The organism is Pseudomonas sp. 20P_3.2_Bac5 (assembly GCF_025466035.1).
In the GTDB taxonomy this organism is placed as follows: Bacteria; Pseudomonadota; Gammaproteobacteria; order Pseudomonadales; family Pseudomonadaceae; genus Aquipseudomonas.
In genome coordinates this window covers 1-53,502 of the sequence record NZ_JANLOA010000135.1, presented here as the reverse complement: position 1 = coordinate 53,502, position 53,502 = coordinate 1, and the positions used below count along the sequence as shown (strand labels likewise).

Below are 53,502 nucleotides of genomic sequence, written 5' to 3'. Positions count from 1 at the left end.
AACCAATGTAGGAGCGAGCTTGCTCGCGATGCGCCGCGCGGGCGGCGCTCGATCTTGAGAACGCTGAAAATCTGTCGCCTGGAGACCGGCACTCCACCTGTCCCACCCCTGTAGCGCCCGACGCAACACCTGTAGCGCTCCAGCATCCCCGAAAACGCTCCTCCTTTTCCCGAAAACCCCCGTAAACAAAGCCCTCCAGCCCAATCAAAACAATCTGGCATAGCCGTTGCTCTGTCCCTGGTGCGCAGCGAAAAGATCGCGCCACTAATAAGAACAGGACTAACCCCATGAGACAGATTGGCCATGCCTCGCCTTCCGGCGCTCGTTCCACCGTCGCCGGTATCCCTCTGAAATCCCTGGCTGCCGCGTTGCTGTTGAGCCTGGCCACCACGCCAGCGCTGGCCGTTGAAGTGCCGGCCAATGTCGACAGCAAGCGGCTGATTGCCGCCGACAAGGAACCCGGTAACTGGATGAGCACCGGGCGGACCTACGACGAGCAGCGCTACAGCCCGCTCAACAACATCAGCGATAAGAACGTCGACAAGCTCGGCCTGGCGTGGAGCTACAAACTCGACCTGGATCGCGGTGTGGAAGCCACGCCGATCGTGGTCGACGGCGTGATGTACACCACCGGGCCGTTCTCGGTGGTGTATGCGCTGGATGCCCGCGACGGCAAGCTGATCTGGAAATACGACCCGCAATCGGACCGCAACCGCGCCGGCGAAGCCTGCTGTGACGCGGTCAACCGCGGAGTGGCGGTGTGGAAGGGCAAGGTCTATGTCGGGGTGCTCGACGGCCGCCTGGAAGCCATCGACGCCAAGACAGGGAAACGCGCCTGGTCGGTCGATACCCGCGCCGACCACAAGCGCAGCTACACCATTACCGGCGCGCCACGGGTGGTCAACGGCAAGGTGGTGATCGGCAACGGCGGCGCCGAGTTCGGCGTGCGCGGCTACGTCACGGCCTATGACGCCGAAACGGGCAAGGAAGCCTGGCGCTTCTACACCGTGCCGGGCGACCCCAAGTTGCCGCCCGAAGGCAAGGGCATGGAAATCGCCGCCAAGACCTGGTTCGGCGATGCCTTCGCCGAGCAGGGCGGTGGCGGCACAGCCTGGGATTCGTTTGCCTTCGACCCGGATCTGAACCTGCTGTATATCGGCGTCGGCAACGGCTCGCTCTGGGACCCGAAATGGCGCAGCCAGGCCAAGGGCGACAACCTGTTCCTGTCGTCGATCGTCGCGGTCAATGCCGACACCGGTGAATACGTCTGGCACTACCAGACCACTCCGGGCGACGCCTGGGACTACACCGCGACCCAGCACATGATCCTTGCCGAGCTGCCGATCGACGGCAAGCCGCGCAAAGTGCTGATGCAGGCGCCGAAAAACGGCTTCTTCTATGTGATCGACCGCGCCACCGGCGAGTTGCTCTCGGCCAAGGGCATCGTGCCGCAGAGCTGGACCAAGGGCATGGACATGAAGACCGGTCGGCCTATCGTCGATGACGAGAACGCCGCCTACTGGAAAGACGGCAAGCGCAAGCTGGTGACGCCGGCCTTCTGGGGTGCCCATGACTGGCAGCCGATGTCCTACAACCCGAACACCGGGCTGGTGTACATCCCGGCCCACATCATGTCGGCCTACTACGAGCACATTCCCGAGGCGCCGAAGCGCAACCCGTTCAAGAGCATGTACCAGCTGGGCCTGCGCACCGGGATGATGCCGGAGAATGTCGACGGCCTGCTGGACATGGCCAAGGGCTGGTCGGGCAAGCTGATCGCCTGGGACCCGGTCAAGCAGCAACCGGCCTGGGAAGTGCCCTACGTGACCATCTTCAACGGCGGCACCCTGAGCACCGCCGGCAACCTGGTGTTCGAAGGCAGCGCCGACGGCCGCGTCATCGCCTATGCCGCCGACACCGGCAAGAAACTCTGGGAGCAACCGGCGGCCAGTGGCGTGATGGCGGCACCGATCACCTACAGCGTCGATGGCGAACAGTACGTGACCTTCATGGCCGGCTGGGGCGGGGCGTTCTCGACCTTTGCCGGGGCGCTGTCGCTGCGGGCCGGGGTGCAGCCGTTCTCCCAGGTGCTGACCTACAAGATTGGCGGCACCGCCAAGCTGCAAGAGCCGGCACCGCGTCCCGACACCCCGAAACCGCCTGCGCTGAGCAACGACACGGCCTCCATCGAAGCCGGCGCCAAGCTGTATGACGGCTATTGCTCGCAGTGCCATGGCATCCACGCGGTCAGCGGCGGCGTATTGCCCGACCTGCGCAAGCTGACGCCGGAGAAACACCAGATGTTCCTCGGGATCCTGTTCGGCGGCCGTGTGCCTGATGGCATGCCGTCCTTTGCCGATGCCTTTACCCCTGAGCAGGTCGACCAGATCCATCAGTACCTGATCAAGCGCTCCCATGACCTGCAGAACGAAGGCGAATCCTGGAAGCAGTTCAGCGCCAAGCAATAAGCCTACGGGCCGGCCGGCGCCATTGCCGGTCGGTCGCGCCATCCCCGACAAGAGAGACGCGGATATGAGTGACGCCATCTACCAGAACTACATCGCCAATGCCTTCGTCGCCAGCGACGAGCTGATCGAGGTGCATAACCCGGCCAACGGCCAGTTGCTCGGGCGTGTGCCCCAGGGCAGCAGCGCCGATGTCGAGCAGGCCATTGCTGCCGCACGCCAGGCCCAAAAGGCCTGGGCCCTGCGGCCCGCCATCGAGCGTGCGGGTTATCTGCGCAAAATCGCCAGCAAGGTGCGCGAGCACGCCGAGCGCCTGGCGCGGGTGATTACCGCCGAGCAGGGCAAGGTGCTGGAACTGGCCCGGGTCGAGGTGAATTTCACCGCCGACTACCTCGACTACATGGCTGAGTGGGCGCGGCGCCTGGAAGGCGAAGTGCTGAGCAGTGACCGCGCCGGCGAGAGCATCTTCCTGCTGCGCAAACCGCTGGGTGTGGTTGCCGGGATTCTGCCGTGGAACTTCCCGTTCTTCCTGATCGCCCGCAAGATGGCGCCGGCGCTGTTGACCGGCAACACCATCGTGATCAAGCCGAGTGAAGAAACCCCGATCAACTGCTTCGAATTCGCCCGCCTGGTGGCCGAGACCGATCTGCCCGCTGGCGTCTTCAACGTGGTCTGCGGCACCGGTACCACGGTCGGCAGCGCGCTGACCAGCCATCCCGGCATCGACCTGATCAGCTTTACCGGCAGCGTCGGCACCGGCTCGCGAATCATGGCCGCCGCCGCGCCGAATATCACCAAACTCAACCTGGAACTGGGCGGCAAGGCGCCGGCCATCGTCCTGGCTGATGCCGACCTGGATCTGGCGGTCAGGGCCATCACCGCCTCGCGGGTGATCAACACCGGGCAGGTATGCAACTGCGCCGAGCGGGTGTATGTCGAGCGCAAGGTGGCCGATGCGTTTATCGAGCGCATTGCCGCGTCCATGGCCGCCACCCGTTATGGCGACCCGCTGGCCGAAAGTGGCCTGGACATGGGCCCGCTGATCAATCGCGCGGCGCTGGACAAGGTGGCGCAAATGGTCCGCACCGCCAGCGGGCAGGGCGCGCAGATCATTACCGGCGGCGCGGTGGCTGACCTGGGCCAGGGCTTCCACTATCAGCCGACGGTGCTGGCCGGCTGTTCCGCCGACATGGAAATCATGCGCAAGGAGATCTTCGGCCCGGTGCTGCCGATCCAGATTGTCGACGACCTGGACGAGGCCATCGCGCTGTCCAACGACAGCGAATACGGCCTGACCTCATCGATCTACACCGGCAGCCTGAGCGCGGCCTTGCAGGCGACCCGTTCGCTGGACTTCGGCGAGACCTACATCAACCGCGAGAACTTCGAAGCCATGCAGGGCTTCCATGCCGGGACGCGCAAGTCCGGCATTGGCGGTGCCGATGGCAAGCACGGGCTGTACGAGTACACCCACACCCATGTGGTGTACATCCAGGCCTGATAGCCCGTCCGTTGAAAACGCCCGGACCGTGTTTAACGGTCCGGGCGTTTTTCGTTGCGGCTCAGAGGCAGTCGTTGGGCTGCACCAGCCGGTGTTTTTTCATCTGCCGGTAGAGCGTCGAGCGGGCGACGCCCAGTTCGCTGGCCGCCGCGCTGATATTCCAGCGATGGCGGCGCAAGGTCGCCAACAGGCTCGACGCTTGCGGTTCGCTGCTCGTCGGCGGGGTGGCCGGCAGCGCGTGCACGGCGGGGCTGCGCAGCAGGTCGCCGGGCAGGCAGTCCAGGTCGATACAGCCGTCCTCGGCCAGCGCCACCGCGTAGCGCAGGGCATTGAGCAACTGGCGGATATTGCCGGGCCAGGGCGCGTCGAGCAGGCATTGCCGCGCCGGGTCGGTGAGCTGCAGGCCCTGAGCCTCGGCCTGGCTGTCGAGCAGATGCTGGATCAGTTGCGCGCGGTCACTGCGCTCGCGCAGCGGCGGCAGGTTGAGGTTCATGCCGTTGAGGCGATAGAACAGGTCTTCGCGAAAGCCCTTGTCGCGCAACATGCCCTGCAAGTCCTGGTGCGTGGCGCATATCACCTGGATATCCAGCGCCACCGGCGACTGAGCGCCAAGGGGGGAAATCTCCCGCTCGGCCAGCACCCGCAGCAGGCGGGTTTGCAGGTGGGCTGGCATATCGCCGATCTCATCGAGAAACAGCGTGCCGCCATTGGCCAGTTCCAGCTTGCCCTTCATGCCTTTTTTCTCGGCACCGGTAAAGCTGCCGCCGCGGTAGCCGAACAGTTCGCTCTCGATCAGGCTCTCCGGGATCGCCGCGCAGTTGAGCGCGATAAAGGGCCCGCTATGGCGGGCGCTGGCCTGGTGGATGGCCCGGGCAAAGGCTTCTTTGCCGGTGCCGGTTTCGCCGGTAATCAGGATGGCGATGTCCTTGTCGATCACCTTGCGCAGGCGTCGCACCGCCTGTTGCAGCGCCGGGTCGGCGCCGGCCAGTTGTTCCAGGTCGGGGTGGCGCGGCCGCGGCGCCTTGGTCGGTGCCGGTGTCGGCGCCACGCGGTGCTGCTCCGAGGGGATGCGCAGGCTCAGGTCCAGCAGCGCTTCGTCATGCCGGGCACGCAGGCGCAGGCCGCGGGCGCCACCGTTGGTCAGGCGCAGTAACTCGTTGACGCCCATGGGCAGCAACTGGTCGATCAGGCTGCCCAGCAGGTTGCGGCCATTGGCCTGGTCATGGGCGACAAAGGCCGCGCGGTTGGCGCCGATCACCCGACCGCTGTCGTCGACTGCCAGCAGTTGCTCATTGGCCAGGTCGGCGATTTCGTCGATGGGCTTGAGCGAAAGCGTCAGGCGATCCCGGTAGCTTTGGCGAAAGTGCGCGTTCTCGATCAGGCGCGCATACAGGATCACCAATTGCAGGGTCAGGTATTGGCTTTCCTTGGGGCCATCGCTGTTCAGGCAGGTGGCGTTCAGGCAACCCTGCAACAGGCCCTGGGCATTGAAGATCGGCGCGACGGAACAACTCAGGCGCGCATTGGCGGTGAGGAAATGCTCGTCGCGATGGATGATCAGCGGCTCGGCCGCCGCCAGCGTGGTGCCGATGCCGTTGGTGCCAGCGATCGACTCGTCCCAGCGCGCGCCGACCACCAGGCCCGAGCGGATGTACGGGTCATGCTGGACGGGCAGGCGAGCGTCGAGGGTGATGCCCTGCTCGTCGCTGAGCAGCACCGCGAAACCGGCTGGCACCACGCGGCGGGCCAGGCCGCTGACGCCCTGGCTGGCGATATCGAGGTACTGCTGATGTTGTTGCTGGTGGCGGCGGATATCGTCGGCGCACAGGATATCCAGGCGGGTGGCCGTGGCGGGGTCGAGCCGGTGCTGCATGACGCTGCGGTACCAGGACTGGGCAATCACCCCGTCCGGGCGGATCCGCCGTTCGGGGAAATGCTCGTTGACGAAGGCAGCGAGTTCGCTCGGGTGGGTCTGGGCGCTATGCCGCGTCATGGATAGGCTCCCTGTGGCGTGCCGCTTGGGCACGGCGATCTTGTTATGGGGCGACGAGCCGTGGCTGTCACGGGGGCTAAGATAGCCCTTGGTGGCGGGCAGCGCCATGGTGGGATGGCATGGATAGTGGCGCAAGTCCTCGACATAACACTGTCCCCTGTGGGAGCCGGAGCTACGCCTTCGCCACTACGACGACCGTGGCTGCTGGAAAAGGTGCCGCGCGACAAGCAGGACGCGATGTTCAACGGCGTGCCGAATTTCTATCACTACGTTCTAACACCGTGTCGAGCGTAGTTGTAACGCTTGCAAGTGTCCGTTCATTGAAACAGGTACACAGGCGAATCCATCCTTCGCTCAGGCGATTTATAAAATCCTCAGGCTGACCGGCTTGAATTCTCATGCCCGCCCGAACTGCTTGCGATAGCAACTCGGGCTGCTGTCCAGTTTTGTACGAAAGTGATGCCGCAACGTCGCGGCGGTGCCGAAGCCGCATTGTTCGGCAATCAGCGGCATGGGCAGCGCGCTGGTTTCCAGCAGCGCCTTGGCGCGTTCCAGCCGGACGCCCAGCAGCCAGTCGGCGGGTGTGGTTCCGGTGGCGTCGTGAAAGCGGCGCAGGAAGGTGCGGCGACTCATGTGGGCGGCGTGGGCCATTTGGTCGATGGTCAGGTCGCTGTCGGGTCTGGCGCGCAGTTGATCCAGCAGCGGCGCCAGGCTGCTGCCCGGCCTCACGGTAACCGGCTGCTCGATGTATTGGGCCTGGCAGCCCAGGCGATGGGGCGGGGTCACCATGCGGCGGGCTGCCCGGTTGGCCGCGTCGGGGCCGAAGTCCCGGCGGATCAGGTGCAGGCAGGCGTCGAGGCCCGAGGCACAACCTGCCGAGGTGAGGATGTTGCCCTCATCGACATAGAGCACCGAGGGCTCGACCTGAATCTCCGGATAAGCCTTCGCAAGGGCTTGGTGATGGTGCCAATGGGTAGTGGCGCGCTTGCCCGCCAGCAGGCCGGTTGCCGCGAGGACAAAGGTGCCCGCGCAGATGGTGACGATCCGGCAACCCCTGGCGCTGGCGGCCGTGAGCGCTTGAAGCACGTCGGGGGCAACGTCTTCGGCCAGGTCGCGCCATCCGGGAATGACGACGGTTCCGGCCTGTTCCAGCAGTTCCAGGCCACCTTCCACGGTGATCTGCACGCCACCAAAGGCCCGCAGCGGGCCGGGTTCGGCCGCGGCGACGCGCAGGTCATAAAGCGGTTTTTTCAGTTCGGGATCATCGCGGCCGAAGGCTTCGATGGCGGTGCCGAATTCAAAAGTACACAACTGGTCGTACGCCAGCACGACCAGGGTTCGATTGAAGGGCAGTGCAGCAGGATGGCGTTTTGGCATGAAGTTGACGATACATGGCCTTCGTGCCGATTTCCACAAGCCCCTCACCGCCGGATCATCCGCTGACTATTTGAGCCTGTGGAAACGTGCAATGAAGGATTCGGTGAAAGCGCTGGCGGCGGTGTGCCTGGCGGCGATGATGTTCGGCCTGGAGATCTCCAGTATCCCGGTGATACTGCCCACCCTCGAAACGCTGCTTGAAAGTCGCTTCAGCGACCTGCAATGGATAATGAACGCCTACACGCTGGCCTGTACCACCGTGTTGATGGCGGTGGGCACGCTGGTGGATCGCTACGGGCGCAGGACGTTGTTTCTCACCAGTGTCGCGGTGTTCGGCCTGGCATCCTTGGCCTGTGGACTTGCCGAAGACGCGTCGATGCTGATCATCGCCCGGACGGTGCAGGGCGCGAGCGGCGGCGCCATGCTGATCTGCCAGATTTCGATCCTGTCCCGGCAGTTCACCGAGCCCCGCGAACGGAGCAAGGCCTTTGCCCTGTGGGGGATCGTTTTCGGCGCCGGCCTGGGCCTAGGGCCGATCATCGGTGCTGGCATCCTCGCGCTCGCCAACTGGCAGTGGGTGTTTCTGATTCACCTGCCGCTGGCGGCAATAGCGTTCGCCCTGGCGGGCGCCGGGGTGCACGCCACCCGCGAGGTGCCGACGGGCAAGCTGGATAGCCTGGGGATCCTGTTGCTGGCGTCCGCGGTGTTCGGCCTGACCTACGTGATTATCCAGGGCCCTGAACTGTCGAGCGCGACAGTCGGTGCGTTGGCGATGGCGACCCTGCTGGCGTTCGTGGCGTTCCTGATCTCGCAGCGGCTCAACCCGCAGCCGATGATGGATTTCTCGGTGTTCCGCATCCGCGGGTTTTCAGGGGCGCTGCTGGGCTCGGCGGGGATGAACTTCAGTTTTTGGCCGCTGATGATCTACCTGCCCATCTATTTTCAGGCGGGAATGGGGCTGGATAACGTCGACGCGGGTTTGCTGCTGCTGGCGTACACCTTGCCAACCCTGTTTGTGCCGCCGTTGGGTGAACGCCTGGCGCTGAAACTTCAGCCGGGCGTGATGATTCCTGCCGGGCTGCTGGTGATCGGGGCGGGATTGATGTTGATGTGCATCGCCATCGGCAGTGCCAATTTGCTGGTTCCCGTTATGGCGGCAGGCTGCGTGTTGGCGGGGACCGGACTTGGGTTGACCAACACCCCGGTGACCAACACCAGCACCGGCTCCGTGCTGCCATCGCGGGCGGGCATGGCGTCCGGCATGGACATGAGCGCGCGGATGACCTCGCTGGCCATCAATATCGCGGTGATGGGTTGGGTATTGGTGCAAGGCATTGCCGGCAGTTTGCGTCAGAGCTTGCCGGGGTTGGGCGAGGGTTCGGCATTGCAGGCCATGGCCCAGGCAGTGGCGGCCGGCAAGCAGGCGATACCTGCGAGCGCCTTTCATACCGCACTCGATCAAGGCTTCGCCTGGGTGTTGATCTATGGCGCGGCCAGCGTGTGCCTGGCGGCAGTGGCCAGCCTTTGTGTGTTCAGGCCGTGGGCAGTCGGCGTGAAAACGCAGCCAGCTACGGCCTCCTGAGCGCTTAAGAATTGCCCGGGCAGCCCCACAAATACCAGTAACCAGTGATATCCAGAGGCAAGGCCGAAAAATAGCATAGCGACGTCACCCCACTATCGTTCTGGCGGTCGTCCTTATGCGTGGAATCCGTAACGCCCTCAGTTGCCTTGCACCCCTGCTGCGCACGCCGTTCTGGCTGTGCACCGTGACGGGGTTGGTCTGCGCGCCGGCGCAAGCGTCCTTGTCCGGCTACTACGACAGCGTCGAGCAGATCCAGGTGGTGTTGCAGGACGCACGCGTGATCAATGCCCTGAAGCAGATGCCGATCGAAAGCATCGAGCGCCAGCGCGATCAGGCGGATGACACCACCCAACACTGGCGTGTCCGCAGCCGCGACTGCGAGTTGCGTGTCTTGCTCGAGTCCCGCCCACCGCCCGGCGTCGGCAAAACCACCTACCTCGTGAAGCACATTGACGGGTGCCGCTGACGGCGCCCGATCATCATCCGCCGCAGCCAGCGTCGCGGCAGTCAGGCAACACCTCCTAAAACCTTCAATAACAGGGATCAGTAACATGAACCAGGCAACTACCATGCGCGGACAGACCAGGGCGCTCATCCTCGGCGGGATGTCCGCGTTACTCTCCTTGGTGCTGCTGGCGCCCGCACAGGCGGCACCCTCCACCTTCCAGAACTCGTGCCGCAACATCGAGCTGTATACCGATAGCAACGAAGTGTCGATTCACGCCGAATGCCGCACCCGCAACGGTAGCTACAACGCGACGGCGATCGAGTTGCTGGGTGTCTCCAATGAGTACGGCACGCTGAGCGGCGGCGGCGATTCGGCCAGTTCGTTCCAGAACAGTTGCCGCAATGTGCAGATCCGCTACAACCCGCGACAAGTGGATATCGCCGCAATCTGCGAAGACGGCAGGGGTGGAGAGAAGAACACCAGCATTTCCCTTCAGGACATCGAGAACAACGACGGCAATCTGAACTGAAGAACGCCTGCCAGGTCAGTTGCCGAGGGATGCACGGACCAGGCTGAGGCCCGGCCGGGACTCTACCAGGAGTGTCCCGCCGAGCCTGGCGATCCGCGCCTGCATGGAGAGCAGGCCGATGCCGGTAGCGGCCTGGCTGACCGCCGAGAGGTCAAAGCCCACACCATTGTCGCGGACCTCGAGCATCAGCTCACGGTCCGCGACAACGGCCAGTGTGATGTCCACTTCTGTTGCGCCACTGTGCTTGAGCACGTTGGAGAGGGCTTCCTCGAGCAAACGTGTCAGCTCCATGCAGAACGCCACACTGGGTGGCCAGGGCCACGTGGCAGGGCAGGACCAGCGACTGGTCACGTCCATTTCATCGAACAGCGTCGAAAAACGGTGCCGGGTCGGAGCCATCCATTCCGAGGGTGTCGCCGGCATGTCGGCGTTGACGCGCTCGCCGCTGTCCATGACGTTGCGCAGGTCATCGCGCAGGGACTTGAGGGTCGAGATGTGGCGGCGCGCATCCGCATGCGCATCGGCATTGCGTTCCGCCTGGACGATGGCCCGGACCAGGGCGCTGCCAAAACCGTCATGCAGGTCGTGAATGAACTGCATGCGCTCCTGCAAGCGCAAATTCGACAGTTCCAGTTGGTGCTCATTGCCCAAGGTCGTTTCCAGCTCCCGGCAGGCCTCCTCTACAGCGCTCGACAGCTCCACATTGAAGCGCTCGGTGCGGCGCATGCTGTGTGCGATGCGCGAGCCCAGCACGGCGGTGATCACGGCCATGGTGATGAGGTTGGCGTAAGGGGTCAGCAGGACGGGATCGGGGATCTTCAGGTAATAGGTGCGCGTGTCGTAGAGCGCGATGATCACGAATCCGAGGCCCAGCGAGGCATACAACACATCCTGGAGCTTCCTGCTGCGCCAGGCATGGACCAGCGGCATGATGCAGCTCGCGGCAAAGACCAGCAGATGGGTTCTCACGCCAAATTGCAGGGTGGCCAGCAAGTGCTTTTCAGGCATCCACACAATCAGCAGCGACAGGCCCACCGTCAGGGCTTGCAGGCTGCGCTCCTGCACCCGGCTGAGGGGCCGTCCCTGCAACTGGAAAATGAAAATCGCGTAGCACATGCAAAAGGCCATGAAGGCGATGGCGTTGGCCCGCGCCACATCCACCGTATGGCTGAACGGCCAGGGATCGACGGCCACGATGTTGTAGACGAACAGCACCCAGGCCAGGTTCAACAGCGCAAACCAGCCATACACGGCGTGCTTGCGGTAGAGCAGCCAGATCCCCGCGAACAGGCCGGCAATGCACAGCGAGCCGACCATGTTGATCAGGAACGTGGTGCGCTGCGACCACCATAGCTGCTGATGCAACGCCAGCATCTGCGCGGGAGGCCCCATCCTCACCAGCCCGAGGCCAGGAAACACCAGGGCCCGGCCCTGGACCCGGATCCAGATGTCATTGGCCTGCGGGTGCATTGCCACGTTCGGGAGGATCCAGAGGCGCGGCATATTCCAGCTTCTGGACAGCGGCTCCTGCAGGCTCGCATCACGCCAGAGCAGGGTGTCGTTCAGGTAGACCTCGCCGGCCAGGTTGATCGAACTGGTGACCAGCGCGACCAGCGGCTTTTCTGCCCCGCCGGCTGCGCAGCCGTGGCGCCAGCTGATGCGATACCAGACCGCACCGGTGAAATCGGGCCAGCGGGTGGTCCAGATATCGGGCAGCGTGACCGCTTGCCAGCCCTGCGTCGGCCGGCCTGCTGCGCCGGGCGTCTCCCTGGCGGCCTGTACGGTGCTGATGGTGGGCGGGCAGGATTGCGCCCATGCCGCCTGGAGCAGGCAACTACCCAGCAGCACAAGGCCGAGCAGCCACGCGCCGAGGGAACGATGCCTCGGCACTACGGGAGTAAACCGCGCAAGCGCGCTTGGTTGAGCGCGTTGATGCGCGAAGACACTTCCAGCTTCCGGTAGATGTGCTTGATGTGGCACTCGACGGTGTAGAGCGAAATGTACAGGTGCTCGGCGATATTCCGGTTCGACTTGCCGTCCGCGACCAGCGTCAGGATTTGCGCTTCGCGCTCGGTCAGAAGGTCGGGCGACTTGTCTTGCTCGCTGTCCGCCACGTTGGCCACCTTTCCCTCGGCCTGCGGAATGTGCGCGAGGATATGCCTGGCAATGAACGGATCGATCGGCGCGCCACCGCGCAGCACGCTGCGAATCGACAACAGGACCTCCAGGTCATCGCGCTCCTTGAGCAGGTAGCCGGTAGCGCCGGCCTGCAATGCCTGGAGGATTTTGTCCTGCGTGCTCCACGCGGAAATCACCAGGATGCTCACGGGATGGGGGCATTGGCGGAGTTCGGCGATCAGATCGATGCCGCTGCCATCGGGCAGCCCAAGGTCCACCAGGGCGAGGGAAAACGCCTGGGTCTGGCTGATCTGCCGGGCATCGGCCAGGCTGCCGGCGACGTGAAGCGTCCCGGGGGCACAGCCCAGATCTGACAGGATCTTGAGCAAGCGCTCCTGGAAATGGGGCTCGTCCTCGACCAGCAGCACGTCAGAGGGGAGGGATTGCATGGCGGTCAGCGCGATCTTGGACATGGCGTTGTACTGTCGGATAGGCGAGGGGTGCCAAGGGTCGGCACGGCGAGCAATATAAGCTGATGGCAGAAGGCCGCGCCATCCCTGAAAACCGGGATTTTGTGATGCGGTTTATCGCGAGCAAGCTCGCTCAACATTGACAGACATAGGAACTGTAGGAGCGAGCTTGCTCGCGATAAGCAATCCACCTCCCACCCAAGGAGCCATTAAAAAACCCTCCCCTTAGGCCCGGATTCCATCGTTTTTCAAGGGGCCGCGTCCTCCCTATAGTCCTCGCAGACCCAGTCGAAACACCGCCGTGTTTCATCGATGCGAGACAAAGACATGAACAACGAAGCAAAGGTCGCTCAGGGCGTGCAACCGGGTGTTGGCACCTGTGTGGTGTGGGGCGGGGAGCAGGTCGAACATCCCTACAACGCCACCCAGACCCCGATCGTCGCCAGTGCCGCCTACGGCTATCACGATATCGATGCCTGGTATGACGTCGCACTGGGCAAAGAGCCGGGCTTCATCTACAGCCGCATGAGCAACCCGACCGTCGCGGTGCTCGAAAACAAGCTGTGCGCGCTGGAGCAGGCCGAGTCGGCCGTGGCCTTCAGTACCGGCATGGCGGCGATCAGCGGCGTCCTGCATACCTTCCTGTGCAACGGCAAGCGCGTGGTCTCGACCCGCGACAGCTACGGTGGCACCAACAAGATCTTCGAAGAGTTCCTGCCCCGCCAGGGCGTCGAGGTGACGCTGTGCGACACCCTCGACACCGAGGCCATCGAGCGCGAAATCGCCCTCGGCTGTGACCTCGTCTATCTCGAGACGCCCAGCAACCCGACCCTGAAAATCCTCGATATCCGCCGGTTGGTGGCGGCGGCAAAACGTGTCGGCGCGCTGGTCGTCGCTGACAACACCTTTGCCACGCCGCTGAACCAGAACCCGCTGGCGCTGGGCGTCGATGTGGTGGTGCACAGCGCGACCAAGTTCCTTTCCGGCCATGGTGATGTGCTCGGCGGTGTGGTCTGCGGGGCCGAGTCGCTGATGGCGCAGGTGCGTCACTACCGGGAAATCAATGGCGCCTCGCTGGACCCGTTTTCCGCCTACCTGATCATTCGCGGCATCAAGACCCTCGCCCTGCGCCTGCGCCAGCAACAGGCGAGCGCCCAGGCACTGGCGGAATTCCTGTGCAGCGAGCCGCTGGTGGAAGCCGTCAACTATCCGGGATTGCCGCAGCATCCCGGTCACCAAATCGCCTGCGCGCAGATGAAGGGATTCGGCGCGATCGTCAGCTTCGTGCTGGTTGGCGGGATGGACACCGTCGTCAAGCTGCTGCCGTGCCTGCGCTACGCCCACCGTGCCGGCAACCTCGGCGCGGTGGAAACCATCTACGGGCCGGCACGGACAACCAGCCACGTGGAAAACACCCTGGAAGAGCGTCAGGCGCTGGGCATTTCCGAAGGGTTGGTGCGGGTGTCCGTCGGTATCGAGGACACCGCTGACCTGCTGGAAGACCTGCGTCAGGCCTTCGCCACGGTACGTGCCCAACGCACGGATGTGGCCGGCAGCGAGCGGCGCGCCAGCGTGTCCGCCTGAGGGTGAGGGCGGTCTGCCCGGGATGGCGGAGCGCCCTGTTTCATGAAAGCAATAACAATAACAGTCGCTGGTGCATTGGTTGGTACTGCCTCGTTGCGGGTTTCCCGTTGAACACCAGACACTTCATGAGAATCAAACTATGTCCACTGAACACTCAACGACAGCGTCGGCTGATCCGGCCGAATACAAGAAAGAGATGCACACCCGCCACATCGTCATGCTGGCGCTGGGCGGGGTGATCGGCACCGGGTTGTTCCTGACCTCGGGCTACACGGTCAACCAGGCCGGTCCCCTCGGCGCGGTGATCGCCTATATCGTCGGCGCCGTGATGGTCTACCTGGTGATGGTCTGCCTGGGCGAACTGGCCGTGCAGATGCCGGAAACCGGCTCGTTCAGCAGCTACGCCACCCGTTACCTGGGACCGGGCACCGGCTACACGGTGGCCTGGTTGTACTGGCTGACCTGGGCCGTCGCCATCGGCTCGGAATTCACCGCGGCCGGGATCCTGATGGTCCGCTGGTTTCCGGACACGCCGGTGTGGATCTGGAGCGCATTCTTCGCTATCACCGTATTCATCCTCAACGTGGTGTCTGTGCGCCTGTTCGCCGAGACCGAATTCTGGCTGTCGCTGATCAAGGTGCTGACGGTGATTGCCTTCATCGTCATTGGTGCCGGGGCGATCTGCGGCCTGTTCGAGGTCAAGCATGTGCAGGGCATCGGGCTGTCCAACTTCACCCGCGAGGGCCTGTTCCCCACCGGCTTGCTGCCCATCGCGATGACGCTGCTGGCGGTGTCGTTCGCCTTCTCCGGCACTGAGCTGATCGGTATTGCCGCCGGCGAAGCCAAGGATCCCCAGGACAGCGTGCCCAAGGCCATTCGCACCACGGTGGTCAGGCTGGCGCTGTTCTTCGTCGGCACCATCGTCGTCCTCGCGACCTTGTTGCCCCGTGAGCAGGCAGGCCTGGTGGAAAGCCCGTTCGTGATGGTGTTCGACATGATCGGCATCCCGTACTCGGCCGACATCATGAACTTCGTGATCCTCACCGCACTGCTGTCGGCGGCCAACTCCGGCCTGTACGCCGCCTCGCGGATGCTCTGGACCCTGAGTGACCAGGGCCATATGCCCAAGTGCTTCCGCCGCCTTTCGCCGCGCGGCACGCCGGTCAACGCGATCATCCTGAGCATGGCCGGCGCGGTGGCGTCGCTGCTCAGCAGCGTGGTTGCGCCGGACACGGTGTACCTGGCGCTGGTGTCCGTTTCCGGGCTGGCGGTGGTGGTGGTGTGGATGAGCATCGCCGCCAGCCAGATCGCGTTTCGCCGGCACTATGTGGCCAATGGCGGCCGCGTCGAAGACCTGCATTTCCGGGTGCGCGGTTACCCCTGGGTGCCGCTGGGCGCGATTCTGTGTTGCGTGCTGGCTTGCGTCGGGATCGCGTTCGACCCTGAGCAGCGGGTCGCGCTGTACTTCGGCCTGCCCTTTATCGCCTGGTGCTACTTCGTCTACTGGGTGACCCGCAAGAAGCGCGAACAGCGGCTTGCCGCCATGCTGCCGGTGGTCCCGGGCGTTAACGCGACCTGAAGATTCCGGTTCATGATGGACGGATTCAATTCCGAACGAGGTCGTGCCGATGAAGCAAAAATCCCTGCCGCCGCTGAACTGGCTGCGGTCATTCGAGGTATCGGCGCGCGCCTTGAACTTCACCCACGCCGCGGAGGAACTGCACCTGACCCAGGGCGCGGTGAGCCAGCAGATCCGCCAACTGGAAAACCACCTGGGCGTGGCCTTGTTCAAACGCCTGCCCAGGGGCCTCGACCTGACCGAGGAGGGCCAGTCCTACCTGCCGGTGGTGCAGGACGCGATCAGCCGTCTCGCGGTGGGCACCAACGAGATCTTCGGCCAGCACAAGCGCAGGCCGGTGAAGGTCCGCGGCAGCCTGTCGTTCCTGCAGTACTGGCTGGCCCCGCGCTTGCTCGATTTCAGCCGCGAGAACCCGAACATCGACATCCGCTACATCAGCAACCTGTGGGTCAAGGCGCCGGATGGCGAGGACGACCTCGAAGTGCGCTGGGGCAATGGTGAATGGCCGGGTCTGCATGCCCAGCGTCTGACCTGGGACGTGCTGGTGCCGGTCTGCTCGCCGGCGCTGCTGGCGCGCTCGCCGATCCGTCAGCCGCAGGACCTCAAGCACCATCCGCTGCTGCATGTCCTCGGCTACGAAGAGGGCTGGGGCTACTGGCTCAAGCGGGTCGGCGCGGACGATGTCGATTACTCGCGGGGGCTGCAATTCGACACGCTGATTTCGACGATCCGCATGGCGGAGCTGGGGCAGGGCGTTGCCCTGGCGCGTTCCTCGGTGGTCGAGGACCTGCTCAGGGACGGGCAGCTTGTCGCGCCCTTCAGCCAGCGCATCGAAGCCAGCGAATCGTTCTACCTGGTCCGTGAGCAAGGGCGCGCGTTGCCGCCCGATGCCGCGCTGTTTTCAGACTGGCTGGTGGCTCAAGCCCATCGGCCTTCGTAACCCTTTCCTGGAGTTTTCATGCACTACGTGAGCACCCGCAATGGCGATGTACGGGCCGACTTCCGTGAAGTCGTGCTGTCGGGGCCTGCTGCCGATGGCGGGTTGTATGTGCCGGCGCACTTGCCGGAGATCAGCCCGGAGGAAATCGCCAGTTGGTCCTGGCTGCCCTTCGATGAGCTGGTATGGCGGGTGATCGCGCCCTTCGTCGGTGACGCGCTGGATGAGCCGACCCTGCGCGCGCTGCTCAGCGACAGCTACAAGGACTTCACCCATCGCGCGATCACACCGCTGCAGCAGATTGGCCATAACGAATGGATTCTGCAGTTGTTCCATGGCCCGACGCGCACCTCGAAAGACTTTGCCGCGCAGCTTCAGGCCCGGCTGGTCAGGCACTTTCTCGATGAATCGACTGGCGAAGCCCTGGTGGTGGGCGCCACCAACGGCGACACCGGCGTTGCCGCCATCAAGGCCTTCGCGGCCTGCCCGAATGTGCGCATGGCGATTCTCTACCCGCGTCACGACGTCCCCGCCGACCGTCTCGCCGCCTTGCTGGCGGCCGACCCTGAACGCGTCCTGCTGATCCCCGTGGACGGCAGTTTCGATGACTGCCAGACCCTGGTCGCGCGGCTGTTTCGCGCCTGGCCGCTGGAGGGGGTGATTCCGGTCTGCTTCAACTCCACCAACTGGGTCGGCGTGCTGGCCCAGATCGTTTTTTACTTCCATGCCGCCTTGCAGTTGGGCGGTGGCACCCGGCCCGTCGGGTTCAGCGTGCCTGCCGCGAGCTTTGCCGAGATCTACGCCGGCTTCGTCGCGCAGAAAATGGGCCTGCCGATCAATCAGGTGATCGTTTCGACCAACAGCAACGACGCGCTGCACCGCTTCCTCCACCGCAATCGATATGCCACCCACGCCAGCCAGCGCACCCTGGCGCCGGCCATGGATTTTTCCCTGTATTCGAACCTGGAGCGCTTTATCTGGGAGCTGTATGGGCGCAGTGCCGGTTGTGTCCGGACGCTGATGGAACATTTCGAAGCCTGTGGCGAGCTGAGCATTGGCAACCCGCAGTGGCTGCAGGCGCGGGTACTGTTCGACTCCTATGCGGTGGAGGAGGCCGAGGTGCGCCGCGAGGTCATCCGCCTGCGCGAGGACACCGGCGCCATTGTCGATCCGCATACGGCGGTGGGCGCGCTGGCCGGGCGCCTGCATCGGCGCAGCCTGGGCGCGCCGATGGTCACCCTGGGCCAGATCGCGCCGGAAAAATCCGCCGCGCTGCTGGCGCAATTGGGTGTGTGGGACGGCGAGGTGGCGCTGCCGCCAGCCTTGGCAGACGAGCCGCCGGCCCTTCAGCGTGGCGATCTGGACGGACTCTGTCATGTGTTGCGGGCTGCGCAGGCGAGGGCGCTATGAAGCGCATTCTGGACCCCCTGGACGAGCGCATCCTGGCCGAGCTGACCGCCAATGCGCGGATCGCTCATGCGGAGCTGGGGGCCAAGGTCAACCTGTCGCGCAACGCGGTGCGCCAGCGCGTCGAACGGCTTGAGCGCGATGGCGCGATTCAGGGCTATACCGTGCGGCTGGGCGACGCTCGCCGGCCTTCGTCGCTGATCAGCGCGGCGATTTTCGTTTATCGCTACGACCGCATGCGCGGCGACGATGTGCTGGCCAAGCTGGGGACCATTCCCGAGGTGGTCCAGTGTGAGGTGCTCAGTGGCGAGTTCGACCTGATGCTGCGGGTCAACGCGGCGAGCCCTGAGCGGGTTCACGCGGTCTGGAAAGAAATCGCGGCCATGCCCGGCGTGGAAAACACCGTGACCTCGTTTGTCCTTTCTGCTGTCTTCTAACTAACCCTTCCGCCCATTTCGCAACGGTTCGCTCCCACACTGTAGGAGCGAGCTTGCTCGCGATGCCCCCCACGCTTGCGCTGGCTCACCGCAGCGCAAGCGTCCCTTCGCGCCTCGATTTCAGGCGTTTGCGCACTGCGCAAATCGCTCAACAAATACAGCGTTTTGCCGTATTCAAGTGCCCTGGCCCGACTCGTACGCTGATGCCATCAAACAACAGCAAAGAGGAATGCCTTCGTGACTGAATACAACATTGCCCTGGTCGGCTTCGGTGGTGTGAACCGTGGCCTGGCCCAGTTGATCGCAGAGCGTAACGCCACCTGGAAGGCGGCCCTCGGTTTCAGCCTGAAGATCGTCGGCGTCACCGACCTGTTTCTCGGCTCGGTGGTCAACCGCAACGGCCTGGACGCCGCCGAACTGGTCGCGCTGCCCGCCGAGAAGGGCGCGCTGGCGCGCATCGCCGGCGGTACTGCCGAGGCCTTCAATGAAACGGTGATCAAGCAGTCCGGCGCCGACATCATTGCCGAGGCGACCTTTACCAACCCGGTCGACGGCGAGCCGGCAGCCACCTTCTGCCGCTGGGCGCTGGAAAGCGGCATTCATGTGGTCACCACCAACAAGGGCCCGATTGCCTTGCACGGCGCCGAGCTCAAGGCGCTGGCCCGTCGCAAGGGCCTGGCGTTCGAATACGAAGGCTCGGTGATGAGCGGCACGCCGGTGATCCGCCTGGCCCGACAAGCCCTTGCCGGTGCGGAAATCCAAGGTTTCGAGGGCATCCTCAACGGCACTTCCAACTATGTGCTGACGCGGATGAAGGACGGCCTGGCGTTCAGCGATGCGGTGGCCCAGGCGCAACAACTGGGCTACGCCGAAGCCGACCCGACCGCGGATGTCGAAGGCCATGACGTGCGCCTGAAAGTGGTGATCCTCGCCAACGAACTGCTGGACGCGCACTTGAGCGTCAGCGACGTCGCCTGCTCGGGCATCAGCGGCATCAGCGCCGCAGACATCGTCAAGGCGCAGGCCACGGGGCAGTGCTGGAAACTGATCGGCGCCGCCAGCAAGGCGGCCGACGGTTCGGTGTCCGCCAGCGTCGAAGCGCGTTTGTTGCCGCTTGAGCACCCGCTGGCCGGCATCTCCGGCGCGGTCAACGCGATCTCCTTCAACACCGAACTGCTCGGCGCCGTCACAGTGTCCGGGCCGGGCGCCGGCCGGATCGAGACGGCGTTTGCCTTGCTCTCCGACATCATCGCCCTGCACACCACCGACCGCCAGTAACCGGAGCCTTTCATGAGCGTATCTCGCATGACCAGTGTTCAATCCGTAGCCCCAAGCCACATCGACGTGTTCAGCCCGTTCGATGGCGGTGTGGTCGGTCGCGTGCCCAACCTCGACGCTGCGGCGGTGCCGGGCCTGCTGGCCCGGGCGCGGGCGGGCGTCAGCGAAAGCGCGGCGCTGCCACGCCATCGCCGTGCGCGGATTCTCGAGGAGGCCGCACGACTCGTGGAAGCCGACGCCGCGGCGTTCGCCAGCCTGATCGTGGCCGAGGCCGGGAAAACCCTGCGCCAGGCCGAGAAGGAAGTGAAGCGCTGTGTTAACACGCTGAAGCTGTCCGCCGAAGAGGCGCGGCGCAATGCCGGTGAAGTGGTGCCGTTCGAAGCCTATGAGGGCTCGGAGTCCCGCCAGGGCTGGTTCACTCGCGAACCGCTGGGGCTGATCGTCGCGATCACGCCTTACAACGACCCGCTGAATCTGGTCGCGCACAAACTGGGCCCGGCGATTGCCGGCGGTAACGCGGTGATCCTCAAACCGTCCGAGCTGGCGCCGTTGTCGGCGTTGAAACTGGTGGAGTGCCTGTCGCAGGCCGGGCTCCCGGACAACGTGGTGACCACCGCCACCGGCGGTGTGGAACTGGGCCGGGCGCTGGTCGAACTGCACGAGGTGCGGATGATTTCCTTCACCGGCGGCTTTGCCACCGGCGAATCCATCGCCCGCAGCGCCGGGCTGAAAAAGCTGGCGATGGACCTGGGCGGCAACGCGCCGGTATTGGTGCTGGAAGACTGCGACCTCGGGCCGACCGTGGAGTCCTGCGTCTCGGGTGCCTTCTGGGCCGCCGGGCAGAACTGCATCGGCACCCAGCGCATCCTGGTGCACCGCGCGATTTATCCGGCGTTCCGCGAACAGTTCGTGGCGCAGTCGCGGGCCTTGAACCTGGGTGACCCGTCGCTTCGCGAAACGGATGTCGGGCCGATGGTCACCGAGCAGGCGGCCTGCCGCACCGAACAATTGGTCGAGGACGCCGTGGCGGACGGTGCCAGGGTGCTTTGTGGCCACCGCCGCGAGGGCGCGCTGTACGCACCTACCGTGCTGGAACAGGTCAGCCACGCCAGCCGGATCTGGCAGCAGGAAGTGTTCGCGCCGGTGGTGATCCTCGAACCGTTCGACCACCTCGACGACGCCGTCGCCCTGGCCAACGCGCCGGAATACAGCCTGCACGCCGGCGTATTCACCCGCGACCTGTCGACCGCGCTGAAGCTGGCCCGGCGCATCGAGGCCGGTGGCGTGATGATCAACGACTCGTCCGACTACCGCTTCGACGCCATGCCATTCGGTGGCTTCAAATACGGCAGCCTCGGACGGGAAGGGGTGCGCTTCGCCTATGAAGACATGACGCAGCCGAAAGTGGTGTGCATCAACGACATGGGCTGAGTCGTCGCGTCGGTGATTGCCGGTCCTGATGCCGGCCACCGACACCTCTGTCGTTGACCGGCTGGCACTTTGATGGTCAACTGCGCGCCTGTTTCAGGTGCCCCATACCGCCGTGTATGGGGTGAAACGGGAAGCCGGTTCGTCACTTTGCTGATCAGTCCGGCGCTGCCCCCGCAACGGTATGCGAGCGAAACATTCGAAAAGCCACTGTGCCCCGCGCATGGGAAGGCGAATGTTTCATGACCCTCGCGAGCCCGGAGACCGGCCTGAAGCATCGTTTGGCAAACCCGCGGTGGGCGGGCGCAGGCCGGTTTCCGTGGGCTGTCGCGCCCGCGATTCCCTATGCGTTGTTCCCTCCGGGATTCTTTCATTCCTGCTTCAAGTGGAACGACATGTCCCGTAATTCCCTGTTCAATTCCTTCTCGGGCACGCTGCTGTGTGCCAGCCTCGCACCTTGCGTATTACTGTCCCTGCCGGCGCACGCCGCGGAAGACGAAAAAGCCCTGTCCCTGCCGGCCACGGCCATCAACGAGGTCGCCGAGCAAAACCCTCAGCCTGACCTGCACACCCCGAGCACCAGCGGTTCGCGCCTGGGGCTGACGCCGCTGGAGACCCCGGCCAGTGTGACCAGCATCAGCGCCGAGCAGATCCTCAAACGCAATAACGCCACCGTGCAGGACGCCGTGACCCGCTCGCCGGGCGTCACCTTCATCGGCACTCCCGGCAACGGCGGCACCGCGCTGTCGGCCCGCGGCTTCACCGGCCACAGCTCGACCATGCAGTTGTATGACGGCACCCGCCTGTATGTCGGCGCCGGCACCGTCACCTTCCCGGTGGACACCTGGGCCGTGGAACGCATCGATGTGCTGCGCGGCCCGGCCTCGGTGCTCTACGGCGAAGGCGCCACGGGCGCGGTGATCAACGTGGTGCCGAAGAAGCCGTTCGAGGGCGAGATCCGCAACCACCTGCGCCTCGGCTATGGCTCGGACGACAAACGCCAGGCCGCGCTGGACAGCGGCGGCTCGCTGACCGACACCCTCAGCTACCGCTTCAACCTGAACCAGCAAGCGAGCAATGGCTGGGTCGATCGCGGCAACTCGGAAAGCATCGCCCTCAGCGGCTCGCTGCGCTGGCAGGCCACCGACGACCTGAGCTTCACCTTCAGCCACGACTACAGCGACCAGGAGCCGCAGCGCTACTTCGGTACGCCGTTGGTGGACGGGCATTTCCGCGAGTCGCTGCGTGACCACAACTACAACGTCGAGGATGCGACCGACCACTACAACGACCAGTCCACCCGGCTGGTCACGGACTGGACGATCAACGACAACCTCAGCGCCAGCAACCAGTTGTACTTCCTCAAGGCCCAGCGCCGCTGGCGCAATGCCGAGACTTACACCTGGCTGCCGGGCGACCTCGTGCGGCGCGACAGCTTCATCAGCATCAAGCAGACCCAGGAGCAGGTGGGCGACCGTCAGACCTTCACCCTGCAGCATTCGCTGTTCGGGCTGGACAGCCGCACCGTGGTCGGCGCGGACTACAACTCGATCCGCTTCGTGCGCAAGCATGACTTCGGCAACGTCTACAGCGACACCGTGCCGCTGGCCGGCTCGGGTGGTGGCGGCTATGTCAGCACCGACCCGTATCGCTCCCGTGACGCCAACCAGGCGAAGCAGTTCTCGCTGTTCGCCGAGAACCGCACCCAGCTCACCGAGCAGCTTTCGCTGATCACCGGTGTGCGCCGCGATCAGGTCCACCTCGACCGTACCGACGTGCCGACTGACACCCGCAGTGATCGCAGCCTGTCCGGTGGCAACTGGCGCGCCGGCCTGGTGTTCGCCGTCACCGAGGACCTGTCGCTGTACGGCCAGTACGCGACCAGCACCGAAGGCGTCAGCAACCTGCTGACCCTCTCGACCGCGCAGCAGCAATGGGACCTCAGCACCGCGAAACAGACCGAAGTGGGCATCAAGCAGCAGTTGCTCGACGGCCGTGGCGAATGGACCCTGGCCGCGTACCACATCGTCAAGAAGAAGCTGCTGAGCACCGATCCGGTCAATCCGACGATCCAGCAGCAGATCGGCCAGCAGTCCTCCGACGGCATCGAAGCCACCCTGGAACTGCGTCTGCCATACGACGTGCAGCTTTCGGCCAACGCCGCCTGGGTTCGCGCCGAGTACGACGAGTTCGCCAGCGGCAGCAATGACTTCAAAGGCAACCAGCCGGTCAACGTGCCGCGCCGTTCCGCCAACCTGTGGCTGAGCAAGGACTTCGCCGAGCGCTTCAGCGCCGGCGCGGGCGCGCGCTACGTGGACAGCCGTTACGGCGACAACGCCAACACGGTCGACGTCCCGGGCTACACCGTGGTCGATGCCAACGTTGACTGGCACGTGCAGCCGGACCTGACCCTCGGCTTGCAACTGAACAACCTGTTCGACCGCCAGTACGCCACCACCACCGGCAACAACGGTCGGCAGTGGTACCTGGGCGAGCCGCGTTCGTTCTTCGTCACGGCTGACTACACCTTCTGACTGCCGCGCCCCCGGCGGGGGCGCACGGAGACTGAATGTCCTCACTCAGTATCGAGGGGCTGGCCTGGGCCGCCCCCGGCCGTGACCGCGATCCGCTCTGGCTGCTGCGGGATATCCACCTGCGGGTCGGCCAGGGCGAATTCGTCGGCCTGATCGGCCCCAATGGCAGCGGCAAGACCAGCCTTTTGCGCTGCGCCTACCGTGCCTATGAACCGGCCATGGGCAGCGTGATGCTGGACGGCGAGAACCTGTGGCGGCGCACCCCGCGCTGGTGCGCACAGCGCATTGCCGTGGTGCTGCAGGAGTTTCCCCAGGAATTCGGCCTGACCGTTGCCGACGTCGTGGCCATGGGGCGTACCCCGCACCAGGGCCTGTTCGGCGGCGACAACGCGGACGATGCCGCGCAGGTGGCGCAGGCGCTGAAGCGGGTAGGGCTCACGGCGTGCGCGCTGCGCAGTTTCGCCAGCCTGTCCGGTGGCGAAAAACAGCGCGTGCTGCTGGCCCGGGCCTTGGTGCAACAGCCTGGCCTGTTGATTCTCGACGAGCCGACCAACCACCTCGACCCGCGTTATCAGCTCGAACTCCTGGGCCATCTGCGCAGCCTCGACCTGAGCGTCCTCGCCAGCTTTCATGACCTGAACCTGGCGGCGGCGTTTTGCGATCGGCTCTGCGTCATCGCCGAGGGCCGCATCGTCGCCAGCGGAACACCGGCCGAGGTCCTGACCAGTGAGCTTCTGCACCACGTTTTCGGCGTGCGGGCGCTGGTCGATAGCCACCCGCTGCACGCCTATCCACGAATCACCTGGATCACTCAACCATGAACTATCGGTTTCTTGCCGGCCTGATGCTGGCGCTGCTGGCGGCGCCGTCGATGGCCAGCGACTATCCACTCACCGTGCGCAGTTGCGAGCGCGACGTCACCCTGAACAAGGCGCCGCAACGGGTCGTCGTTCACGATGTGAATATGACCGGCATGCTCCTGCACCTGGGTTTGCGCGAGCGTCTGGCCGGCTACACCGGCTTTACCGCCACCAAGCACCGCGACCCCTGGATCAGCGAGGCGCTGCAGGGTGTGCCGCAGCTTGCCAGCCGCTACCCGTCCGTCGAAACGCTGTTGGCGGTGGATGCCGACCTGTTCTTCGCCGGCTGGAACTACGGCATGCGGGTCGGTGGCCCGCTGACCCCGACGTCCCTCGCGGCGTTCGGCATTCCGGTCTATGAACTCAGCGAATCCTGCTCATGGATCATGAAACAGCCGCGCGCCAGCCTGGATGACGTGTACCGCGACCTGACGAACCTGGGGCGGATCTTCTCCGTCGAAGACCGCGCCCAGGCGCTGGTCGGCCAGATGCGCGCACGCATCGAGGCGGTCGGCAACGCGGTTCGGCAGGGGCCGGACGCGCCGCGGGTCTTCCTCTACGACAGCGGCGAAGACCGGCCCACCACCTCGGGCCGCCTCGGCATGCCCCAGGCGCTGATCGATGCTGCTGGCGGGCACAACATCATGGACGACGTCGCCGCCAGTTGGACCCAGGTGAACTGGGAAAGCGTGGTGGAGCGCGATCCGGAAGTCATCGCGATCGTCGACTACGGCCCGCTGAGCTGGCAGCAGAAACGTGATTTCCTGTTGCGTCATCCGGCGTTGCAAACGGTGCGGGCCATTCGTGAGCAGCGTTTTGTGGTGCTGACCTATCTGGAAGTCACACCGTCGGTAGAGAACGCCATCGCCATCGAAAAACTCGCCGCGGGTCTGCACCCACGGTTGTTCGCGCAGGACTCGCACTGATGCTGATCCGAAGCCATGCCGCCTATCGCGGGCTGCTCGCAGCCTTGCTGCTGGTCATTCTGCTGTCTTGCGTGGTCGCGCTGGCGTTCGGACCGGCGGTGATTCCGCTGGGCACCGTCTGGGGGATCATTGGCCGGCAGGCCGGGCTTGAGCTGCCGGTGAACTGGAGTGCGGGGCAGGAGCATATCGTCTGGCTGATCCGTGCGCCGCGGGTGCTGCTCGGCGCGTTGGTCGGGGCGGGCCTCGCGTTGGTCGGGACCGCGTTGCAGGCGGTGACCCGCAACCCGCTGGCGGATCCGCACCTGCTCGGCGTCAGCTCCGGCGCGGCGCTGGGGGCGGTGTTGGTGATTCTTTACCTCGGCGAATTCATCGGCATCTTCAGCCTGCCGCTGGCGGCGTTTATCGGCGCGGCGGGCAGCATGCTGCTGGTGCTGGCGGTGGCCCGACGGGACGTGCGTCTCGAAAGCGACCGGCTGCTGCTCGCCGGTGTGGCGGTGTCGTTCGTGCTGATGGCGGGGGTGAACCTGTTGCTGTTCACCGGCGAGCAACATGCTGCGGCGTCGGTGGTGTTCTGGATGCTGGGCGGCCTGGGCTCGGCGCGCTGGGAGGTGATCTGGCTGCCGGCGCTGTGCGTGGCGGCTTGCATGCTGGCGCTGTGGGTGCTGGCTCGCGGGCTCAATGCGTTGATGAGTGGTGAACAGACGGCGATCAGTCTGGGGTTTAGTGGTCGTCGTCTGCGTATTCAGGTGTTTCTCTGCACATCGTTGCTGACCGGGGTGTTGGTTTCGTTGTCCGGGGCCATTGGTTTTGTCGGGCTGATGGTGCCGCATATGGCGCGCCGTCTGGTGGGTGCGGAGAACCGGCGCTTGCTGCCGGTCAGTGCGGCGCTGGGCGCGGTGTTTCTGGTGTGGGTTGATGTGGCGGCCAGAACCTTGATCGCGCCTGAGGATCTGCCGATTGGTGTGGCGACGGCGGCGTTGGGGGGTGTGTTTTTTATTGTGTTGTTGAAGCGGGGGCGATAGTGAGGGCGGGGTTTGGGTATCTGCCTTTCTTTCGGTCATTCGGTGGTTGGAAGGCGCATGTCGGAAGCTCTCCAGCGCTCTTGAGATCGAGCGCCGCGCGGGCGGCGCTCGGTCTTGAGGGCGCTGAAAACCTTTCGGCTAGCGCTTGGTCGCCAAACAGCCATGAAATGTGCAGATACGCACCCCAAAAAAACCGAATTTTTACGCCTTTTTTACGCCCCATCCCAACGCATAAAACGATACTGAGCGCGTTTTTTTGCCCGCACCCGGACGCCCCCCCGGTGAAATACCCCAGCTCATGAAGGGCCCGCGTCAGCCCCTCAACCCAGAGAAGTCACCCGTGAGTGAAGCACTGACCGTTGCAGAACCCTCCCACCACGCCAAAACCTCCGGCATCGGCATGCTGATCGCCGCTGCCGGCGTGGTGTATGGCGATATCGGCACCAGCCCCTTGTACACCCTCAAGGAGGTGTTCTCCGGCCACTACGGCGTTCAGCCCAGCCATGACGGCGTGCTGGGGATCCTGTCACTGGTGTTCTGGTCGCTGATCTGGGTGGTCTCGATCAAATACGTGCTGTTTATCCTGCGCGCCGACAACCAGGGCGAAGGCGGGATCATGGCCTTGACCGCCCTGGCGCGCCGGGCCGCTGCACCTTTTCCGCGAATGAGCAGGGCCCTGGTGCTCCTCGGCCTGTTTGGCGCAGCGCTGTTTTACGGCGACAGCATGATCACCCCGGCGATTTCAGTGTTGTCCGCGGTTGAGGGCCTGCAACTGGCCTTCGACGGCATCGACCACTGGGTCGTGCCGTTGTCGGTGATCGTGCTGGTGGCGCTGTTCCTGATCCAGAAACACGGCACCGCACGCATCGGCATCCTGTTCGGCCCGGTGATGGTGGTGTGGTTTGTGGTGCTGGGCGCACTGGGGCTTTACGGGATCGTGCAGCGCCCGGAAGTGCTGCTGGCGCTCAACCCGGCCTGGGCCGTGCAGTTTTTCGTGGTGCATCCGGGCATTGGCGTCGCCATTCTCGGCGCGGTGGTGCTGGCGCTGACTGGTGCGGAAGCGCTGTACGCCGACATGGGCCACTTCGGCCGCAAACCGATTGCCCGGGCCTGGTTCAGCCTGGTGCTGCCGGGCCTTGTGCTCAACTACTTCGGCCAGGGCGCGTTGATCCTCGATAACCCGGAAGCCGTACGTAACCCGTTCTACCTGCTGGCCCCCGGCTGGGCGCTGCTGCCGATGGTCGCGCTCTCGACCCTGGCGACGATCATCGCCTCCCAGGCGGTCATTTCCGGTGCCTTTTCCCTGACCCGCCAGGCCATCCAGTTGGGCTACGTCCCGCGCATGTTCATCCAGCACACCTCCAGCCAGGAGCAGGGGCAGATTTACATCGGCACGGTGAACTGGGCGTTGATGGTCGGCGTGGTGCTGCTGGTGATCGGCTTCGAGTCTTCCAGTGCCCTGGCCGCGGCCTACGGCGTGGCAGTCACCGGCACCATGCTGATCACCACCATCCTTTCCTCCGCCGTGGTGCTGCTGTTGTGGAAAAAGCCACGCTGGCTGGCCGTGCCCTTGCTGCTGGGTTTCCTGTTGGTGGACAGCCTGTATTTCTCGGCGAACGCGCCGAAGATCGTCCAGGGCGGCGCCTTCCCGGTGATCGCCGGGATCGGCCTGTTCATCCTGATGACCACCTGGAAGCGCGGGCGCAAGATCATCGTCGAGCGCCTGGACGAAACCGCGCTGCCGCTTCCGCTGTTCATCAGCAGCCTGCAGGCGCAACCACCGCACCGGGTGCAGGGCACGGCGGTGTTCCTCACCGCGAGGACCGACGCGGTGCCCCACGCCTTGCTGCACAACCTGCTGCACAACCAGGTGATGCATGAACAGGTGGTGCTGCTCACGGTCGTGTTCGAGGACCGTCCGCGCGTCAATGCCGCCAAGCGCTTCGATGTCGAGGCGTATGGCGACGGTTTCTACCGGGTCAACCTGCACTTCGGCTTCATGGAAGAGCCCGACGTGCCATTGGCCTTGAGCCAATGCCCGCGCACCGACCTCGATTTCAGCCACATGCGCACCACCTACTTCCTGAGCCGCGAGACCGTCATCCCGACCAGTCGCATCGGCATGGCGAAGTGGCGCGAGCACCTGTTCGCCTTCCTGCTCAAAAATGCCAACAGCAACCTCAAGTACTTCAAGCTGCCGCTGAACCGGGTGATCGAACTGGGCACGCAAGTGGAGATATAAGGCGAGTGCGCATGCCGATGAGGCTGCCGGGCTGCTGAGATCAAGCGCCGCCCGCACGGCGCCTCTCGGCGCGATCAGGCCATTACCGTCCGTCGAATCCCCCCGACTGGCACGGAATTTTCATGGCTCGGCTATGCTCTCTCGTCATAAGCACGGACAGGCGTGCCTTTCCCACTACAAAAACAACCCAGGGGGATCCATGAGTTGCCTTATCTGCGCGGGTCGCGCTGAATCCATCGAGTGCTCACCGGGGTGGGAACAACGGCGTTGTTTCCAATGCGGGTGTTACCGGATGTCTCAAACTCTGATCCTCAGCATGATGGAAGAGGGGCAGATTTTCGATGCGCGCAAGATGCGCGAGTGGCTGGATGGGCAGCGCGGCAGGGTGCCGGTCCCGTCCATCGAGGTGCATGAAGCCATCTTGATGCCGTGATGTTCGTGCGCCGAATGGCGCCCGTGTGAACTTTGTTCGAGGTCGCGGATTCCCAACCTGCGTGGGATCCAGAGCGACAACGCTCCTGCATCCCAGCCCCGCGCAACGGACAGGAGCTACCGAGTGCCCCGAATCATCACGCCCGCCACCCCCGACCACCAGATCGATGCCCAGAACGCCCGGATGTTCGGCTCTCCCAAGGAGCGCCTGGACTTTTACCGGCGCGAAATCCAGTACGAAACCAGCATCCTCGCCAACCGAACCGACGCCTACCTGGCCGCCCAGTCGTTCCTGGTGATCGCCTTCGTGTCGTCCATGGCCAACCTCAACCCCGAGTGGGGCAAGATGTTCACCATGGTGGTGCCGCCGTTTCTCGCGCTGTTGGGCGTGTTGAGTTCGCTGAACGCGTGGCCGGGGATTCATGCGGCGTACCGGATCATTGACCACTGGCAGGTCAAACAGAGCCATCTGCTGCACAGCGACCCGCTGATGGGCCTGGCCTACGACGAATCGCCGCTGTTCAGCGAGGCCGAGACGTCCCGCGCTGGTCACCGCAAGTCGCTGCTGTTTTCGCTGCGCACGCCGTGGATCTTCCTCGCGTTCTGGATGTTGCTCGGCGGCTATTCGCTGTACATCCAGATCGCCTGAGCCGCCGCCGCAAATCAATCTGAACATGCGCGCTCCACTGCCGGTCCCAGCCTTTATCGACCGCAGGATCAAGGAGGCAGCAACCATGTCCAGCACCGTAGGCGACTTTCTTGTGGAACGGCTCAGCCAGTGGGGCGTGAAGCGTATTTTTGGCTACCCCGGCGACGGCATCAACGGCGTGTTCGGTGCGCTGCGGCGCTCCGGCAAGATCGAATTCGTCCAGTGCCGTCACGAAGAAATGGCCGCCTTCATGGCCAGCGCCCATGCCAAATTCACCGGCGAGTTAGGGGTGTGCATTGCCACGTCCGGGCCGGGGGCTTCGCACCTGCTCACCGGCCTCTACGATGCGCGCCTGGACCATATGCCGGTCCTCGCCATAACCGGCCAGCAGGCCCGCACCGCGCTGGGCGGCCACTACCAGCAGGAACTGGACCTGATGTCGATGTTCAAGGACGTGGCCGGGGCCTTTGTCCAGCAGGCGTCGGCACCGTCGCAAGTACGCCACCTGCTGGACCGTGCCGTGCGCACGGCAGTGGGGGAACGCAAAGTCACCGCGCTGATCCTGCCCAATGACCTGCAGGACCTGCCCTACGAAGAACCCGCCCGTGCCCATGGCACCCTGCATTCCAGCGTTGGTGTCTGCCGTCCGCGCGTCGTGCCGCGTGAAGCCGACCTGGTCGACGCGGCGCAGTTGCTCAACGAGGGCAACAAGGTCGCGATCCTCGTGGGTGCCGGCGCCTTGCAGGCAAGCGAGCAGGTCCGCGCCCTGGCGGAAAAGCTCGGTGCCGGCGTGGCCAAGGCGCTGCTGGGCAAGGCCGTGCTGCCGGATGAGCTGCCGTGGGTCACCGGCTGCATCGGCCTGCTCGGCACCGAGCCCAGCCTGAAGCTGATGAACGAATGCGACACCCTGTTGATGATCGGCTCGGGCTTTCCCTACGCCGAGTTCCTGCCCAAAGAGGGCCACGCCCGCGGCGTGCAGATCGATATCGCGCCGAACATGCTCGGCCTGCGCTACCCGATGGACATCAACCTGGTGGGCGACGCCGCCGACACCCTCAAGGCGCTGTTGCCGCTGATCGAACAGAAGACCGACCGGCGCTGGCGCAAGAAAGTCGAAGGCTGGCGCAAGGCCTGGGACACCAAACTGGAGAAGCGCGCCTTGACCACCGCAGACCCGATCAATCCGCAGCGGGTCGTTTACGAGCTGTCGCCGCGCCTGCCGGACAACGCGATCGTCACCAGTGACTCGGGCTCCTGCGCCAACTGGTTTGCCCGCGACCTGCGCATCCGCGAGGGCATGCAGTGCTCGCTGTCGGGCGGGCTGGCGTCCATGGGCGCGGCGGTGCCGTATGCCATCGCCGCCAAATTCGCCCACCCGGAGCAGACCGTCGTCGCCCTGGTCGGCGACGGCGCCATGCAGATGAACAACCTCGCCGAGCTGATCACCGTCGCCAAGTACTGGAAGCAGTGGGGCAATGGTCGCTGGATCTGCGCGGTGTTCAACAATCAGGACCTCAATCAGGTGACCTGGGAGCAGCGGGTGATGGAAGGCGACCCGAAGTTCGCCGCAAGCCAGGACATCCCTGATGTGCCGTATCACCTGTTTGCCATTTCCATCGGCCTCAAGGGCATTTGCGTCGAGCGCGACGACGACGTCGCCGCCGCCTGGGAACAGGCGCTGGCCAGCGATGTGCCGGTGGTGATCGATTTCCGCACCGACCCGAACGTGCCGCCGCTGCCGCCGCATATCAGCCTCAAGCAGGCCCGGCAGTTTGCCGGCGCGCTGCTGCAGGGCGACCCGGACAGCGTCGGGGTGATCCGGCAAACCGCGCGGCAGGTGCTCAGCAGCGTGTTGCCGAAGAAATGAGCGCGGGCCCAGGGCTGGTCCAGCCCTGGGCCGCACTGGGTCAGCGCGGCTCGTGGATCGGGCAGCCGTTGTGACGGGCGCGGAAGTCCGACGACATTTCATACGACGGCTTGCGCACCCGCATTACCCCGCCCAGCGGCCGGTGCGCGGCCAGTCCGTGCCACGGGCTGAACGCCATGCCGTCGTCGATTTCCCTGACCTTTTCCGCGTCCCAGGTGGTTTGCGCGGGGACTTCGATCCGGGCCACGGTGACGAACGGGCTGAGCTCTTCATCCCATTGCACCGAAGCATCCTCGATGGGCATGTGCTCGCTGTCGGTGGCGAGCTGGACGCGCAATTCCCAGGTGCCGCCGTGCCCGGCGAAGTATTGGGCGACCGCTGCCCGCAAGCCATCCGGGTTGCCATGGAAATCGACATGCAGGTTGGTCAGCTCGGTCAGCGACGGCGACACCGGCACCATCGCCAGCTTGGCGTAGTACGGGCCGTAGAGCACCGGCACCACGGTGTTGAAGGTCTCGCCGAGGATGTGGGTCTGCGGATGGCCGCCGAGGCTTTTCAGCGTGGCGCTTTCACCGCCCAGGGCTTCCACGGCCGCCTCGACACCGCGCAGCACCGCCGACAGCACTTTCTTCGAGCCCGGCGCCTTGTCGGTGGTTTTCGCCAGCAATTTGAGGCTTCTCAGAAATGCCTTTGGCGTGGCGGAAATGAACGCCTTGGCGTTCTGCATCACGAAGTCCTGGGTGACCTCGCCCTCGCTGCCCGGCAGGCGCGACCCCTCGACGCCCACCAGCTTGATCGCCAGGCCCCGGGGCGTGGACACCTTGTCATCGAGGATATCGCCGGGGTTGGTCGACAGCCGCAGGTAGACGGGTAGGGTGGCGGGGCGGGCAAACGCGCCCTGGGCCAGCTCGGGCGGCAGGTTGTCGAGGACGGTCAGCTCGCCGCGCAGCAGGCCGTGGCCCTTGGCGTGGACGCTGCGGTCGGCATGGCCACGGTCGGCGAAGGTGGTTTCCATGATCGAGCGCAGGGTCTCGGCCAGCTCCTTGCTGGTCTGCGCCTCGTCCTCCGGGATCTGTTCGAAGTCCGCTTGGAAGCGCAGTGGGGTAACGGTGGGTCGTGTGGTCGGTAGATCGCTCATCGGCACATCTCCAGTCAGGCTCGGGAATCACGCAGGCGTCGCGCTTCTTTGGATGAGCGCTGTAGAGAGGACTTCGCCGGCAGCGCCGTCGTTCGCCGGGAACGCGCCGTGTGCGACCGGTGGCAGCGTGGCCGGGCCTCAGCGCACCCGATCACGGCTCTGCACCGCCAGGTCCAGCGCTTTCTGCATGTCCAGCCGCGCCGAACGGCCGACGTCGCGGTCGCCGAGCTGGTAGTTGCGCTCGGACGGCAGGATGGGCGCGGTGAGGTCCTCGCCGTCCATGGCTTCGAAGTCGTGGTTGTCACCGATGGTCATGGCGCTGCGGCGCAGCAGCATGCGCAGTTGCTCGGGCTGCAGTTGCGGATTGATCGACAGCATCGCCGCCAGCAGGCCGGCGACCATCGGCGTGGCATAGGAGGTGCCACAGTGCACTGCGCCGGTCTGGCCGGCCTCGCGGTTCGAGGCGTGGGCGCACGCGGCGGCGGTGATGTCGACGCGCATGTCGATGTTCGAGGTGCTGCGCTTGACCGCGTACGCCGGGTCTTCGACGGCGCGCCCGCCGCCTGCGTTGCGCTGGTGCCCGCCGACCACCAGCAACTGTTCGGTGATAAACGAGGAGGGCAGGCGGTATTCATCGCTGCCGGAGAACGACGCGCCGTTGCCGGCGGAGTTCACCACCACGACATCGGGATGATCCTTGCGCAGCCAGAGGAAGAACTCCTCCAGCAACTCCTCGTAGCCAGCCATGGCGATGCCCGAGCGCAGCAGCGAGTCGACGTCGTCGCCGTCGACATTCTTCGCGCCGACGCGGTGGATGCCCCAACTCCAGTTGAGCACGCGCACGCCATCTTCGACGAGGTTCACCGAGGCGGCGATGTTGGCGCTGATGCCGGCATCGGAATTGCGCTCGACGATGACCTCGAAACCGCCGCCGGCCTTGTCCAGCCCGCGCAGGAAACCGGTATTGCCGCCGTTATCCCAGCCCGCGCCGAGGATGCCGGCGACAGTGGTGCCGTGGTTGTCCGGCTTGGCGGCGTCGCGGGCATAGACGCAGGTGCGCGGTGGCGAGCAGGCGCCCAGGTAGTCGGCGAAGTCCGCCGTGTCGAAATCGACGTCGCGCTCGATCAGGCCAATGCGCACCGGCTGCGGATGGATGGGCGCCTGTCGCCCGGGGATGCGCCGCTGGTAGTAATTCACCGCATCGAGAAAGCGATTCGCGGCCCACTCGTCCGAGTCCTCGGCCGGCTTGTTCTGCGCCGCGGGGCGGGCGGTGGCGTGCTCGGTTTCTTCCGCCGCGGACTCCTCGACCACCACGGCATCCACGCTGGTCTCGCTGCCCAGCCGCAGCACCAGCGCATCGCGCTGCATCAGGTCATTGGCCGGCAGGCGAAGCTGGTAGAGGTTCAGCGGCGCGATGCCGCCGACCACCTTCGCCCCGTACTTGTGCGCCAGGCGCTCGGCTTCCTGGCGACCGTCCTGGTTTTCCTCGATCAGCAGGCTGACCAGGTCTACGTAGGTGGTCAGGCCGTCCATGTTCTTCGCCACCTCGTCCGGCCCGGCGGCCAGCACATGGCTGTTGCGCAGGCTCAGCCAGGCGGCGTTGCTGGCGCGCGGACCGTCTTCCAGCCAGAGCGGGCCGCTCTGGTAGCCGGCGCTGTCGAGGCGCAGCCGCAAGGTGTCGCCCTCGCGTTGCACGCTGTTGGCCGGCAGCGCCTTGTCACCCAGCTTCAAGTGCGGCATTGCCGCGCCCAGCCCGCGCACGCGCAGGCACCAGTCCTGCTGCCGGCTTTCCAGCAGGTCGCCACAGCGTTTCAGGCTTTCCAGGCGCAGCGGTGCTTCCGTGGCGGTCACAGGATTGCCGGCCAGCATGAGCACGGTGGCGAAAGCGGCGGATCGTAACGGCATCGGTTGAGCATCCTGGGGTGAAGGTCCTGCTGTTCCGACTATCCCGCAGGCCGCTTCGTTCAGCGAGGAGCCCTCGGCGAGGCCTTTGCTTTGCGTGCATATTATTTAATGTGTGCCGATTGATTCGCTTAACACATGCGGTTTGTTTGGATATTGATGTGCGTCAGGAAGTTGTCATTTATTTTTAATAAATAAAATATTTTCCTGCGTTATTAGCCGGCGCTGAAAACTTTACATAGCCTGCCGCCATCAATAATGGCTATGGGCCATTGGTGGGCGTAAGCTATGCGCCGCGCCCTGCGGGGCGTTTTCCTGGTTATTGAGGCAGCCCTGTAACGCGCGTGATGAAAGACGGTTTCATCGGGCTTGCCGTGCCTTCGCAACTGTACATATGTTTTTTCGGATCGAGTTGATGCCTATTTCCCAAAACCTCTCTGATGTTTTCGTGCAAACGCTGGAACAAGCCATCGACAGTGTGGTTGTAATCGACACCTGCAACTGTGTGGTGTTGTTCAATGCCGCCGCGGAAAAGTTGTGGGGATTTTCCAGGGAAGAAGTGCTTGGAAAAAATGTCAGCATGCTGGTGCCGGAAAACATCCGCAGTAAACATGATGGCTATGTCGACTCCAATCGGCGCACCGGTATCAACAAGATTGTCGGTACGACCCGGGATGTACCCATTCATAAAAAAGACGGCACGCAACGCTGGGGTTCGATGTCGATTTCGCGGGTCGTCAGTGAGGGCCAGATATTATTCACCGCATTTGTCAAAGATGTGACGGAACAGCGAAAGGAACGCAAACGCATCAAACTATTATCGATGGTTGCCGATCAAACCGATAATGCGATTTTTATTACCGATGGCAGTGGTGGCGTGGTTTACGCGAATAAAGGTTTTGCCAAGATCTTTGGTTATGACTTCAGTGAAGTTGAAGGCTGCAAACCCGCGAAGTTACTGGTGCCGCATTTACCCTCGGCGCGTATTGCCCGGGTTCAAGAGGGTTTGAAAGGCGGCCGTTCATTCCGCCTCGAAGAGTTATTGAAAGTCAAAGGCGGCGAACGTATCTGGTGCGATGTTGCAATCAACCCGGTGATTGGCGCCAATGGCGAACTTGCCCACACCGTGACGGTATTGACCGATATCACCGCGTCAAAGATCCATGAAGTGCTGCAACATTGCATTCTCGACGCGATGGTGCGGGAGATGCCGCTGGAGTCGGTCATGGACTTGCTGTGCAAGGAAGTCGAGCGGATGTCCCCGGAAGTCCGCGCCGCGGTGATCCAGGTCGATGAAGACGGCGCCATGCACCCGCTGGCGGCGCCCGGCTTTTCCGAGCGTTATGGGCAACTGCTCGAAGGCATGCCGATCAAGGACGGCATCGGCTCGTCCAGCCTCGCGGCTGAGCGTGGCGAGATAGTGTTTGTCCGGGATATTGGCAGCGACCCGCGCTGGACCCTGATCCGTGACGAATTCCTCGACCAGGGAATCAAGAGCTGCTGGTCCATTCCGATCAAGAGCGCCAAGGGCGCCGCCATCGGGGTGCTGGCCTTCTACTACAGCGATCATCGGACGCCCTCGGTGCTGCACCAGCAGATGGTCGATGTGATCATTCCGCTGTGCGCGCTGGCCATGGAACGCGAGGTCAACCGCGAGAGCATCCGCCAACTGGCGTTCTACGACAGCCTGACGCAACTGCCCAACCGCAGCCTGTTGCACGCCAAGGCCGATCACGCGCTGATCGAGGCGCGGCGGACCAAAACCGCGCTGGCGGTGCTGTTCATCGACCTGGACCGCTTCAAGCAGATCAATGATTCGCTGGGCCATCCGGCGGGCGACGCGTTGCTCAAGCTGATCGCCCAGCGCCTCAATGCCAACCGGAACGCCGCCGACATCGTTGGCCGGCTGTCGGGCGATGAGTTCGTCATCGTCCTGCCCAATTGCGACAGCGACAACGTCACCGAAGCGATCGAGGACATCAAGCACGCGATTTCCCAGCCCTGCCAGATCGCCGGCTCGTGTTTTTCGCCGTCCGCCAGTATGGGCGTCAGCATCTACCCGCGGGACGGCCACGACATGGGCACCCTGATCCACCGCGCGGACATGGCCATGTACCAGGCCAAGCACTCGGGCCGCGGCCGCTTCAGCTTCTTCAGCCATGAACTGAACGAGCTGGCCCAGGAGCGCCAGGCGCTGGAAAACGCCCTGCGCGACGCCATCGAACAGGGCGGCCTGCACCTCAACTACCAACCGCAGGTCAATATCGACGACGGCCAGGTCTATGGCGTCGAAGCCCTGGCCCGTTGGACGCACCCGACCTTCGGCGTGGTCTCGCCCGCGCGTTTCATCCCGCTGGCGGAGGAGTGCGGGCTGATTACCGAGCTGGGTCACTGGGCGGTCAAGGAAGCCTGCCGGCAACTGGCGGTGTGGCGCCGCAAGGGCCTGAAGATCCCGTCGGTGTCGGTGAACCTGTCGCCCAGCAACTTCCACAACCTGGACCTGGCCGGAATGATCGGCAACGTGCTCGATCAACATGGCCTGGCGGCCAAGGACCTGACCATCGAACTCACCGAAAACCTGCTGCTCGACACCAACCCCGGGACCATGAAGGTCCTGCACGACCTCAGCGAACGCGGCATCAAACTGGCCATGGATGATTTCGGGACAGGCTACTCAAGCTTGAGTTACCTTCGCAAACTACCCATCCAGGAATTGAAGCTGGACCGTAGCTTCGTGCTGGATCTTGAAGCGGATGAAACCAGTCGTGCGCTCAGTGACGCAGTGATGCGCATCGGCGACAGCCTTCGCCTGAAGGTGGTTGCCGAAGGGGTCGAGGAGCAAGGCCAGTACAAGATTCTCAAGGATCAGGGGTACCACGTTGCCCAGGGTTACCTGCTGTCGAAGCCGCTTACACCGCAAGACCTGGAAGCCTGGATGACGAAGTACTGACGTATTGAAGGTGCACGCTGCTTATCTCTCTCGCAATTGGAGGACTTCCTCATGTTTTCAGCATACCGGCGGCTCAAGCAGGAGCTTGCAGAAGCGCGTGAAAAGCTCTCGTCGCTCGAACAGGTCAAAGACAGCCTGGACAGCGAAATGCTCGTCCTGACGTTGAGCTCGCAAGGTGAAATCACCTATGCCAACGCCAACTTCCTGAAGGAAATGCAGTACGCGGCCAGCGCCGTGGAACGCAAGATCCTTTTCGGGCTGGTGCCGGAGTATGCCCAGAGCACCAACCACTTCGGCCTCATGAAGCGCGCGATCCAGAGCGGCGAGCACTGGGCCGGCGCCCTGCAACTGCGCCGTGGCAACGGTAACGAGGCCTGGCTGCGGGCGATCGTACAGCCGGTCAGGAACGCACGCGGGCAGATCGACTATGTCTCGCTGTACGCCAACGACCTGACCCGCACCATCGAAACCTCGCGGGAGCGGGAAAACCTTATCGAGGCCCTGCAACGTTCCACCGCCGTGGTCGAATTCGACCTGCAGGGCACGGTGCTGAACGCCAATGAGCGGTTCCTCAATGCGATGGGTTACACCCTCAAAGGCATCCAGGGCAAACACCATCGGGTGTTCTGCGACGCCGAAGAGCAGGGTTCTGCGGGCTACGAGCGGTTCTGGGAAAAACTGCGCCGTGGCGAGTTCATCGCCGATCGCTTCAAGCGCATCGACAGCCACGGCCATGTGGTCTGGCTGGAAGCGACCTACAACCCCATTTCCGACGCCCATGGCCGGCTGTACAAGATCGTCAAGTTCGCCACGGTCATCACCGACCAGGTCAACCGCGAGATCGCCGTGTCGCAGGCGGCGGAAATCGCCTTCACCACCTCGCAACAGACCGACGACAGCGCCCGGCGCGGCAGCGTCGTCATCCAGGAAACCGTCGATGTCATCCAGGGCCTGGCGGTGCAAATGACTGCGGCGGTGGAAGGTATCGCGGCGCTGGACAAGCAGTCGCAGATCGTTGGCAGCATCGTCAAAAGCATCGGCGGCATTGCCGACCAGACCAACCTGCTGGCCTTGAACGCGGCGATCGAAGCGGCGCGTGCGGGCGAGCAGGGGCGCGGCTTTGCGGTGGTCGCCGATGAAGTCCGGCAACTGGCCTCGCGCACCACCAAGGCGACCGAAGAAATCGTCGACGTCGTGACCCAGAACCAGAAGCTGGCCGAAGAAGCCGTGCGCATCATCGAACAGGGCAAGCGCCATGCCGAGCAGGGCCTTGAGCTGTCCGCGCAGGCGGGGACCGTTATCGTCGAGATCCAGGACGGGGCGCAGAAGGTGGTGAATGCGGTGGGGCAGTTCACCAATCAATTGTCGGTTTGAGGGCCGGACGGGAAATCCAGCGCCGCCCACGCGGCGCTCGATCCTGAGGGTTCAACCCGCCCCGGCCTGTGCCTCCTGCAACACCCGCAACAGATTCCCGCCCCAGATAGCCGCCAGGTCCTGTTCGCTGTACCCGGCATCCAGCAATCGCTGGCTGACCCGGGGCAGTTGGCTCACATCCTCCAGCCCGATCACGCCGCCACCGCCATCCCAGTCGGCACCGATCCCGACGTGACGCGGGCCGACCACCTCCAGCACATGCAGCAGGTGTTTCATGAACACCTCCAGGTCCGCTCGCGGTTGCGGGTAGCGCCGGTCGATCTCGGCCCGTTCGGCAAACAACCCCCGGGCCTGCTCCGGGCTGAGCGCGGCGATGTTGCGAAAGCGCGCGCCCAGCGCGGCCAGGGCCTTGTTGCGTTCAGGGTTGGGCGTGAGCGGCACCAGGTAGTCGCTGTAAGCCGTGACCTGGATCACACCGCCCTTGGCCGCCAATTTGCGCAGGCGCTCATCGTCGAGGTTGCGCGGGTGGGCGTTGATCGCGTGGCTGCTGGAATGCGAGGCAATGACCGGCACTGTGGACAACACCAGTACCTGGTCGAGCACGGCGTTGGACGCATGCGACACGTCCAGCAGAATGCCCAGCCGGTTGGCTTCGCGCACCAGTGCCCGGCCTTTGTCATTCAGCCCGTGCCACTCGGGCAGGGCGGTGGCCGAGTCGGCAAAACTGTTGCTGGCGAAATGCACCAGCCCGAGCATGCTCAGGCCCTGGCGCTGGTAGGTGCGCAACAGCTCAGGGTCGGCCGCCAGCGGTTCGGCATTCTCCATGCTGATGAACACCACCCGCTTGCCGCTCGCGGCGATGCGCCGGGCGTCGTCGGCGGTGCGTGCCAGGGCGAACTGTTGCGGCTGGCGGTCGATCATGTCGCGGATGCGCTGCAGGGTCGCCAGGCCATAGGCACTGGCATGGGCGAGCCCGGCTTCGTCCCGTGGACCCTGGGGTGTGTAGATGGCGAAGAAGCCGCCATCCAGCCCGCCTTCGCGCATGCGCGGCAGATCGACCTGGCTGCCATCGATCTGGGTGTCGTGGCGCTGGTTGATGTCCCAGCCGGGGCGGGTCAGTTGCAAGGGCGTATCGAGGTGGCTGTCGAGGACCAGCAGGCGCTGATGCAGGGCGAGAGTTTCCGGGCTGACAGCGGCGGGCTCCGGCACGCTGGCGGCATGGGCCGTCAGGCTCGCCAGAGCAAGGGTGAACAGCATTGGCTTCATGGGGCAGGCTCCAGAAATCAGCGGCCGCGCCTGGCGGGCGCGGCCAGGGCGGTCAGAAGTCCACACTCAGGGTGGTCTGGAAGGTGCGCGGCGAACCCGGGCGGTACACCGCGGGGCCGGTGGTGCTGGTGAGGATGTAGCCCAGGTAGTCCTTGTCGAAGAGGTTGTCGACGTTAAAGCGCAACTTGACGCTTTTCAGCGCGCCGTTGCCCCAGGCTTCGCCGCCCAGGTCCAGGTAGGCGTTGTAGAGCGTGTAACCGGGGACCTGTTCGCTGTTGGTGAAGTTGCTGTAGCGCTCACCGATGTAGCGCGCCGAAAGGTTGAGGATCGCCCACGGTGTGATTTCCCAGGTGATGCCGGTCTGGCCCAGCCAGCGCGGGCTGTCGGGCAGGTCGTTGCCGCTCAGGGCCAGGCCCGCGGCGTCGTCCTGGAACTGGGCGCGGTTGTAGGTGAGGGCTCCGTTGAGGATCACCTGGCCACCCAGCACGCCGGGTTTCCACTGGCCGCTCAGTTCAGTGCCGTAGGCCTGCGCCTTGCCGACGTTCTGGTAGAAGGTTTCGACCTGGCTGCTGCCGGGCACCGGTGAGGCGAAGGCTTGCAGGCGGTTGTCGAAATCACTGCGGTACAGCGCCCAGGCGGCGTTGAACGTGGGGCGATTGAGGCGCCAGCCAAGCTCGTAGTTCTTCGCCCGCTCCGCTTCCGGCGCCGGTGCCTGGGGGCTGGCGGCACGGTAGATGTCGTCGGCGCCACGCGGTAATGCCATGTTCTCGGAGTACGAGGCGAACAACTGGCTGCTGTCGGTGAGGTTGTAGACCGCCCCCAGTTGAGGCAGGAAACCGTCGCGCCAGGTCGTCGACAGGCGCGGGTTGCGGCCGTTGATGTAGTCGCCGGCGTTGCGTTGGCCTTCGATGCGGTAGTCCAGTTCGAGGCGCTTGAACCCGTATTGCACGAGCAGGCGGTCATCGAGCAGCGCCCAGGTGTCTTTCAGGTGCAGTTGCAGCGAGTCACGGGTGGAGGTGAAATCACCCTGCAAGTGCACCGGCTCGTTGCGTAACGGCTCACCCGCCGGGCTGCCTCCGACGAGGTTGTAGCGCGCCTGCAAGCGGTTGAAGACGTCTTTCTCGGCCCACACGCCGGCTTCCAGGCGATGGGCGCCGAGGTCCCATTGCAGGCCGGTGCGCGCGCCGTAGCGATGCCCGCTGAGTGCCGAGAGTCCGTACTGCACGCCCCGTGGATCGACCAGCCCGGGCACGTTGCTCTCGGCATTGTGCAGGGCCAGCGAGGTGGCGTAGGCCTCGGGCGATACGCCGTAGCCGCGCTTGCCCTCGTAATAGAGCGTGGCGTATTGGCTCAGGTTGTCGTTCAGGCGGAACTGTCCGCCGAGGCTGTAGAGCGTGTCGCGGCGCTGGTTGATGGCTTGCTTGTAGTACTGGTTGTAGCCGCTGTTGCTGTACGGCACGCTCGGCGCTGTCTCGGGCAGGTCGGGGAGGTAATCGAGGTAGGCGAAGTCGCGTCCGGAGCGGCCAAACGCGTCGTTGGCGGTGCCGTGGTACTGCGCCAGGCTCACGTAGGGCGAGTCGTAGTCGAAGAACGAGTTGTGCACCGCGCGGAGCCAGACGCTGTTGCCCTCGCCGAAGCGGTAGCGGACCTTGGCCTCCAGGTGTTCGCGGTCGATGGTGCCGGGGCCGCGCCACAGGTCGCCGTCGATCTTCGAGCGGCTGACATAGGCCGACAGCCCCTGGTGTTCGCCGGTCTGCAGACGCACGAAGCTGCGCCGCAGGCTGTCGCTGCCCAAGGTGTAGGACAGGCTCGCACCCGGCTCCGGGGACGGGTCGATGGTCTGGTAATCGACATAAGGCCCGAGCGAGGCATAGCCGGACTGGGTGACATCACCGGCACCGGTGGAGGCGGTCACCCGCTCGGTGTTCTCGTTGTCCACGTAGCGATAAATCGGGCTGCCGCCGAACTGGTCGCTGCGCCCCAGCGGCACGCCGTCGAGCGAGAAACCGATCTGTTGCAGGTTGAACGCCCGCACGAACACCGAATTGCCGAACTCATAGAGGCCCAGCGCATCGTTGACCTGCACGTTGAAGCCGGGCAGGGCTTCGAGCATTTTCAGGCCCGAGGTGCCCGCGGGCGCTGAAAGCAGCGCCTGGTGCGAGATGCTCAGGGTGTTGCTGATGCGGTCTTCGCCGATGGCGGCGCTGGCTTCGGTGACGCGGGCACCGACCACCTGGACCTTGTCCAGGGTGGTATCGGCGGCCCAGGCAGGGGCGGTGAGCAGGCCGCCGACCAGCAGGCCGGGCAGGTGTTTGCGCGAGAACAGCGGGACGTGGTGAATCATGAGCGATCCTTGCCAAAGAGTTCCATCAGCGCCCGCTGGCGCCGTGGGCGAACAGCCGCAGGCTGTCGGGAAAATCATGCGGGGCGTATTCGGGCGCGGGGGCGGGACGATCCCGAACCGCCCGCACGTGCCGAATGGCTCGTGCGCACGTCAGGGAGGCGGGGGAAAACGTCGGGGCATGGATAAAACTCCGGGTCGGTGAAGCGCAGTGGTCTACTGGCCGTTGTTTCCGATCTTGAGCAACGAGAGCCCGGGATTTTCAGTCAATCATTTAGAACATCTTGTCAGGTGGCTATAACCACTGGCGGGCGCTGGCACGCTGATTCAAGGCGAGATGGAGGGGCAATTCAGGTGCACGCCAAGGAACCGTTGGGCGCGGCGCATATATGCAAAACTTTCATGTCTCTACGATTTTTTATTCTTTTTCAGCGTGATTTCCCTGGGGCACACTCGACCCAACTGCCAGGGAAGCAGTCAACCGATCCCTTGACCGGCCACCACCTTCTTGTCCGATGGCGTGCGCAGTCCCTCAGAAGATTGTCAGACCATGGATGTGGAAAACCTGCCCAAACAGCAGACCGTGACCCGTATTTTCCGCGAGCATTACGCCTGGTTGCACACGCGCCTGGCGTTTCGCACCGGCTGCCGCCACAGCGCCGAAGATCTCGCCGCCGAAACCTTTCTGCGGGTGTGGATGCTCCCCGACCCAGGCGCGATCCGCGAGCCGCGCGCGCTGTTGACCACCATTGCCCAGCGCCTGATGTACGAAACCTGGCGGCGCCGTGACCTGGAAAAAGCCTGTCTGCAGGCATTGGCCCTGGTGCCGGAAGAGTTCCAGCACTCGCCGCAGGAGCAACTGATGCTCATCGAGAGTCTGGTCGCTATCGACCGGCTGCTCGATGGCTTGTCCAGCCAGTCGCGCACGGTGTTCGTGCTCAGTCAGCTCGAGGGACTCACCTACGTGCAGATCCAGGGCCGCCTGGGGTTGTCCCTCGGGCGCATTCATCAACTCATGGCCCAGGCTCTGCGCTGCTGTTACCGAGGGTTGCAAGCATGAACGAGCAGCGTCTCGACGACCCGGTGGCGGAGGAGGCCATCGACTGGATGGTGCGCTTGCAGTCGGGTGACTTCGACGATCACCTCCACGCTGAACTGGAGCACTGGCGCAGCCGTTCCAGCCACCATCGCCAGGTGTACCAGCGCCTGCTGGCGGGGCTGGCGCAGTTCCAGCAATCTCCGTGGCGGGGTCGCGCCAGTCAGCCGTTGTTGCGCAGTCTCGAACAGTCCGATGGTCGCCGCACCTTCCTGCGTACGGCGTTGGGTCTCAGCCTGCTGCTGGGGGGCGCGGGCTGGCTGGCCAGTTCGCCCCAGGACGCCTGGTGCGACGGGCGCGAGCCCAGCACCTTTCGTGGGATGATTGCCGGCAGACGCTGGAGATCCTCCAGCAGAGCCCGCCGCTCAACGTCGTGCAAGTGACTGGCTAGCGCAGAAGGTGTAGGCCTCTAAAGCGCCCTCAACATCCGCTCCACCTGCTGCACTTCCCACTGGCTCATGAACTCCACCGGGTTGGTGCCGTATGGGTGCGCGGTGTCGTACAGATAGGCGGCGCCTTCGGGGTCGTAGCAGCGATCGCAGTGGCTCAGCCGGTCGCCGTCGTTGTGCAGGGTGAACACCCAGCCATCGACTTCCACGGTCAGCAGCCCGCCGCCACTCTCCAGCCAGCCTTGCTCACCGATCCGGCGCATCGGCCGAATGCCCTGGGCGATGTCTCGAAGAATCTGGTAGGCCTCGCGGGGTTTCAGGGTCGGGGTCGTCACGTTGGGCTGCTATCCGGGGGATTTTGCGGAAGGGTACAGGAGGGCTTTGTGCGGTTTCCAGTTCGCGAGGCGATTCTGTGTCCCAGTCGAGGCTACGATGAAAGCCTGGTCGCGAAGGGTGTGAAGTGATGATGAGGTTACTGCTGTGGGCGTTGCTGTTGATGCTGGCGCCGCTGCGGGTGTTGGCTGCCGAGGACGGCGCTTGCGCCGAACGCGCCGGTTCCGCCTGTTTGCGGTCATTCGAACTGCCGGAGCAGGCGGGGCGCATGAGCTTCTACGCATCGGATTCCGCCCCTGCGCCGCAGTCGGTGCTGCTTGTGATGCATGGTCACCCACGGGACGCCAATCGCAGTTTCGAGGCCGGCCTGCGTGCGGTGCGCGAGGCGGGACGATTGGCCGACACCCTGGTGGTCGCGCCGCTGTACCAGGTGGCCGACGCCAACCGTTGCCACACCCGTGGCGTACCGCTTGCGCAAGCGGGCGACGCGCTGTGGACCTGCGCCGGATGGCTCGCGGGCGAACCTTCGCTGGGCCCTCAGCCGATCGGCGCCTTCGCCGCCCTCGACGCGCTGCTGGTGGAACTGCACAGGCAGTGGCCGAGCGTGCGCAGCGTGACCCTGGCCGGGTTTTCGGCGGGGGCGCAGATGTTGCAGCACAGCATCGGTTTCGCCGCCGATCCGCCGGCGGGCATCGCGGTGCGTTATGTGATCGCCGATCCGGGCAGTTGGCTTTATTTCGATCCCGTGCGGCCTGCGCCCGAGGGCCCGTGGGAGACGTGTGGCGCTGACTGTCGTTTCACCTTCCAGGTGCCGCAGGCGTGCCCCGGCTATGACAACTGGAAGTACGGCGTTCAGGCCCTGCCTGGTCATCTCGGCCGCAGTGCCGGGCAGGCGAGGGCGCGTTATGCCGCGACGCAGGTGGATTATCTCGAGGGCGCGCTGGACAGCAGCGCCGCGAAAGGCGCGTTCTACCCGATCCTCGACAAGTCCTGCGCGGCCATGGCGCAAGGTCCTTTCCGTTTGCAGCGGGGCCTGGCCTATGCGGCGTACGAGCAGGCACTGCTCAAACCGCAACGGGCCCGGCGGATGATTGTGGTTCCGGGGTGCGCGCACGACGTGGCGTGCGTGTTGCCTTCCGAGGCGGCGCGGGTGGTGTTGTTCGGGCGCTAAAGTCATTCGCGGCTATAAGGGGAGTAACCTCATACGGTAATTGGCCCGCTGCGGTGAGCCGGCTAGATTGGTTGCTGGTTCGATCATTTTTCAGGGAGTTCTCATGCGCGCTCGTCAACTCGGTATCAGCGTCGGTGGCGGTACGCCCGGCCAATTCAATGCCATTACCGATGTGCCCGGTGTCCGCGTCGGCCACAGCACGCTGCTGGCCGACACTGCCGACGGCAAGCAGGTCCGCACCGGTGTGACGGTGGTGCAGCCGCGGGCGGGCGAGGCGCGGTTGCAGCCATGCTTCGCCGGCGTGCATGTGCTGAACGGCAATGGCGACGCCACCGGCCTGGAGTGGATTCGCGAGGCCGGCCTGCTGAGCACGCCCATCGCCATCACCAACACCCACAGTGTCGGCGTGGTGCGGGATGCGCTGGTGGCGGCCGAACGCGATGCGCTGGCCGACCCGTCGGTGTACTGGTGCATGCCGGTGGTGATGGAAACCTACGACGGCGTGCTCAACGATATCTGGGGGCAGCATGTGCGCCCCGAGCATGTCCGCGAGGCGCTGGCCGACGCGAAAACCGGGCCGGTGAGCGAAGGCGCGGTGGGCGGTGGCACCGGGATGATCTGTCATGAGTTCAAGGGCGGTATCGGCAGTGCTTCGCGCAAGTTACCGGCGGCGCAGGGCGGCTGGACGGTCGGCGCGCTGGTCCAGGCCAATCATGGTCAGCGCCAGCAATTGCGGGTCGATGGTTATCCGGTGGGGCGGGTGCTGGATGACCTGCCGTCGCCGTTCGCCACGGGTGGCGAGCCGGGCATGGGCTCGATCGTAGTGGTCATCGCCACCGACGCGCCTCTGCTGCCCCATCAATGCCAGCGCCTGGCGCAGCGCGCCGCCATCGGCATTGCCCGCACCGGCGGTGGCACCGAGGACTCCAGTGGCGACCTGTTCATCGCTTTTTCCAGCGCCGATCAACACCTGCCCCCGGCCGGTTACGGACGCAAGGGCATCGCCTTTTCCCAGGCGGTGCAGATGGTCAACAACGACCATATCAGCCCGCTGTTCCTGGCCGCGGCGGAGGCGGTGGAAGAGGCCATCGTCAATGCACTGCTGGCCGGCACTGACATGCGCAGCGCCGATGGCGTGCTCGTGCCGGGGCTGGGTGGCGAGCGCCTGCTCAAGGCGCTGCGCGAGGTGGGTTGGCGCGGCTGAATCAGGCAGCGTCGGCGCGAGCGAAGCCTTCGGCAGGTGACGGTGCGCGGCGTGCGGCGCGGTTTGGCGCCGCCTGCAAGGCTGGCCGGCCATAGAACACCAGCGCCGTTGCCCAACTGGTCAGCCAGACGAATATCCCGGCCCAGAAGGTGTGCGACATGTAGTGCCAACCCTGCAGCACGCGTGTGGTGCCGTAGATGAACCCGACCACCAGAATCGCCACCAGCAACTTGCGCGCGTGAACCCAGCGGTACCGCCGTGCGACGAAGTACAGGGCCAGCAGGGTGAAACCGCTGGACGCGTGCCCGGCTGGCCAGCAACGACCGTCGCCGGCCTTGCTCAGCAGGCTGAACTGGTTGAACCATTCGAGGTGCGGCTGGGCGCCGCCGTACAGCGTGGTTTCCACCGGGCAATACACGCCGGTGTGGCTCTTCAGGAAGTGGATGACCCCGGTGCACAGGGCGAAGGCCACCACCACGAAAACGAAATCGCGGCGATGTCGCGCAGTGAAGCGCAACACCGGGGCGATCCGCGCGGTTTCCAGCAGGCGCACCGGCGCCGTATGGGAAAACTTCGCAAGGCCCGGCCAGAGCACCGACAGCAGCATCCCGATGATGGCCGCCTCGCCCGTCCAGTCCGGCAGGATGCGCGGCCATTTGTGGGTCAGTTTCTCGAACAGTTGATCGTGAAAGAACAGGAACTGGCCAGTGGCCGGGTCGATCAGCAGGTTACTGATCCAGCGATCGAGGTTGGTCAGGTCGAACAACAGGAATACCGCCAGCGCCAGTGCCAGCGGAACACCCAGGTTGAGCAGATAGAAACGGCTACGGGACGAAGACGACATGCTCAACTCCCGGCACGGGTAACGAGTTTTTTCCACTGCTCGGCATTCATCTGCCCGAGAATCCGCGCCTTGCCGTTGTTGCCCATCGAGACGAACAGCGCACTCGCGTACTCGCTGGAGCGTTCCCCGCCTGGCACGTTCAACTGCCGTTCGACGCGGTCGATGCAACCGCTGTGGGTCACCAGGACCAGGTTATAGCCGGCCTCCTTGTGGCTGAAGGCGCTTTTCGCGAAGTCGCGGTCGCACTGACCGAGCCAGTCCTGGGTAGCGATGGCCTTGCCGAACAGGAAATGCGCGGTCTGTTGCGTGCGCACCTCGGGGCTGCTCAGCAACTCGGCATGCTGCAGACCGAGTTGCGCAATGCCCTTGCCGACCTCGGTGGCTGACTGGCTGCCGGCCACGGTAATCCCGGCGGGATCGCTCAGGCAGGTATTGTCCGAGCGGTCGCAGCGCTCGGCGTGGCGGATCAGCACGATCACCGCGCCTTTGGCCCATTCGCTCAAAAGGCCGCTGCTGTTCATCTGTTGCTCACTGCGAAAGTCCATGACCCGTGTCCGAGTTGCATACCAGGTAGAGAAACCGGCGAGCACGACCAGCATGCCCGTCACCACGGCCAACGCCCTCGTGGACAGTCGTCGGCGTCGGTTGGCCGGGTGGGGAAGGTCGGGATGGGTGATTGCGCCTTGCAACATGAGGTCACTCCGGACAAAAAGACCGGGCACCGCCGAAGAGCAGGCCCTGGGAATGACGGCACTGTAGGGAGCGGGGTGTTGAGCGGGAGTGAAGCGGATGTGAAAAATGCCTTGAGGCGGGGGGCACGATTCGGTCGGCCTGGTATCGGTAGGAGCGAGCTTGCTCGCGAAGCGCTGCAAGCCTCTGCGCGCAGTCTGATTGTGTTTTCAGGTGAGCGCATCGCTGAGTCTGATGGCTCCAGAGGGTGATATCGATGGTTTATAGATCAACGCCTTTGGTTCTTTTTCTTACGGAGCCAGCGCTTTGGCTGCCATTCAACCGGGAAGGCAAATAAGTGAAGAAGCATTGATGCTAGCGCAATCCACACTAGCGCTGGATGATCCTCGTGCAATTGAGGAAAGCATCCATAAAACATAACGCAGCTTTGCTCCGCAATCTTCATGTGAAATGCGGCCGCAACCAAGTTCAGGACGACGCTGCAACAAAAAATCCAAAGCTTAAAATTGTTCCCTGAAAAATAGATTTTTGAGGCGTATGCGATAGCAAGCCCGAGAAGTGTGCAGCAGGTAAACAGCAAGGTTGTCACTTGTCTGGTTCCTCGATGGAATGATCCAGCGTCATGCCAATGGTGTATATCCCGCTTGAAGCCACCTCATCGCCACGTCGCCGTTTTGTCACATCCCAATCTCGTAAATTGTGAACACGTTTTTGATGACGTTCGTTAAATTATAATTGCCACAGTTTGTTCTTGATTTTCCGAAGCCAGCCCTTCGGTGTCCAGCGTACCGGTGAGGCGAAACAGTGAAGGAATAAATACAAAAGTGAGGTCCAGGCTATGATTGGATAGTCTTCGTGCAAGTGCGGAAAGCATCCAAGAAAAATAATACGCTTTTGATAAACTATCTTCATGTGGGTGAAGATGAATAGTAAGTTGAAGAGCACGCAAAGAAGGAAGGTGTAGAATTTCAAGTTCTCAGATGAAAAGTACAGCCTGAGTAGATAGACAGCTACTAGGCATCCTGATGCGATCAAAATAAAAAACAAGGTAGTCATTTGTTTGGCCCCGGATATGGGTTTTCTCTTCCGCTCCGCCTCAATCCCGCAGCCCGTCGACACTGATGGCCTTTCCGTGCTCAATCGCATCTACGCCATACTCAGCTTGAAGCGCCCGTGTAGCGATACGTCGCCTATTTGCCATATTTCAAGTGCGTGGATGAAGTTGGTCAGGCTCGTTATGTTCGCACGTTGATCACGATTTTCGAATGGTATTCGTTACATTAGTCTTTCCATACCTTGTTTCTCTTCTTTCGAAACCAACGCCTGGGCTCCTGATTCGAAGGAATGGCACATCCGTGTAGCACTGCACAGATAAATGAGGCCCAAGGGAGTGCTGGGTAGTTTTTATTGATGTCGACAAGGCAATGATAAAAGGTGATACACCCTTCATTTGATATTCTCATATAGAAGAAGCAAAAAAACAGGTTGAATAGCACGCATGGAACATATTGTCTGTTTTTTATTCGTTCGCCTGAGAATCGCTGTTTTAGATAAAAAGCGCAGCCTACACTGCAGAGTGCAAGTAAAAAGAATCCTGCGGTAGTCATTTCTTCAACTCTTCGCTGATTTGAAGGATGGTAGTCGCGTCTGAAGCGGCCTCGACAGCAAGAGAGCTTTTGCTCATCATTTTATATGCACTTGTGTAGTCTGAGTCGATGTATCTAAATAAGCGCCAACTGGTTGGTTTTAACGTCCTTCTGAAAATTGCATACATAGAAAGCTTGATCGTGGGCGGTGTTGCTGATGCTGGTCATCTGGTGGTCTACCGACAGCACCAGGATCTGGTGGGTGTGCCCGGCCTGGCATTTGTTGCCGATGGAATCCTGGGTGGAGCAGCCGGCCGAGATGAGGCCCATTGTGTTGCCCTTGATGGACAGGTAGCTGTGGGTAGCCATGGTCGAACTCCTTGTAGGCGGAGTTCGCAGCCTAGAGACCGAACACGGGGTGCGTCTGTGGGATGTTTCCTAAAGTTAATCGCGAAAAGTTTATGGTTTGTCGTGTGGCCCGGTAAGACTCATGACGTCCCTGTCGTGCCGGGTGGTTTCAGCCGGCACGACAGGCGCACGGCACTAACAAATCCGCGGCAACTGCTCCCCCACCAGCCAATCCACCACCCGCCGCCCGCCAAACCGCGTATGCATCTGCACGAACCCGTGTTCGTCGGCGATGACGGTGCCGATGCGGGCGGCGTTCTGGCCCAGGGGGTGGGCGCGGAGGGTGCGCAGCAGGGCGTCGGCGTCCTGTTCGGCGCAGATGGCGACCAGCTTGCCTTCGTTGGCGACGTACAGCGGGTCGAGGCCAAGCAGTTCGCAGGCGGCTTCGACCTGGGCCTGGACGGGGATGGCGGCTTCGTCGAGGAGCATGCCGACGCCCGACTGGCCGGCGATTTCATTGAGGGTGGTGGCAAGACCCCCACGGGTCGGGTCGCGCAGTACGCGCAGGCCGGGGGCGACGGCCAGCAGGGCGGCGACCAGTTCGTGCAGCGCCGCGCTGTCGGAGCGGATCTGGGTCTCGAACTCCAGTGACTCGCGCTGCGAAAGGATGGCCACGCCATGCTCGCCGATGCTGCCGGAAAGCAGGATCACGTCCCCCGGACGGGCGCGGTGGCCGCTGGTGTCGATGCCGGCGGCGACCACGCCGATGCCGGTGGTGCTGATGAAGACGCCGTCGCCCTTGCCGCGCTCGACCACCTTGGTGTCGCCGGTGACGATGGCCACGCCAGCCTGGCGGGCGGCGTCGCCCATGGAGTCGGCGATGCGCTTGAGGTCGCCGAGGGGGAAGCCTTCTTCGAGGATGAAGCTGGCCGACAGGTACAGCGGCTGCGCGCCGCTCATGGCGACGTCGTTGACGGTGCCGTGCACCGCCAGGCTGCCGATGTCGCCACCGGGGAAGAACAGCGGCGAGATGACGTGGGCGTCGGTGGCCATCACCAGCCGCTCGCCGGGGTTGAGCATCGGCGCGAGGGTGGCGCCGTCGTTGCCTTGGCGCAGCCAGGGGTTGTCGAAGGCGCGCAGGAAGATCTCGTCGATCAGTTGCGCCGAGGCGCGGCCGCCGGCGCCGTGGGCCATTTCGATCTGGCCGTCGCGCAGGTTGAGCGGGCGTACGTAGCCGCGTTTGACCGTGGAGCGGGCGTTCATACGGCGTGAACCTCGATGTCTTTGTAGCGCCCGTAGGCGTAATGCGCGGCGCACGCGCCTTCGTTGGAAACCATGCACGAGCCGACCGGGTTTTCCGGGGTGCACACCGTGCCGAACAGGCGGCAGTCGATGGGCTGTTTCTGCCCGCGCAGGATCGGACCGCAGTCGCAAGCCTTGTGGTCGGGCACCGACTGGTAGCGCAGGGCGAAGCGCGCTTCGGCGTCGTGGCGGGCGAAGGCCGGGCGGATCCGCCGCGCGCTGGCCGGCATCTCGCCCAGGCCGCGCCATTCGAAGCTGTCGCGCAGCTCGAAGACCTCTTCCATCAGCGCTTGCATCGGCCGGCTGCCGTGGTCGCTGACGGCGCGGATGAATTCGTTTTCCACCTCGGCGCGGCCTTCGTTGACCTGCTGCACCAGCATGAGAATGGCCTGCAGCACGTCCAGCGGTTCGAAGCCGGCGATCACCACCGGCTTTTGGTAGCGCCGGGCGAATTCGCCGTAGGGCGCCGCGCCGATCACCACGCTGACATGCGCCGGACCAATGAAACCGTCCAGCGCCACCGCCTGTTCGGCGGGGGTGTCGAGGATGTGGGCGATGGCCGGCGGGGTGAGGACGTGGCAACAGAGCACGCTGAAGTTGTCCAGGCCGCGCCGGGCGGCTTCGCGGATCACCAGAGCGGTGGGCGGCGTGGTGGTTTCGAAGCCGACGGCGAAGAACACCACCTCGCGGCCGGGGTTGGCCTCGGCGATTTTCAGCGCGTCTTGCGGCGAGTAGATCATCCGGATGTCGGCGCCACGGGCCTTGGCCCGCAGCAGCGAGAGCCCGTCGGAGGCCGGCACGCGCATGGTGTCGCCGTAGCTGCAGAGGATCACCCGCTGTTCCAGGGCCAGGCGGATCGCCAGGTCGATGCGTCCGATCGGCAGCACGCAAACCGGGCAACCGGGGCCGTGGATCATGCGCACGTTGCCCGGCAGCAGGTCGCTCACGCCGTAGCGCGAGATGGCGTGGGTGTGCCCGCCGCAGAATTCCATGAAGCGGTATTCGCGGTCGCTGCGGGCGGCTTCGCGGATGCGTCCGGCGATCTGCCGGGCGAGGTCGCCGTCGCGGTATTCGTCGATGTACTTCATGGCTGTTGCGCCTGATCGAGTTCGTTGAACATTTCCAGGGTGCGCCGGGCTTCTTCCGGGTCGATCAGGCCGAGGGCGTAGCCGACGTGGACGATCACGTAGTCGCCGATCTGCGCGCCGCTGACCAGCGCCAGGGAGATTTCCTTGCGGATGCCGCCGAGGTCGACCAGCGCCTGATCGTTGTCGCGCAGTTCCACCACGCGTGCGGGGATGGCTAGGCACATGCGGGGAGGTCCTCCAGTGGCAGGGCGCTGTGACCGGTGAGGTCGACCCAGTGCGCGGCGACCCAGGCCTGGCCGACGGCCAGACCGGCGTCGCCGCAGGAAATGCTTTGGGCGCTGAACACCTGGCGGCCTTGGGCGCTGAGGTGCTGTTCGAGGCGCGCGCTGAGCAGGCGGTTGGCGAAGCAGCCGCCGCCCAGCAGCACCGGCAATTCGCGGGATTGGCGCCCGACCTGATCGGCCAGGGCCGCGGCGAGGGTCAGGTGGAACAGCGCGGCGCCTTCGCCGACCCGGCCTTGATCGGCGAGGTCGAACAGCCGCGCCAGCAGCGGCAGCAGATCAAGGCGGCCATCGTCGCGCAGCCACCAGAGGCCATCGACGCGAGGCGCTGGCGCCTGTTGCAAATACTCGCTGGCGCGTTGCTCCAGGGCGATCGCGGCTTCGGCTTCGAACGCCTGGCGAACACTCAGGCCGAGGATGCCGGCGGCGGCATCGAACCAGCGTCCGGCGCCGCTGCTCAACGGGCAGTTGAGACGGCGTTCGAGCATGCGCGCCACGGTGCTGGCGGCGGGTGCGCCGACCAGCGCATTCAGG

41 protein-coding genes, 3 pseudogenes and 1 riboswitch are annotated in these 53,502 nt (G+C 64.2%); of the genes and pseudogenes, 27 read left to right on the top strand and 17 right to left on the bottom strand.

The features are described from left to right. Nucleotides 1–287 precede the first annotated feature (287 nt). Both NTD88_RS27350 and aldA read left to right on the top strand, forming a co-directional pair. Entirely contained in the window at nt 288–2,468 is a 2,181-nt protein-coding gene (locus NTD88_RS27350; RefSeq protein WP_262155953.1) for a PQQ-dependent dehydrogenase, methanol/ethanol family, read from the top strand. A gap of 64 nt (nt 2,469–2,532) precedes the next feature. Then, nucleotides 2,533–3,966 (top strand): aldehyde dehydrogenase, encoded by a 1,434-nt coding sequence (aldA, locus tag NTD88_RS27345; protein ID WP_262155951.1) that lies wholly within the window; start codon nt 2,533–2,535, stop codon nt 3,964–3,966. A gap of 61 nt (nt 3,967–4,027) precedes the next feature. On the opposite strand, the gene NTD88_RS27340 is transcribed toward aldA, so the two are convergent. Then, on the bottom strand, nt 4,028–5,959 hold the full coding sequence (locus NTD88_RS27340; protein WP_262155950.1) for a sigma-54-dependent Fis family transcriptional regulator: 1,932 nt from the start codon (nt 5,957–5,959) through the stop codon (nt 4,028–4,030). 396 nt (nt 5,960–6,355) lie between these two features. Beyond that, nucleotides 6,356–7,336, bottom strand: coding sequence for a transcriptional regulator FtrA (ftrA, locus tag NTD88_RS27335; protein WP_262155948.1), 981 nt, complete (start codon nt 7,334–7,336; stop codon nt 6,356–6,358). On the opposite strand from ftrA, the gene NTD88_RS27330 reads away from it, so the two are divergent. The 3 genes from NTD88_RS27330 to NTD88_RS27320 all read left to right on the top strand — a co-directional run bounded on the left by NTD88_RS27330 (nt 7,335) and on the right by NTD88_RS27320 (nt 9,895). After that, on the top strand, nt 7,335–8,918 hold the full coding sequence (locus NTD88_RS27330) for an MFS transporter (protein ID WP_262191777.1): 1,584 nt from the start codon (nt 7,335–7,337) through the stop codon (nt 8,916–8,918). The two genes, ftrA and NTD88_RS27330, sit on opposite strands and share 2 nt — an antisense overlap. A 115-nt stretch (nt 8,919–9,033) precedes the next feature. Further along, nucleotides 9,034–9,384, top strand: a complete 351-nt coding sequence (locus NTD88_RS27325; RefSeq protein ID WP_262155946.1) for a hypothetical protein — start codon at nt 9,034–9,036, stop codon at nt 9,382–9,384. Between the two features lie 85 nt (nt 9,385–9,469). Next, the gene (locus tag NTD88_RS27320; RefSeq protein WP_262155945.1) at nt 9,470–9,895 is read left to right on the top strand and encodes a CVNH domain-containing protein; all 426 of its coding nucleotides are present in this window, start codon (nt 9,470–9,472) and stop codon (nt 9,893–9,895) included. A 15-nt stretch (nt 9,896–9,910) separates the two neighbouring features. Here NTD88_RS27320 and NTD88_RS27315 read toward each other — a convergent pair whose 3' ends face one another. Further along, on the bottom strand, nt 9,911–11,785 hold the full coding sequence (locus NTD88_RS27315; protein WP_262155944.1) for a sensor histidine kinase: 1,875 nt from the start codon (nt 11,783–11,785) through the stop codon (nt 9,911–9,913). Beyond that, nucleotides 11,785–12,486 (bottom strand): response regulator transcription factor, encoded by a 702-nt coding sequence (locus tag NTD88_RS27310; RefSeq protein ID WP_262155943.1) that lies wholly within the window; start codon nt 12,484–12,486, stop codon nt 11,785–11,787. The genes NTD88_RS27315 and NTD88_RS27310 overlap by 1 nt, the downstream gene beginning before the upstream one ends. 324 nt (nt 12,487–12,810) lie before the next feature. On the opposite strand from NTD88_RS27310, the gene NTD88_RS27305 reads away from it, so the two are divergent. The 15 genes from NTD88_RS27305 to NTD88_RS27235 all read left to right on the top strand — a co-directional run bounded on the left by NTD88_RS27305 (nt 12,811) and on the right by NTD88_RS27235 (nt 31,665). Further along, nucleotides 12,811–14,067, top strand: coding sequence for a cystathionine gamma-synthase family protein (locus NTD88_RS27305; RefSeq protein ID WP_095156653.1), 1,257 nt, complete (start codon nt 12,811–12,813; stop codon nt 14,065–14,067). Nucleotides 14,068–14,206: 139 nt separating this feature from the next. Then, a complete protein-coding gene (locus NTD88_RS27300) occupies nt 14,207–15,646 on the top strand; it encodes an amino acid permease (protein WP_095156654.1) in 1,440 nt (479 codons plus the stop codon). 49 nt (nt 15,647–15,695) lie between these two features. After that, a complete protein-coding gene (locus NTD88_RS27295) occupies nt 15,696–16,586 on the top strand; it encodes a LysR substrate-binding domain-containing protein (RefSeq protein ID WP_095156655.1) in 891 nt (296 codons plus the stop codon). A gap of 18 nt (nt 16,587–16,604) precedes the next feature. After that, a complete protein-coding gene (gene thrC, locus NTD88_RS27290) occupies nt 16,605–17,993 on the top strand; it encodes a threonine synthase (RefSeq protein WP_262155942.1) in 1,389 nt (462 codons plus the stop codon). Next, nucleotides 17,990–18,427 (top strand): Lrp/AsnC family transcriptional regulator, encoded by a 438-nt coding sequence (locus NTD88_RS27285; protein WP_095156657.1) that lies wholly within the window; start codon nt 17,990–17,992, stop codon nt 18,425–18,427. The genes thrC and NTD88_RS27285 overlap by 4 nt, the downstream gene beginning before the upstream one ends. A gap of 237 nt (nt 18,428–18,664) precedes the next feature. Continuing rightward, nucleotides 18,665–19,705 carry a homoserine dehydrogenase gene (locus NTD88_RS27280; protein WP_095156658.1) on the top strand — a complete coding sequence of 347 codons (1,041 nt, stop codon included), beginning with the start codon at nt 18,665–18,667 and terminating at the stop codon, nt 19,703–19,705. Nucleotides 19,706–19,717: 12 nt separating this feature from the next. After that, on the top strand, nt 19,718–21,136 hold the full coding sequence (locus NTD88_RS27275; protein ID WP_262155940.1) for an aldehyde dehydrogenase family protein: 1,419 nt from the start codon (nt 19,718–19,720) through the stop codon (nt 21,134–21,136). A 78-nt stretch (nt 21,137–21,214) separates the two neighbouring features. Continuing rightward, nucleotides 21,215–21,421: riboswitch (cobalamin riboswitch) on the top strand. A gap of 107 nt (nt 21,422–21,528) precedes the next feature. Further along, nucleotides 21,529–23,667, top strand: coding sequence for a TonB-dependent receptor (locus NTD88_RS27270; protein ID WP_262155937.1), 2,139 nt, complete (start codon nt 21,529–21,531; stop codon nt 23,665–23,667). A gap of 35 nt (nt 23,668–23,702) precedes the next feature. Beyond that, nucleotides 23,703–24,488: an ABC transporter ATP-binding protein gene (locus NTD88_RS27265; protein WP_262155936.1), complete on the top strand. Its 786-nt coding sequence runs from the start codon at nt 23,703–23,705 to the stop codon at nt 24,486–24,488. Continuing rightward, nucleotides 24,485–25,453 carry an ABC transporter substrate-binding protein gene (locus NTD88_RS27260; protein WP_262155934.1) on the top strand — a complete coding sequence of 323 codons (969 nt, stop codon included), beginning with the start codon at nt 24,485–24,487 and terminating at the stop codon, nt 25,451–25,453. Before NTD88_RS27265 ends, NTD88_RS27260 begins: the two co-directional genes overlap by 4 nt. After that, a complete protein-coding gene (locus NTD88_RS27255; protein ID WP_262155933.1) occupies nt 25,453–26,475 on the top strand; it encodes a FecCD family ABC transporter permease in 1,023 nt (340 codons plus the stop codon). Before NTD88_RS27260 ends, NTD88_RS27255 begins: the two co-directional genes overlap by 1 nt. Before the next feature lie 340 nt (nt 26,476–26,815). Continuing rightward, nucleotides 26,816–28,717: a potassium transporter Kup gene (locus NTD88_RS27250; RefSeq protein ID WP_262155931.1), complete on the top strand. Its 1,902-nt coding sequence runs from the start codon at nt 26,816–26,818 to the stop codon at nt 28,715–28,717. A 292-nt stretch (nt 28,718–29,009) separates the two neighbouring features. Next, nucleotides 29,010–29,150 (top strand): hypothetical protein, encoded by a 141-nt coding sequence (locus tag NTD88_RS27245; RefSeq protein WP_175650860.1) that lies wholly within the window; start codon nt 29,010–29,012, stop codon nt 29,148–29,150. 123 nt (nt 29,151–29,273) lie between these two features. Next, the gene (locus tag NTD88_RS27240; protein WP_095156664.1) at nt 29,274–29,798 is read left to right on the top strand and encodes a hypothetical protein; all 525 of its coding nucleotides are present in this window, start codon (nt 29,274–29,276) and stop codon (nt 29,796–29,798) included. An 85-nt stretch (nt 29,799–29,883) separates the two neighbouring features. Continuing rightward, complete coding sequence (locus NTD88_RS27235; protein WP_262155930.1) at nt 29,884–31,665, top strand: thiamine pyrophosphate-requiring protein; 1,782 nt, start codon at nt 29,884–29,886, stop codon at nt 31,663–31,665. Between the two features lie 40 nt (nt 31,666–31,705). Here NTD88_RS27235 and NTD88_RS27230 read toward each other — a convergent pair whose 3' ends face one another. After that, nucleotides 31,706–32,803: a catalase family protein gene (locus NTD88_RS27230; RefSeq protein ID WP_262155928.1), complete on the bottom strand. Its 1,098-nt coding sequence runs from the start codon at nt 32,801–32,803 to the stop codon at nt 31,706–31,708. Between the two features lie 138 nt (nt 32,804–32,941). Beyond that, nucleotides 32,942–34,708 carry a S8/S53 family peptidase gene (locus NTD88_RS27225; protein ID WP_262155926.1) on the bottom strand — a complete coding sequence of 589 codons (1,767 nt, stop codon included), beginning with the start codon at nt 34,706–34,708 and terminating at the stop codon, nt 32,942–32,944. A gap of 391 nt (nt 34,709–35,099) precedes the next feature. On the opposite strand from NTD88_RS27225, the gene NTD88_RS27220 reads away from it, so the two are divergent. The 3 genes and pseudogenes from NTD88_RS27220 (at nt 35,100) to NTD88_RS29350 (ending at nt 39,029) form a co-directional block, all read left to right on the top strand. Then, nucleotides 35,100–37,655, top strand: a complete 2,556-nt coding sequence (locus tag NTD88_RS27220; protein ID WP_315975179.1) for an EAL domain-containing protein — start codon at nt 35,100–35,102, stop codon at nt 37,653–37,655. A 51-nt stretch (nt 37,656–37,706) separates the two neighbouring features. Next, a pseudogene (locus tag NTD88_RS29355) lies at nt 37,707–38,483 on the top strand (PAS domain-containing protein); the annotation flags it as partial. 135 nt (nt 38,484–38,618) lie between these two features. Next, on the top strand, nt 38,619–39,029 hold the full coding sequence (locus NTD88_RS29350) for a methyl-accepting chemotaxis protein (protein WP_371864295.1): 411 nt from the start codon (nt 38,619–38,621) through the stop codon (nt 39,027–39,029). A gap of 51 nt (nt 39,030–39,080) precedes the next feature. Here the strand turns inward: NTD88_RS29350 and NTD88_RS27210 are convergent, their stop codons facing one another. Both NTD88_RS27210 and NTD88_RS27205 read right to left on the bottom strand, forming a co-directional pair. After that, complete coding sequence (locus NTD88_RS27210) at nt 39,081–40,295, bottom strand: dipeptidase (RefSeq protein ID WP_262155922.1); 1,215 nt, start codon at nt 40,293–40,295, stop codon at nt 39,081–39,083. A 52-nt stretch (nt 40,296–40,347) separates the two neighbouring features. Further along, entirely contained in the window at nt 40,348–42,639 is a 2,292-nt protein-coding gene (locus NTD88_RS27205) for a TonB-dependent receptor (RefSeq protein WP_262155920.1), read from the bottom strand. A gap of 547 nt (nt 42,640–43,186) precedes the next feature. Here NTD88_RS27205 and NTD88_RS27200 point away from each other — a divergent pair. Beyond that, nucleotides 43,187–43,696: a sigma-70 family RNA polymerase sigma factor gene (locus tag NTD88_RS27200; RefSeq protein ID WP_095156671.1), complete on the top strand. Its 510-nt coding sequence runs from the start codon at nt 43,187–43,189 to the stop codon at nt 43,694–43,696. Continuing rightward, entirely contained in the window at nt 43,693–44,115 is a 423-nt protein-coding gene (locus NTD88_RS27195) for a FecR/PupR family sigma factor regulator (protein WP_095156672.1), read from the top strand. Before NTD88_RS27200 ends, NTD88_RS27195 begins: the two co-directional genes overlap by 4 nt. A gap of 26 nt (nt 44,116–44,141) precedes the next feature. Here NTD88_RS27195 and NTD88_RS27190 read toward each other — a convergent pair whose 3' ends face one another. Beyond that, entirely contained in the window at nt 44,142–44,456 is a 315-nt protein-coding gene (locus NTD88_RS27190) for a hypothetical protein (protein ID WP_095156673.1), read from the bottom strand. Between the two features lie 128 nt (nt 44,457–44,584). On the opposite strand from NTD88_RS27190, the gene NTD88_RS27185 reads away from it, so the two are divergent. After that, entirely contained in the window at nt 44,585–45,625 is a 1,041-nt protein-coding gene (locus NTD88_RS27185; protein WP_262155919.1) for a hypothetical protein, read from the top strand. A 103-nt stretch (nt 45,626–45,728) separates the two neighbouring features. After that, nucleotides 45,729–46,829 (top strand): P1 family peptidase, encoded by a 1,101-nt coding sequence (locus NTD88_RS27180; RefSeq protein WP_262155917.1) that lies wholly within the window; start codon nt 45,729–45,731, stop codon nt 46,827–46,829. Between the two features lies 1 nt (nt 46,830). Here the strand turns inward: NTD88_RS27180 and NTD88_RS27175 are convergent, their stop codons facing one another. The 8 genes and pseudogenes from NTD88_RS27175 to NTD88_RS27145 all read right to left on the bottom strand — a co-directional run. Continuing rightward, nucleotides 46,831–47,673, bottom strand: a complete 843-nt coding sequence (locus NTD88_RS27175; protein ID WP_095156675.1) for a phosphatase PAP2 family protein — start codon at nt 47,671–47,673, stop codon at nt 46,831–46,833. Between the two features lie 2 nt (nt 47,674–47,675). Next, nucleotides 47,676–48,365, bottom strand: a complete 690-nt coding sequence (locus NTD88_RS27170; protein ID WP_095156676.1) for a histidine phosphatase family protein — start codon at nt 48,363–48,365, stop codon at nt 47,676–47,678. Nucleotides 48,366–49,966: 1,601 nt separating this feature from the next. After that, a complete protein-coding gene (locus NTD88_RS29345) occupies nt 49,967–50,137 on the bottom strand; it encodes a DUF4225 domain-containing protein (RefSeq protein ID WP_410017314.1) in 171 nt (56 codons plus the stop codon). Between the two features lie 22 nt (nt 50,138–50,159). Further along, nucleotides 50,160–50,318 (bottom strand): annotated as a pseudogene (gene tssD, locus NTD88_RS27165) (type VI secretion system tube protein TssD); the annotation flags it as partial. A 174-nt stretch (nt 50,319–50,492) separates the two neighbouring features. Then, the gene (gene hypE, locus NTD88_RS27160; RefSeq protein ID WP_262155915.1) at nt 50,493–51,560 is read right to left on the bottom strand and encodes a hydrogenase expression/formation protein HypE; all 1,068 of its coding nucleotides are present in this window, start codon (nt 51,558–51,560) and stop codon (nt 50,493–50,495) included. Then, complete coding sequence (gene hypD / locus NTD88_RS27155) at nt 51,557–52,687, bottom strand: hydrogenase formation protein HypD (protein ID WP_262155914.1); 1,131 nt, start codon at nt 52,685–52,687, stop codon at nt 51,557–51,559. The genes hypE and hypD overlap by 4 nt, the downstream gene beginning before the upstream one ends. After that, a complete protein-coding gene (locus tag NTD88_RS27150; protein ID WP_095156680.1) occupies nt 52,684–52,911 on the bottom strand; it encodes a HypC/HybG/HupF family hydrogenase formation chaperone in 228 nt (75 codons plus the stop codon). Before NTD88_RS27150 ends, hypD begins: the two co-directional genes overlap by 4 nt. Continuing rightward, nucleotides 52,902–53,502, bottom strand: a pseudogene (locus NTD88_RS27145) (carbamoyltransferase HypF); the annotation flags it as partial. The pseudogene NTD88_RS27145 and the gene NTD88_RS27150, both read right to left, overlap by 10 nt.

Bases quoted from the DNA above. Each gene is read 5' to 3' on its own strand.
- NTD88_RS27350 (WP_262155953.1), top strand. From the start codon at position 288: ATGAGACAGATTGGCCATGCCTCGCCTTCCGGCGCTCGTTCCACCGTC.
- aldA (WP_262155951.1), top strand. From the start codon at position 2,533: ATGAGTGACGCCATCTACCAGAACTACATCGCCAATGCCTTCGTCGCC.
- NTD88_RS27340 (WP_262155950.1), bottom strand. From the start codon at position 5,959: ATGACGCGGCATAGCGCCCAGACCCACCCGAGCGAACTCGCTGCCTTC.
- NTD88_RS27330 (WP_262191777.1), top strand. From the start codon at position 7,335: ATGAAGTTGACGATACATGGCCTTCGTGCCGATTTCCACAAGCCCCTC.
- ftrA (WP_262155948.1), bottom strand. From the start codon at position 7,336: ATGCCAAAACGCCATCCTGCTGCACTGCCCTTCAATCGAACCCTGGTC.
- NTD88_RS27325 (WP_262155946.1), top strand. From the start codon at position 9,034: ATGCGTGGAATCCGTAACGCCCTCAGTTGCCTTGCACCCCTGCTGCGC.
- NTD88_RS27320 (WP_262155945.1), top strand. From the start codon at position 9,470: ATGAACCAGGCAACTACCATGCGCGGACAGACCAGGGCGCTCATCCTC.
- NTD88_RS27310 (WP_262155943.1), bottom strand. From the start codon at position 12,486: ATGTCCAAGATCGCGCTGACCGCCATGCAATCCCTCCCCTCTGACGTG.
- NTD88_RS27305 (WP_095156653.1), top strand. From the start codon at position 12,811: ATGAACAACGAAGCAAAGGTCGCTCAGGGCGTGCAACCGGGTGTTGGC.
- NTD88_RS27300 (WP_095156654.1), top strand. From the start codon at position 14,207: ATGTCCACTGAACACTCAACGACAGCGTCGGCTGATCCGGCCGAATAC.
- NTD88_RS27295 (WP_095156655.1), top strand. From the start codon at position 15,696: ATGAAGCAAAAATCCCTGCCGCCGCTGAACTGGCTGCGGTCATTCGAG.
- thrC (WP_262155942.1), top strand. From the start codon at position 16,605: ATGCACTACGTGAGCACCCGCAATGGCGATGTACGGGCCGACTTCCGT.
- NTD88_RS27285 (WP_095156657.1), top strand. From the start codon at position 17,990: ATGAAGCGCATTCTGGACCCCCTGGACGAGCGCATCCTGGCCGAGCTG.
- NTD88_RS27275 (WP_262155940.1), top strand. From the start codon at position 19,718: ATGAGCGTATCTCGCATGACCAGTGTTCAATCCGTAGCCCCAAGCCAC.
- NTD88_RS27270 (WP_262155937.1), top strand. From the start codon at position 21,529: ATGTCCCGTAATTCCCTGTTCAATTCCTTCTCGGGCACGCTGCTGTGT.
- NTD88_RS27265 (WP_262155936.1), top strand. From the start codon at position 23,703: ATGTCCTCACTCAGTATCGAGGGGCTGGCCTGGGCCGCCCCCGGCCGT.
- NTD88_RS27260 (WP_262155934.1), top strand. From the start codon at position 24,485: ATGAACTATCGGTTTCTTGCCGGCCTGATGCTGGCGCTGCTGGCGGCG.
- NTD88_RS27255 (WP_262155933.1), top strand. From the start codon at position 25,453: ATGCTGATCCGAAGCCATGCCGCCTATCGCGGGCTGCTCGCAGCCTTG.
- NTD88_RS27245 (WP_175650860.1), top strand. From the start codon at position 29,010: ATGTCTCAAACTCTGATCCTCAGCATGATGGAAGAGGGGCAGATTTTC.
- NTD88_RS27235 (WP_262155930.1), top strand. From the start codon at position 29,884: ATGTCCAGCACCGTAGGCGACTTTCTTGTGGAACGGCTCAGCCAGTGG.
- NTD88_RS27230 (WP_262155928.1), bottom strand. From the start codon at position 32,803: ATGAGCGATCTACCGACCACACGACCCACCGTTACCCCACTGCGCTTC.
- NTD88_RS27225 (WP_262155926.1), bottom strand. From the start codon at position 34,708: ATGCCGTTACGATCCGCCGCTTTCGCCACCGTGCTCATGCTGGCCGGC.
- NTD88_RS27220 (WP_315975179.1), top strand. From the start codon at position 35,100: ATGTTTTTTCGGATCGAGTTGATGCCTATTTCCCAAAACCTCTCTGAT.
- NTD88_RS29350 (WP_371864295.1), top strand. From the start codon at position 38,619: ATGACTGCGGCGGTGGAAGGTATCGCGGCGCTGGACAAGCAGTCGCAG.
- NTD88_RS27210 (WP_262155922.1), bottom strand. From the start codon at position 40,295: ATGAAGCCAATGCTGTTCACCCTTGCTCTGGCGAGCCTGACGGCCCAT.
- NTD88_RS27205 (WP_262155920.1), bottom strand. From the start codon at position 42,639: ATGATTCACCACGTCCCGCTGTTCTCGCGCAAACACCTGCCCGGCCTG.
- NTD88_RS27200 (WP_095156671.1), top strand. From the start codon at position 43,187: ATGGATGTGGAAAACCTGCCCAAACAGCAGACCGTGACCCGTATTTTC.
- NTD88_RS27195 (WP_095156672.1), top strand. From the start codon at position 43,693: ATGAACGAGCAGCGTCTCGACGACCCGGTGGCGGAGGAGGCCATCGAC.
- NTD88_RS27185 (WP_262155919.1), top strand. From the start codon at position 44,585: ATGATGAGGTTACTGCTGTGGGCGTTGCTGTTGATGCTGGCGCCGCTG.
- NTD88_RS27180 (WP_262155917.1), top strand. From the start codon at position 45,729: ATGCGCGCTCGTCAACTCGGTATCAGCGTCGGTGGCGGTACGCCCGGC.
- NTD88_RS27175 (WP_095156675.1), bottom strand. From the start codon at position 47,673: ATGTCGTCTTCGTCCCGTAGCCGTTTCTATCTGCTCAACCTGGGTGTT.
- NTD88_RS27170 (WP_095156676.1), bottom strand. From the start codon at position 48,365: ATGTTGCAAGGCGCAATCACCCATCCCGACCTTCCCCACCCGGCCAAC.
- NTD88_RS29345 (WP_410017314.1), bottom strand. From the start codon at position 50,137: ATGTATGCAATTTTCAGAAGGACGTTAAAACCAACCAGTTGGCGCTTA.
- hypE (WP_262155915.1), bottom strand. From the start codon at position 51,560: ATGAACGCCCGCTCCACGGTCAAACGCGGCTACGTACGCCCGCTCAAC.
- hypD (WP_262155914.1), bottom strand. From the start codon at position 52,687: ATGAAGTACATCGACGAATACCGCGACGGCGACCTCGCCCGGCAGATC.
- NTD88_RS27150 (WP_095156680.1), bottom strand. From the start codon at position 52,911: ATGTGCCTAGCCATCCCCGCACGCGTGGTGGAACTGCGCGACAACGAT.